The organism is Pseudomonas sp. GW821-FHT07F01 (assembly GCF_059418825.1).
Map to the genome: position 1 here is coordinate 56,125 of NZ_JBWKQO010000005.1, position 54,674 is coordinate 110,798.

The 54,674-nt window shown below is 62.9% G+C and carries 58 protein-coding genes and 2 tRNA genes (2 of these 60 only partly in view); 20 read left to right on the forward strand and 40 right to left on the reverse strand.

The genetic code is table 11. The features are described 5' to 3' along the window. The 4 genes from AC07R1_RS18485 to AC07R1_RS18500 form a co-directional block, all read left to right on the forward strand. Positions 1 to 314: the end of a LysE family translocator gene (locus AC07R1_RS18485; RefSeq protein WP_053153815.1), read on the forward strand. It extends 328 nt beyond the left edge of the window; the window shows 314 of its 642 coding nt (coding positions 329–642); its start codon lies off the left edge, out of view; it ends in the stop codon at positions 312 to 314. Between the two features lie 73 nt (positions 315 to 387). Beyond that, positions 388 to 867, forward strand: a complete 480-nt coding sequence (locus AC07R1_RS18490; protein WP_011063437.1) for a GNAT family N-acetyltransferase — start codon at positions 388 to 390, stop codon at positions 865 to 867. 43 nt (positions 868 to 910) lie between these two features. Next, positions 911 to 2,005 carry a D-alanine--D-alanine ligase gene (gene ddlA / locus AC07R1_RS18495; RefSeq protein ID WP_495110817.1) on the forward strand — a complete coding sequence of 365 codons (1,095 nt, stop codon included), beginning with the start codon at positions 911 to 913 and terminating at the stop codon, positions 2,003 to 2,005. 30 nt (positions 2,006 to 2,035) lie between these two features. Then, positions 2,036 to 2,389, forward strand: a complete 354-nt coding sequence (locus AC07R1_RS18500; protein ID WP_183000075.1) for a gamma-glutamylcyclotransferase family protein — start codon at positions 2,036 to 2,038, stop codon at positions 2,387 to 2,389. A gap of 9 nt (positions 2,390 to 2,398) precedes the next feature. Here the strand turns inward: AC07R1_RS18500 and AC07R1_RS18505 are convergent, their stop codons facing one another. From AC07R1_RS18505 to ggt, 11 genes are all read right to left on the reverse strand, one after another. After that, positions 2,399 to 2,980 carry a hypothetical protein gene (locus AC07R1_RS18505; RefSeq protein WP_065365174.1) on the reverse strand — a complete coding sequence of 194 codons (582 nt, stop codon included), beginning with the start codon at positions 2,978 to 2,980 and terminating at the stop codon, positions 2,399 to 2,401. A 96-nt stretch (positions 2,981 to 3,076) separates the two neighbouring features. Then, positions 3,077 to 3,532: a GNAT family N-acetyltransferase gene (locus AC07R1_RS18510; protein ID WP_011063433.1), complete on the reverse strand. Its 456-nt coding sequence runs from the start codon at positions 3,530 to 3,532 to the stop codon at positions 3,077 to 3,079. Then, a complete protein-coding gene (locus AC07R1_RS18515) occupies positions 3,529 to 4,245 on the reverse strand; it encodes a purine nucleoside phosphorylase YfiH/LACC1 family protein (protein WP_123577087.1) in 717 nt (238 codons plus the stop codon). The genes AC07R1_RS18510 and AC07R1_RS18515 overlap by 4 nt, the downstream gene beginning before the upstream one ends. Before the next feature lie 133 nt (positions 4,246 to 4,378). Next, entirely contained in the window at positions 4,379 to 5,191 is an 813-nt protein-coding gene (locus AC07R1_RS18520; protein ID WP_495110818.1) for a MerR family transcriptional regulator, read from the reverse strand. A gap of 78 nt (positions 5,192 to 5,269) precedes the next feature. Next, the gene (locus AC07R1_RS18525) at positions 5,270 to 5,641 is read right to left on the reverse strand and encodes a helix-turn-helix domain-containing protein (RefSeq protein WP_015637007.1); all 372 of its coding nucleotides are present in this window, start codon (positions 5,639 to 5,641) and stop codon (positions 5,270 to 5,272) included. Beyond that, positions 5,638 to 5,949, reverse strand: a complete 312-nt coding sequence (locus tag AC07R1_RS18530) for a type II toxin-antitoxin system HigB family toxin (protein ID WP_495110819.1) — start codon at positions 5,947 to 5,949, stop codon at positions 5,638 to 5,640. The genes AC07R1_RS18525 and AC07R1_RS18530 overlap by 4 nt, the downstream gene beginning before the upstream one ends. Positions 5,950 to 6,064: 115 nt before the next feature. After that, positions 6,065 to 6,331: a DUF3077 domain-containing protein gene (locus tag AC07R1_RS18535; RefSeq protein WP_495110820.1), complete on the reverse strand. Its 267-nt coding sequence runs from the start codon at positions 6,329 to 6,331 to the stop codon at positions 6,065 to 6,067. Between the two features lie 463 nt (positions 6,332 to 6,794). After that, entirely contained in the window at positions 6,795 to 7,112 is a 318-nt protein-coding gene (locus AC07R1_RS18540; protein WP_072442485.1) for a helix-turn-helix domain-containing protein, read from the reverse strand. Next, complete coding sequence (locus AC07R1_RS18545; RefSeq protein WP_170866316.1) at positions 7,099 to 7,419, reverse strand: transcriptional regulator; 321 nt, start codon at positions 7,417 to 7,419, stop codon at positions 7,099 to 7,101. Before AC07R1_RS18545 ends, AC07R1_RS18540 begins: the two co-directional genes overlap by 14 nt. A gap of 194 nt (positions 7,420 to 7,613) precedes the next feature. Continuing rightward, positions 7,614 to 8,108: a GNAT family N-acetyltransferase gene (locus AC07R1_RS18550; protein ID WP_495110821.1), complete on the reverse strand. Its 495-nt coding sequence runs from the start codon at positions 8,106 to 8,108 to the stop codon at positions 7,614 to 7,616. A gap of 154 nt (positions 8,109 to 8,262) precedes the next feature. After that, a complete protein-coding gene (gene ggt / locus AC07R1_RS18555; protein ID WP_495110822.1) occupies positions 8,263 to 10,098 on the reverse strand; it encodes a gamma-glutamyltransferase in 1,836 nt (611 codons plus the stop codon). A 235-nt stretch (positions 10,099 to 10,333) separates the two neighbouring features. Here ggt and AC07R1_RS18560 point away from each other — a divergent pair, with 235 nt between their 5' ends. The 4 genes from AC07R1_RS18560 (at position 10,334) to AC07R1_RS18575 (ending at position 15,539) form a co-directional block, all read left to right on the forward strand. After that, positions 10,334 to 11,326 (forward strand): cytochrome-c peroxidase, encoded by a 993-nt coding sequence (locus AC07R1_RS18560; RefSeq protein ID WP_123397330.1) that lies wholly within the window; start codon positions 10,334 to 10,336, stop codon positions 11,324 to 11,326. Between the two features lie 159 nt (positions 11,327 to 11,485). Next, positions 11,486 to 11,998: a sigma-70 family RNA polymerase sigma factor gene (locus AC07R1_RS18565; RefSeq protein WP_495110932.1), complete on the forward strand. Its 513-nt coding sequence runs from the start codon at positions 11,486 to 11,488 to the stop codon at positions 11,996 to 11,998. Further along, a complete protein-coding gene (locus AC07R1_RS18570; RefSeq protein ID WP_495110823.1) occupies positions 11,974 to 12,939 on the forward strand; it encodes a FecR domain-containing protein in 966 nt (321 codons plus the stop codon). Before AC07R1_RS18565 ends, AC07R1_RS18570 begins: the two co-directional genes overlap by 25 nt. Before the next feature lie 119 nt (positions 12,940 to 13,058). Further along, positions 13,059 to 15,539, forward strand: coding sequence for a TonB-dependent siderophore receptor (locus AC07R1_RS18575; protein ID WP_495110824.1), 2,481 nt, complete (start codon positions 13,059 to 13,061; stop codon positions 15,537 to 15,539). Between the two features lie 65 nt (positions 15,540 to 15,604). Here AC07R1_RS18575 and AC07R1_RS18580 read toward each other — a convergent pair whose 3' ends face one another. From AC07R1_RS18580 to AC07R1_RS18615, 8 genes are all read right to left on the reverse strand, one after another. After that, positions 15,605 to 16,291, reverse strand: coding sequence for a T6SS immunity protein Tli3 family protein (locus tag AC07R1_RS18580; protein ID WP_342402673.1), 687 nt, complete (start codon positions 16,289 to 16,291; stop codon positions 15,605 to 15,607). A gap of 118 nt (positions 16,292 to 16,409) precedes the next feature. Further along, positions 16,410 to 17,249, reverse strand: a complete 840-nt coding sequence (locus AC07R1_RS18585) for a 5'-nucleotidase, lipoprotein e(P4) family (protein ID WP_495110825.1) — start codon at positions 17,247 to 17,249, stop codon at positions 16,410 to 16,412. A gap of 180 nt (positions 17,250 to 17,429) precedes the next feature. Then, positions 17,430 to 17,506 (reverse strand) — tRNA-Met (locus AC07R1_RS18590). 77 nt (positions 17,507 to 17,583) lie between these two features. Beyond that, positions 17,584 to 19,047: an amidase gene (locus tag AC07R1_RS18595; protein ID WP_495110826.1), complete on the reverse strand. Its 1,464-nt coding sequence runs from the start codon at positions 19,045 to 19,047 to the stop codon at positions 17,584 to 17,586. 72 nt (positions 19,048 to 19,119) lie between these two features. After that, a complete protein-coding gene (locus tag AC07R1_RS18600; RefSeq protein ID WP_011063422.1) occupies positions 19,120 to 20,154 on the reverse strand; it encodes an ABC transporter substrate-binding protein in 1,035 nt (344 codons plus the stop codon). 27 nt (positions 20,155 to 20,181) lie between these two features. Then, entirely contained in the window at positions 20,182 to 20,991 is an 810-nt protein-coding gene (locus AC07R1_RS18605; protein WP_015636986.1) for an ABC transporter permease, read from the reverse strand. Next, positions 20,988 to 21,908: an ABC transporter permease gene (locus AC07R1_RS18610; protein WP_220223260.1), complete on the reverse strand. Its 921-nt coding sequence runs from the start codon at positions 21,906 to 21,908 to the stop codon at positions 20,988 to 20,990. The genes AC07R1_RS18605 and AC07R1_RS18610 overlap by 4 nt, the downstream gene beginning before the upstream one ends. A 15-nt stretch (positions 21,909 to 21,923) precedes the next feature. Then, positions 21,924 to 23,042 (reverse strand): ABC transporter ATP-binding protein, encoded by a 1,119-nt coding sequence (locus AC07R1_RS18615; protein WP_041119858.1) that lies wholly within the window; start codon positions 23,040 to 23,042, stop codon positions 21,924 to 21,926. A 226-nt stretch (positions 23,043 to 23,268) separates the two neighbouring features. Between AC07R1_RS18615 and AC07R1_RS18620 the strand changes: the two genes are divergently transcribed. Further along, complete coding sequence (locus AC07R1_RS18620; protein WP_011063418.1) at positions 23,269 to 24,177, forward strand: LysR substrate-binding domain-containing protein; 909 nt, start codon at positions 23,269 to 23,271, stop codon at positions 24,175 to 24,177. Positions 24,178 to 24,264: 87 nt separating this feature from the next. Continuing rightward, positions 24,265 to 25,482, forward strand: a complete 1,218-nt coding sequence (locus AC07R1_RS18625) for an MFS transporter (RefSeq protein ID WP_495110827.1) — start codon at positions 24,265 to 24,267, stop codon at positions 25,480 to 25,482. A 66-nt stretch (positions 25,483 to 25,548) separates the two neighbouring features. Here the strand turns inward: AC07R1_RS18625 and AC07R1_RS18630 are convergent, their stop codons facing one another. Beyond that, on the reverse strand, positions 25,549 to 26,439 hold the full coding sequence (locus AC07R1_RS18630) for a helix-turn-helix domain-containing protein (protein ID WP_015636982.1): 891 nt from the start codon (positions 26,437 to 26,439) through the stop codon (positions 25,549 to 25,551). A gap of 190 nt (positions 26,440 to 26,629) precedes the next feature. Here AC07R1_RS18630 and pobA point away from each other — a divergent pair, with 190 nt between their 5' ends. Both pobA and AC07R1_RS18640 read left to right on the forward strand, forming a co-directional pair. Then, positions 26,630 to 27,817, forward strand: coding sequence for a 4-hydroxybenzoate 3-monooxygenase (pobA, locus tag AC07R1_RS18635; protein WP_011063415.1), 1,188 nt, complete (start codon positions 26,630 to 26,632; stop codon positions 27,815 to 27,817). Between the two features lie 189 nt (positions 27,818 to 28,006). Continuing rightward, entirely contained in the window at positions 28,007 to 30,061 is a 2,055-nt protein-coding gene (locus tag AC07R1_RS18640) for a TonB-dependent receptor domain-containing protein (protein ID WP_495110828.1), read from the forward strand. A gap of 58 nt (positions 30,062 to 30,119) precedes the next feature. Here the strand turns inward: AC07R1_RS18640 and ychF are convergent, their stop codons facing one another. The 8 genes from ychF to AC07R1_RS18680 all read right to left on the reverse strand — a co-directional run bounded on the left by ychF (position 30,120) and on the right by AC07R1_RS18680 (position 37,034). Further along, positions 30,120 to 31,220, reverse strand: coding sequence for a redox-regulated ATPase YchF (gene ychF / locus AC07R1_RS18645; protein ID WP_065365190.1), 1,101 nt, complete (start codon positions 31,218 to 31,220; stop codon positions 30,120 to 30,122). A gap of 23 nt (positions 31,221 to 31,243) precedes the next feature. Continuing rightward, complete coding sequence (gene pth, locus AC07R1_RS18650; RefSeq protein WP_011063412.1) at positions 31,244 to 31,828, reverse strand: aminoacyl-tRNA hydrolase; 585 nt, start codon at positions 31,826 to 31,828, stop codon at positions 31,244 to 31,246. A gap of 168 nt (positions 31,829 to 31,996) precedes the next feature. Further along, positions 31,997 to 32,596, reverse strand: coding sequence for a 50S ribosomal protein L25/general stress protein Ctc (locus AC07R1_RS18655; protein ID WP_011063411.1), 600 nt, complete (start codon positions 32,594 to 32,596; stop codon positions 31,997 to 31,999). Between the two features lie 138 nt (positions 32,597 to 32,734). After that, positions 32,735 to 33,676: a ribose-phosphate pyrophosphokinase gene (locus tag AC07R1_RS18660; RefSeq protein WP_003171603.1), complete on the reverse strand. Its 942-nt coding sequence runs from the start codon at positions 33,674 to 33,676 to the stop codon at positions 32,735 to 32,737. Positions 33,677 to 33,723: 47 nt separating this feature from the next. Further along, a tRNA-Gln gene (locus tag AC07R1_RS18665) sits at positions 33,724 to 33,798 on the reverse strand. Positions 33,799 to 33,834: 36 nt separating this feature from the next. Further along, positions 33,835 to 34,686: a 4-(cytidine 5'-diphospho)-2-C-methyl-D-erythritol kinase gene (gene ispE / locus AC07R1_RS18670; protein WP_495110829.1), complete on the reverse strand. Its 852-nt coding sequence runs from the start codon at positions 34,684 to 34,686 to the stop codon at positions 33,835 to 33,837. 1 nt (position 34,687) lies between these two features. Then, the gene (gene lolB / locus AC07R1_RS18675) at positions 34,688 to 35,305 is read right to left on the reverse strand and encodes a lipoprotein insertase outer membrane protein LolB (protein WP_495110830.1); all 618 of its coding nucleotides are present in this window, start codon (positions 35,303 to 35,305) and stop codon (positions 34,688 to 34,690) included. A gap of 4 nt (positions 35,306 to 35,309) precedes the next feature. Beyond that, the gene (locus AC07R1_RS18680) at positions 35,310 to 37,034 is read right to left on the reverse strand and encodes a tetratricopeptide repeat protein (protein ID WP_011063408.1); all 1,725 of its coding nucleotides are present in this window, start codon (positions 37,032 to 37,034) and stop codon (positions 35,310 to 35,312) included. Positions 37,035 to 37,381: 347 nt separating this feature from the next. Here AC07R1_RS18680 and hemA point away from each other — a divergent pair, with 347 nt between their 5' ends. The 6 genes from hemA (at position 37,382) to AC07R1_RS18710 (ending at position 42,737) form a co-directional block, all read left to right on the forward strand. Continuing rightward, positions 37,382 to 38,656 carry a glutamyl-tRNA reductase gene (gene hemA, locus AC07R1_RS18685; RefSeq protein ID WP_011063407.1) on the forward strand — a complete coding sequence of 425 codons (1,275 nt, stop codon included), beginning with the start codon at positions 37,382 to 37,384 and terminating at the stop codon, positions 38,654 to 38,656. Beyond that, a complete protein-coding gene (prfA, locus tag AC07R1_RS18690) occupies positions 38,656 to 39,738 on the forward strand; it encodes a peptide chain release factor 1 (protein ID WP_011063406.1) in 1,083 nt (360 codons plus the stop codon). Before hemA ends, prfA begins: the two co-directional genes overlap by 1 nt. Further along, complete coding sequence (gene prmC, locus AC07R1_RS18695; protein ID WP_495110831.1) at positions 39,739 to 40,569, forward strand: peptide chain release factor N(5)-glutamine methyltransferase; 831 nt, start codon at positions 39,739 to 39,741, stop codon at positions 40,567 to 40,569. It abuts the gene before it with no gap. Beyond that, positions 40,563 to 41,318 (forward strand): molybdopterin-synthase adenylyltransferase MoeB, encoded by a 756-nt coding sequence (locus AC07R1_RS18700; protein WP_015636974.1) that lies wholly within the window; start codon positions 40,563 to 40,565, stop codon positions 41,316 to 41,318. Before prmC ends, AC07R1_RS18700 begins: the two co-directional genes overlap by 7 nt. Then, positions 41,311 to 42,102, forward strand: a complete 792-nt coding sequence (gene murI, locus AC07R1_RS18705) for a glutamate racemase (protein ID WP_065365193.1) — start codon at positions 41,311 to 41,313, stop codon at positions 42,100 to 42,102. Before AC07R1_RS18700 ends, murI begins: the two co-directional genes overlap by 8 nt. Before the next feature lie 116 nt (positions 42,103 to 42,218). Beyond that, positions 42,219 to 42,737, forward strand: coding sequence for an acyloxyacyl hydrolase (locus AC07R1_RS18710; protein WP_015636972.1), 519 nt, complete (start codon positions 42,219 to 42,221; stop codon positions 42,735 to 42,737). A gap of 8 nt (positions 42,738 to 42,745) precedes the next feature. Here AC07R1_RS18710 and AC07R1_RS18715 read toward each other — a convergent pair whose 3' ends face one another. The 12 genes from AC07R1_RS18715 to AC07R1_RS18770 all read right to left on the reverse strand — a co-directional run bounded on the left by AC07R1_RS18715 (position 42,746) and on the right by AC07R1_RS18770 (position 52,785). After that, positions 42,746 to 43,054: a YkgJ family cysteine cluster protein gene (locus AC07R1_RS18715; protein ID WP_011063401.1), complete on the reverse strand. Its 309-nt coding sequence runs from the start codon at positions 43,052 to 43,054 to the stop codon at positions 42,746 to 42,748. A gap of 54 nt (positions 43,055 to 43,108) precedes the next feature. Continuing rightward, positions 43,109 to 43,624 carry a DUF2878 domain-containing protein gene (locus tag AC07R1_RS18720; protein WP_072442504.1) on the reverse strand — a complete coding sequence of 172 codons (516 nt, stop codon included), beginning with the start codon at positions 43,622 to 43,624 and terminating at the stop codon, positions 43,109 to 43,111. Continuing rightward, positions 43,617 to 44,888: an SAM-dependent methyltransferase gene (locus AC07R1_RS18725; RefSeq protein WP_019095041.1), complete on the reverse strand. Its 1,272-nt coding sequence runs from the start codon at positions 44,886 to 44,888 to the stop codon at positions 43,617 to 43,619. Before AC07R1_RS18725 ends, AC07R1_RS18720 begins: the two co-directional genes overlap by 8 nt. After that, positions 44,875 to 45,690 (reverse strand): DUF1365 domain-containing protein, encoded by an 816-nt coding sequence (locus tag AC07R1_RS18730; RefSeq protein WP_125062179.1) that lies wholly within the window; start codon positions 45,688 to 45,690, stop codon positions 44,875 to 44,877. The genes AC07R1_RS18725 and AC07R1_RS18730 overlap by 14 nt, the downstream gene beginning before the upstream one ends. Beyond that, positions 45,687 to 46,934: an NAD(P)/FAD-dependent oxidoreductase gene (locus AC07R1_RS18735; RefSeq protein ID WP_019095043.1), complete on the reverse strand. Its 1,248-nt coding sequence runs from the start codon at positions 46,932 to 46,934 to the stop codon at positions 45,687 to 45,689. Before AC07R1_RS18735 ends, AC07R1_RS18730 begins: the two co-directional genes overlap by 4 nt. After that, a complete protein-coding gene (locus AC07R1_RS18740) occupies positions 46,931 to 47,701 on the reverse strand; it encodes an SDR family NAD(P)-dependent oxidoreductase (protein WP_077934755.1) in 771 nt (256 codons plus the stop codon). Before AC07R1_RS18740 ends, AC07R1_RS18735 begins: the two co-directional genes overlap by 4 nt. Beyond that, positions 47,698 to 48,123, reverse strand: coding sequence for a nuclear transport factor 2 family protein (locus tag AC07R1_RS18745; protein WP_123431402.1), 426 nt, complete (start codon positions 48,121 to 48,123; stop codon positions 47,698 to 47,700). The genes AC07R1_RS18740 and AC07R1_RS18745 overlap by 4 nt, the downstream gene beginning before the upstream one ends. Continuing rightward, complete coding sequence (phrB, locus tag AC07R1_RS18750) at positions 48,116 to 49,561, reverse strand: deoxyribodipyrimidine photo-lyase (RefSeq protein WP_495110832.1); 1,446 nt, start codon at positions 49,559 to 49,561, stop codon at positions 48,116 to 48,118. The genes AC07R1_RS18745 and phrB overlap by 8 nt, the downstream gene beginning before the upstream one ends. A 13-nt stretch (positions 49,562 to 49,574) precedes the next feature. Continuing rightward, the gene (locus AC07R1_RS18755) at positions 49,575 to 50,510 is read right to left on the reverse strand and encodes a MerR family transcriptional regulator (RefSeq protein ID WP_495110833.1); all 936 of its coding nucleotides are present in this window, start codon (positions 50,508 to 50,510) and stop codon (positions 49,575 to 49,577) included. Between the two features lie 3 nt (positions 50,511 to 50,513). After that, positions 50,514 to 51,464, reverse strand: coding sequence for a YbgA family protein (locus AC07R1_RS18760; protein WP_404673717.1), 951 nt, complete (start codon positions 51,462 to 51,464; stop codon positions 50,514 to 50,516). Between the two features lie 122 nt (positions 51,465 to 51,586). Further along, on the reverse strand, positions 51,587 to 51,802 hold the full coding sequence (locus AC07R1_RS18765) for a TIGR02450 family Trp-rich protein (protein WP_495110834.1): 216 nt from the start codon (positions 51,800 to 51,802) through the stop codon (positions 51,587 to 51,589). Continuing rightward, the gene (locus tag AC07R1_RS18770; protein WP_495110835.1) at positions 51,799 to 52,785 is read right to left on the reverse strand and encodes an NAD(P)/FAD-dependent oxidoreductase; all 987 of its coding nucleotides are present in this window, start codon (positions 52,783 to 52,785) and stop codon (positions 51,799 to 51,801) included. The genes AC07R1_RS18765 and AC07R1_RS18770 overlap by 4 nt, the downstream gene beginning before the upstream one ends. 194 nt (positions 52,786 to 52,979) lie before the next feature. On the opposite strand from AC07R1_RS18770, the gene AC07R1_RS18775 reads away from it, so the two are divergent. Both AC07R1_RS18775 and hemH read left to right on the forward strand, forming a co-directional pair. Continuing rightward, positions 52,980 to 53,888: a TIGR01777 family oxidoreductase gene (locus tag AC07R1_RS18775; protein WP_015636960.1), complete on the forward strand. Its 909-nt coding sequence runs from the start codon at positions 52,980 to 52,982 to the stop codon at positions 53,886 to 53,888. A gap of 8 nt (positions 53,889 to 53,896) precedes the next feature. Next, positions 53,897 to 54,674, forward strand: the 5' portion of a protein-coding gene (gene hemH, locus AC07R1_RS18780) for a ferrochelatase (RefSeq protein ID WP_495110836.1). 245 nt of this gene lie beyond the right edge of the window; the window shows 778 of its 1,023 coding nt (coding positions 1–778); its start codon is at positions 53,897 to 53,899; its stop codon lies beyond the right edge, outside the window.

Here is a 54,674-nt window from a genome sequence, read left to right on the forward strand (position 1 = left end):
GCGCGAGCCATGCTGCGCGCAGCCTGTTCTCGGCCTACCGGCTGGGCTTTCTCGGCAACATGACCAACCCCAAGTCGGCGCTGTTCGTGGCCACCATTTTTGCCACTTCGATGCCGGCCTCCCCGCCACCTCTGCTACTGGGGCTGGCGGTGCTGACCATGGCCGGTCTGTCGCTGTCCTGGTACTGCTGCGTGGCGCTGTTTTTCGCCAGCAGCCGGGTGGCCGGGTTCTATGCCCGGGCCCGGCGCTGGCTGGACCGCCTGGCCGGTGGTTGCTATGTGCTGTTCGGCGGGCATCTGCTGGCCAATCGCTGAACGGCCGGTGCCTTGCGCCGGCCAGTATCCGCCCCCAACAAGGACGACCCGTCCCCGTATCAGGAGACCGAACATGGCTGTTGTTTTTCGCCCGGTGGCAGAGGCGGACATTCCGCGGATCTGCAGTTTCGTGGGCAATCCCCAGGAGCTGTATTTCTTCTTTCCCGCCGCCACCTGGCCGCTGACCCACGAGCAGTTGCGCGACTCCATCGCCCAGCGCAGCGACTCGACGGTGATCGAGCGTGACGGGCAGGTAGTGGGCTTTGCCAACTTCTACCGCTGGGCCAAGGGCGGCACCTGTACCATCGGCAATGTCATCGTCGACCCAGAGGTGCGCGGCGCGGGCCTGGCGGCGCAATTGATCGGGCAGATGATCCACATCGCCCACAGCAAGCATCAGGCCAGCGAGGTGACGCTGTCGTGCTTCAACAGCAACGTGGCGGGGTTGCTGCTCTATCCGAAGCTGGGCTTTGTGCCGTTCGCCATCGAAGAGCGCAAGAACAAGGAACAGGAGCGAGTGGCGCTGATCCATTTGCGCTACAGCCCCAGCTGAATTGAAGAACCGTCAGCAATCATTTTTTCAACGGGAAGCAGTCATGAGCAAGTTGCGGGTCGGGATTATTTTTGGTGGCCGTTCGGCCGAACACGAAGTGTCGCTGCAGTCGGCGCGCAATATCGTCGATGCCCTGGATCGCACGCGTTTCGAGCCGGTGCTGATCGGCATCGACAAACAGGGGCACTGGCACCTCAACGACACCTCGAACTTCCTGATCAACCAGGAAAACCCGGCGCTGATCGCCCTCAACCAGTCCAATCGCGAATTGGCGGTGGTGCCGGGCAAGGCCAGCCAGCAACTGGTGGAAACCTCCAGCCAGGAACTGCTGGGGCATGTCGATGTGATCTTCCCCATCGTCCACGGCACCCTGGGCGAAGACGGTTGCCTGCAGGGCCTGCTGCGCATGGCCGACCTGCCCTTTGTCGGCTCCGATGTGCTGGGCTCGGCGGTATGCATGGACAAGGACATCAGCAAGCGCCTGCTGCGCGACGCCGGGCTGGCGGTGACCCCGTTCATCACCCTGACCCGGGCCACCCGTGGCCGCTACGGTTTTGCCCGGGCCCGGGAAACACTCGGCCTGCCGCTGTTCGTCAAGCCGGCCAACCAGGGTTCATCGGTGGGGGTGAGCAAGGTCGACAACGAGGCCGAATACGAGGCCGCGGTGGAACTGGCCCTGGGCTTCGATCACAAGGTGCTGGTGGAGTCGGCAGTGCGTGGGCGGGAAATCGAATGCGCGGTGCTGGGCAACGACCAGCCCATTGCCAGTGGCTGCGGCGAGATCGTGGTCAGCAACGGTTTCTATTCCTACGACAGCAAGTACATCGACGGGGAGGCGGCCCAGGTGCTGGTGCCGGCGGACATCAGCATCGAGCACAGCGAGCGCATTCGGGCCCTGGCCGTCGAGGCATTCCAGGTGCTGGGCTGCTCCGGGCTGGCTCGGGTCGATGTGTTTCTCACCGATGAGGGGGAAGTGCTGATCAACGAAATCAACTCGCTGCCGGGCTTCACCCGGATCAGCATGTACCCCAAACTTTGGCAGGCCACCGGCATGAGCTACAGCGAGCTGGTGAGCCGCCTGATCGAGCTGGCGCTGGAGCGTCACGCTGAACGGCAAGGGCTGAAAATCAACCGCTGAAGCGGATCATCGTGGTTAAGGAAGTGACGAATGAGTTCGGCAACAGATGCATCGGTTTATCTTTTTTCCTACGGCACCCTGCAAGACAAGGCGGTGCAGATCGCCAACTTTGGCCGTGAGTTGAGTGGCAGCGCGGATGCCATGCTTGGCTACGAACAGAGCTGGGTGGAAATCACCGACCCCGAGGTGCTGGCGGCCAGCGGCAAGACCCACCACCCGATCCTGCGCCCGGGGGCGGCGGACAGCGCGCCGATTCCCGGCACCGTGTTCTGCATCACCCCCGGGGAGCTGGCAGCGGCCGACAGCTATGAAGTCTCGGACTACAAGCGGGTCAGCGTGACCCTGGCCTCGGGCATCCAGGCCTGGGTCTACGTCAGCGCCTGAGTCTTCGGCTCACTCCGGCGGCAGCATCACCCCGATGCACGCCAGGGCCAGCAGCACCGCCCCGAGCACGATGAACACATAGTTCAGCGGCGTGAAACGGGCGTTGCTGCGGCCTTCGGGATCTTTCGCGGCGGCATTCAGGCCGCGCTGGCCGAGCCAGGTGATCCACGCCAGTACCGGCAGCAGCGCCAGGCTGGCAATGTCGGTCACCGGGTAGCCGATGTTCTTGCGTGACAGCGCGTCCACCACGTTGTTGATGATCATCCCCACCACAAACAGGGTTGCCAGTTCACCGGGCCGCCAGTCATGGCTGCGGCCGTCGCGCTTGAGCGTCGCATCGGCTTCGCGGTACAGCGCATGGGTGAAGAAGATCGCGAAGAAGGCCCGGGCCACCGGCCACAGCTCCTGGCCGCTGGCGTGCCTGAACTGATGCCAGTTCTTGTAGGCCCAGTACACCTGGTAGATACCGAAGGTGAGGATGTACAGGGTCAGGAACTTGGCCTTGGACACTACGTAGAACGGCTGTTGCGCCGCTTCGGGCGAGGGGGCGACCAGATCCGCCTGGGGCGGGGCATAGAGGTTGTCAGACACGGGCACTCCTTGGGTTGGGCCTGAGGGGGGAGGCAACGTTAGCTCAGGTTGCTGGCCAAGAACCAGCAGGGGCTCGGTGGCCAACCGGAACCGGGTTCAGGCCCGGGGTGGATCCGCCGGCCGAACGTAGTGAATATCCCATTCACTTTCACCCACCTGAACAAAACCCAGGCGTCGATAAAAACGATTCGAGTCACTGCCGCGCAACGCATCCAGGTGGATGGGTAGCTGCTCGTTGGCGGAGCGTTCCAAAAGCTGCTCCAGGGCCTTGGCGCCGAGGCCCCGCCCTTGGAATTGCGGTAGGACGTACAGGTGCTGCAGGCGCAGGTGATCGCCGTGTGATTGGCTCTGGATAAAGCCTGCGGGCTGTCCGTCACTGAGGATGAAGTGGCAGCGTTCGGCCGCGAAGCTTGCGGCAAAACGCTCCCGGGCCCGCTGCGGATCGAAGCGCCCCAGGCGCTCAAGGCTTTCGCGCATCGCCGCGATGCGCATCTGGACCAGGGTTTCCAGGTCGCTCAGGGAGGTCGGGAGCAGTGCACTCTCGAGGTTCATGCCCGGCCGATCCACGAGTACTGGAAGGCCTTGGCTTCACCCCGGTGCCCGCGTCGACGATAGCTGGCCAGGGCCGGGGTCGAGCAGTAGGTGCACAGCTCGCTGATTTCGATCTGTTCATCACTGATTCCAGCGGCGTGCAGCAAGTGCACGGCATAGCGGCTCAGGTCGAACCACAGGGAATCGGCCTGGGTCGGTTGCGGTGGCGGAATCTGCGGCGGCAGCAGCGGGGCCGGTTGCTCACGGCTCCAGGGGGCCTGTGCGGCCGGCCACAGCGGGTCCTGAGTGGCGGACAGGGTGTCGATGAAATCGGCGCTGACTTCATAGCAGCAGGGTTTGATCGATGGGCCGATGGCCACCCGCAATTGCTGTGGGGTGATGCCCTTGCTGGCGAAGTGTTGCAGCACATTGGCGATGATCCCGCCATGCAGGCCTTTCCAGCCGCCGTGCACTGCCGCGACCCAGGAACCGTCCTCGCTGCTGATCAGCAACGGCAGGCAATCGGCGGTGACCACTGCGATGGGCCGGCTGGAATGGGTGAGTACCGCGTCGCCGCGGATGATTCCGCTGGGCAGCGTGGTACTGGCTTCCACCACCTCGCCGCTGTGGATCTGCGAGCAGAAGAACAGGTTGGCCGGCAGGGCGGCGCCGAGGGTCGAAAACGCATGACGGATGCCGGATATCTGGTTCAACACACCTGCCTGGAAACTCATCGGGCCTTCGCTCGGTAACCTGGGAATGGCTGCAGAGCATAGCGGTATCCGAGGTACTTTTGCTGACAGACAACGCTGGATAGGCCGGGGCAGACCAGCGGTAGCCTGCTGGTCGGCCCCTTCACCGGGCGTTTCAGGCGCTCAGCGGGATATACAGTTCCACCACGCTGTCCGGGTGCATGGGCCCCAGAAAGCGCTCGCCGGTGTACTCGAACTCCACCGCGTCGATGGGCATCAGCCCGGCGGCGGGCAACCACTCGCTGTAGGCGGCGCGAAAGGTTTCCGGCAGGGTGGCCACGCTGCCGTGATGCTCGACTCGCGCGTAATGGCGGGCAGGGATTTCCAGCTCCACCATGCCGGGCACCAGGGGCGCGTCGGCGGCGACCGGCAGGCCGGCCACATAACGCCACTGGCCGTCCTCCAGGGGCTGGCAGATGCCATAGGTGCCCACCGGCTCGGCCAGGCGCTGGATCTCCTGTTCCCGAGGTTCGAAACGTTGCCAGAGCTCGGCGATGGTGCCCGGGTCGTCCTGCTGCCAGGCCATGCCGATGATCCGCTGCGGCGCCAGGAATACCTTCTGTGGTGTCTGCGCGGCTGGGAGTTGGCGCTGCGGCTGGGCCAGGTAGCGCTGCAGATGGCCCAGTACTTTCTGGCTGCGGGCGATCTCGCTTTGCAACTGCCGGGCATGCGCCTGCAGTGACTGCTGCATGTGCAGCACGCTGTCCAGGCCGCCCTGGTCCGCCAGAGTGCGGATGTCTTCCAGGGACATGCCCAACTGCCGCAGCCAGACGATGCGCCCCAGGGTCACGATCTGTTCCGGGCTGTAGTAGCGGTAGCGGTTGTCCCGGCCGGTGAGGGCCGGGGTGAACAGGCCGATGCTGTCGTAATGGCGCAGGGTCTTGGTGGTAAGGCCGTGGCAGCGGGCCATTTGTCCGATGGTGAGCATGGAGCGTCCTTGGTGTGGTTGGGCTGCGGGGCATGCTGAGCCTTTACCCAAGGGCAAGCTCAAGCCCGGCAGCACGGCTCAGGACGATTTGATCGGCTTGATCAGGCTTTCGGCGGGAATGCCGAATAGCTGGTGCAGTTTCCAGATCATGGGCAGGGTCAGCGCGCGCTTGCCGTTGAGCACTTCGTAGACGCGGTTGGTGCGGCCGATGGCCGGGGCCAGGTCGGCGGCGGACAAGCCGGATTGTTCCATGCGGAACTTGATCGCCTCGATCGGGTTGGGCAGGTCCAGGGGAAACTGCCTGGCTTCGTACGCCTCGATCAGGGTGATCATGACGTCGAAGTAATCGCCTTCAGGTGTTCCGGGCTGCGGTTCGTTGTCGAACAGGGGCGAGACGCTTTTCAGCGCGGCGCGGTAGTCCTGGTCGGTGTGGATGGGGCGGATGTTCATGCGGGTTGCTCCATGTCTACGCTGTCGGCATCAATGGCGTCGTACTCTTGGTGAGTGCCCACGAACTTGATGTGCAACGCACCAAAGCGGTAGGCCACGGCAACGATCAGTCGATACTTGTTGCCCTTGATGTTGAAGACCACCCTGCGGCTTTTGAGAATGCTCGCGTTGCGATATTGGCCCTTGATTTGCGCAGGGTTGGACCACTCGGCATTCCTTGCTTCATCGATCCAGGCCAGCAGAGGCTGTTCTGCTTCCGGGTGCTTTGCCCAGAAGGCCTTCAACTGACTGACTGCAATAATTCTCATGGCGTGACCCTAGTCCCGTCCTGGGACTTAAACAAGTCGCTGAGTGCGTCAAGCGATGTACGGGCAGATCGCTGGATCTGCCCGCGCAGGCGACGTCGGTTCAGGGACGATCAGGTCATGCAGAGAGCGTGGCGTGCACGTCGTCCATCAGTGCCTTGCCCATCTCTGCCAGGTAGTGTGCCGCCCAAGCATAGCGGTCGTACCGGGGCTCCATGGCCGCCTCCAGGGTGAATTGCTTTGCCAGATGCAACAGGGTCGAGGCGTGTTCCAGGGCGTCGCTGATCGGCACGTCGGCATTCACTCGAAACAGCGGATGCGAGTGTTCGCCGCAGTGGGAAAAGCGGATTTCACCGAGGGTGGTCAGGGGCGATTGAGTGGTCATCGGGCACCTCCGGTTTTTTGTGACGGGAGGTAATGGAGAAACAGATTGCAGTAGCAGTTCATGGTCACGACTCCTTGATTCGAAGGACCGTCACCGTCTGCCGCCAAGCAGATCAGGGTGGCGGATTGCGCAGGATTGGCGGACCGGGAATCAAGGAACCGGCGAACCCGAAGGTTCTCCCACGCAACCCGCCATAACGCAGGTATGCGGGCGCAAAAAAAGCGCCCGCATGTGGGTGGGGCGCTGTTGCGCCTCGATTCTATCAGGCCGCCAAGCCTGTTCGCTGATTTTGCAGCGACGGTCGAACCATAGGTTTGAGTAGGGGGAGTCGCAACGGCATTACTGCGACATTTTGTGAACCAACCCTGTAGCCGCTGCCGCAGGCTGCGAACGACCGGAACGGTCGCAGCGATCTCCCAGGCGCCGAAGGCCCTTCGGTCCTTGTCGCAGCCTGCGGCAGCGGCTACAGAGGTTGTGCCAGCACCTCACGAAATACATCGGGCCTGAGCATCGCGATATGCAGCAATGAACGGGCCGCTCCTGAAGGCGAGCGCCGACCTTGCTCCCACTCCTGAAGGGTCCTTACCGAGACGCCGAGCAGTTGGGCAAACTTGGGTTGCGACAACCCGGTTTTACCCCGCGCCTCGGCGGCCTTGGTGATCGGAATGCTATGGGTATGGCCCTGCCGGCCGGCTTTGACATCGATGATCGCGTCCAGAAGCTCCTGGCCGACATTGCGCTTGGCATCGCGCTCCAATAGTTCTTTTTCAGTAAGGGGCATGATTCATCTCCTTCGCAATTCTGCGCAGAACAGCTGCTGGAATGTTTTCGGTAGCGCCTTTGCCATAGATCACCAGCGTAACCAGGGCTCCGCATGCGAGCTGGGTGGTATAGATGACCCGCACCGAGCCACTTTTTCCACGTCCTTCAACGCTCCACCTAATTTTCCTGCAACCACCAGAACCCGGGATGACAACGCCGGACTCCGGGTCGTTGGCAAGAAATGTCATGAATTCTCCACGCTCTTCTTCGGACCAGTAATCGGGCCAGAGTCTGGAAAACAGCGGAGATTCTATGATCGTCAGCATGCGGGAGGATTCTACGTCTTTGACGTACCTGGCGGCAATGGTGGGTGCTAGGAGATGACTCCTGAAAGATTAAGAACGTGGAGTTGCAACGCCAATGAGCGGAGTCCTGATTTCCAGTCAGCCCATTCGCTTTCTTGTGTGTGATCCATGCCTCCGATGTCACCTTTTGCATCACCTGAAACTCAGTCACTCACTCAACCTACCAGCACTTTCGCCATCTCACTGGTCGCCGCCCAACCCTGCCCCTGATACAGCGGCTTGCCAGCCTCGGTCGCATGCAGCACGGCAAAGCCCAGCCCGCGCTGGCTGAACTCGGCCTCTGCCAGTTTCATCAGCGCCGAAGCCAGGCCGCGGCGCCGGTAGGCCGGTTCGACGTAGACGTTGAGCACGTAGCCGCGTTGATCCTGGGTCGGATGGGAAGGGTGGGGCGGCCAGTCGATGCTCATCAGGCCGATGCTGGCCACACTCTGCTCGGCGTCCATCAGGGCGAAGCCGTAGTAGCGGCCGTCCTCCAGGCGTTCACGCAACCAGGGGCGAAAGTGCTCGGTCATCACCTGCAAGGTGGAGAGATCCTTACCCGCATCGAGAAACATCGCCTGGCGATGGCGGCAGATCAGCTCAAGGTCCTGGGGCGTCAGGCGGCGTGGGCTCAGGCCCGGGATATCAAGGTCGGCTGCAATCGTGTTCATCGTCGGTTCCTCGGTGGACAGGGACGATGCTAGGGCAGATCCAAAGGCCGGATCAGACACAGACCGCCGCAAAATCTTGCATACAGAGCCCTCGTTCATCGCCCACAAAAAAGGGCCAGCCTCACGGCCAGCCCTCGGGTTCATCCGATTACTCTCAATCCCCCAGCGCTTCCCCTTCGCGCCGCGGGTCGGCGCCGCCGGCCCAGGACGCCTTGCCCTGTGCATCACGCACGCGAACGATGGCCTGGGTGCCGCTGGTCATGTCGATCTCGTTCACTTCGTGGCCCTGGGCCTGCAGCGCCTGTTTCAACGCTGGGCTGAACTGGCCGGTCTCCAGTTCGGTCGGCCCGTTGCGGCTGCCGAAGTTGGGCAGGCCGACGGCGGCTTGCGGGTCCAGGTTCCAGTCGAGCATGCCGACCACCGACTTGGCCACGTACTCGATGATCTGCGAGCCGCCGGGGGAGCCGACGCTGGCCAGCAGTTCGCCGCTGGCACGGTCGAAGACCAGGGTTGGCGCCATGGACGAGCGCGGGCGCTTGCCCGGTTGGACGCGGTTGGCCACCGGCTGGCCGTTTTCCTCGGGAATGAACGAGAAGTCGGTCATCTGGTTGTTGAGCATGAAGCCCTGGACCATCAGGTGCGAGCCGAAGGCCGCTTCCACCGTGGTGGTCATCGATACGGCGCCGCCCAGGTCATCCACTGCCACCACTTGCGAGGTGGAGATGCGCATTGGCGAACGGTCCGGTGCATAGGCCACCTGGATGCCCTGGGGCTTGCCCGGTTCGGCCTTGCCCATGCTGCGCTCGCCAATCAGTGCGGCACGCTTGGCCAGGTAGTCCGGGGCGATCAGGCCGGCCACCGGCACGGGCACAAAGTCGCTGTCGGCCACGTACAGGCCACGGTCGGCATAGGCCAGGCGCTCGGCTTCGGCAATCAGGTGCACCGCTTGTGGCGCGGGCTCCAGGCCGGCGGGCAGGTTGGTTTTCTGCGGCTTGAGGTTGGCCAGGGTGTAGCGCGGGTCGCGCTGTTCCAGGGCCTGCAGGGTGCCGAGTATCTGCGCCACCGCCACGCCGCCGGAGGAGGGCGGCGGCATGCCGCACACCTGCCAGCGCTTGTAGTCGCTGCACAGCGGCGCGCGTTCCTTGGCGCGGTAGCCTTGCAGGTCGTTGAGCGACAGGCTGCCGGGGTTGGCGTGGCCCTGGACCTTCGCGACGATTTCCGCGGCCACCGGGCCCTTGTACAGGGCATCCGGGCCTTCCTCGGCGATGCGTTTGAGCACCGCTGCCAGTGGCGGGTTTTTCAGCAAGGTGCCCACGGCTTTCGGCGTGCCGTCGGCATTCAGGAAATACGTGGCCATGTCCGGCGAGCGTGCCAGGAAAGGATCGGCGCTGATCATGGTGTGCAGCCGTGGCGAAATGGCGAAGCCTTGCTCGGCCAGGCGGATCGCCGGTTCGAACAATTGCGCCCAGGGTAGGCGCCCGTGTTTCTGGTGGGCCATTTCCAGGGCCCGCAGCACGCCCGGGGTGCCGACCGAGCGTCCACCGATCTGCGCCTGGGGGAAGGCCATGGGCTTGCCGTCCGCTTGCAGGAAGAGCTTCTCGGTGGCGCCGGCCGGCGCGGTTTCCCGCCCGTCATAGGTGCGCACGGCCTTGCCGTCCCAGAGCACGATCATCGCGCCGCCGCCAATCCCCGAGGACTGCGGTTCCACCAGGGTCAGCACGGCCTGCATGGCAATCGCCGCGTCGATGGCCGAGCCGCCCTTGCGCAGCATTTCGCGCCCGGCCTCGGCGGCCAGCGGGTTGGCAGCGGCGGCCATGTGCTTGTCGGCATGGCGAGTCTGCATGTCGGTGCGGTAGCCCGAGGCGATTTCCGGGGCGGCAGGCAGAGCGTTGGAAGAAGGCGGGTTGTGGCAGGCGCCAAGGCTGAGGGCGGCAGCCAGCAGGCTGAGGCCGAGCAGTTGGCGGTGACGGGGAGGGAAGTTCGAGAACACGCGTTGAGCTCCGTTCACAGGGAAATGAGGGGTCGTCCGTGCGGGGGAATGTACAGCAGTGGCGCCGGCAGTTGGACCCGGATGTAGCCCTGGGCAGTTGGCTGGAGTGTGCCATCTCCCCTGTACACAGGGTCGCAGGCAGTCTTTCACCCGGCCGTCGATTGATCTGAGTCAGGGCGGGAGGGGGGCGTTGGGTACAGGGTGAAACAAACTATAAGCCTGATGAGGGGACGTCATGCACCGTTGTAAGTGGTTACTTGTTTTCGGATTGTTGTTGGGGGGGGAGGTCAGGGGGGAAACGCCAAGCGAACCGATCCAGCCGGTACAGCCGGTGAAGATCACCGATGTGGCCAAGGTGGAGCTGGGCAAGCAGTTGTTCTTCGACCCGCGCCTGTCCAAGTCCGGTTTCATATCCTGCAACTCCTGCCACAACCTGAGCATGGGTGGCAGCGACAACCTGCCCACCTCCATTGGCCACAACTGGCACCAGGGGCCGATCAACTCGCCCACGGTGCTCAACTCCGGCATGAGCATCGCGCAGTTCTGGGACGGCCGCGCGGCCACGCTTCAGGAACAGGCCGGTGGCCCCATCGCCAACCCGGGGGAGATGGGCTTCACCCATGACCTGGCGGTGGATGTGCTGCGTTCCATTCCCCAGTACCGGGCCTCCTTCAAGCAGGTCTACGGCGACGACGGCATCAAGTTTGACGACGTGACCAACGCCATCGCTGCGTTCGAAGAAACCCTGGTTACCCCCAATGCGCCGTTCGACCGCTGGCTCAAGGGCGACAAGGCGGCCATCAGCCCCACCGCGCTCAAGGGCTACCAACTGTTCAAGTCCATCGGCTGCGTGGCTTGCCACAACGGCGAGGCCGTGGGCGGTGGCTCATTCCAGAAGATGGGCATGATCGAGCCCTATGTCACCCAGAACCCGGCCCAGGGCGTGGCCGGGCTGACCGGCAAGGATGCCGACCGCATGCTGTTCAAGGTGCCGACCCTGCGCAACGTGGCGCTGACCTATCCCTACTTCCACGACGGCGCCTACTGGAAGCTGGAAGAGGCGGTGGACGTGATGGCCCGTCTGCAACTGGGACGCAAGCTGGGTACCGAGGAGGTCAGCCAGATCGTGGCCTTCCTTGAAACCCTGACCGGTGACCAGCCGGACTTCAAGCTGCCGATCCTGCCGCCGTCCTCGGCGCAGACACCGCGTCCGCAGCCGTTCAACTGAGCGAAAAAAACCGCAGCCTGCTGCGGTTTTTTCCAGGAGGGCCAGCGAAAGGCTCATCCTCTGTTGCTTCGACCTGGCTCGGAAAGGGCTGTAGCTTCTGTTGTCATGAAAAAACGACTGGATAATAATGAGAGATATTATCATTGGCGGTGGTCGATCATGGACGCAGGGGGCAAGGCTTCAACATCGCTGGGGATCGAACATCTGTATGGCCAACACCACGGCTGGTTGAAAGGCTGGTTACGCAGCCGGACCGGTAATTGTGCCGATGCGGCGGATCTGGCCCAGGACACCTTCGTGCGGATGCTATCCCTGCGCCAGTTGCCGGAGCTGCGCGAGCCTCGGCACTACCTGGCGACCATCGCCCGTGGTCTGTTGATCGACAAGGCTCGTCGCAAGCTTCTGGAGCAGGCCTACCTAGATGCGCTGGCGGCACGGCCGGAGCCGGTGCACATCTCGCCTGAAACCCATCACCTGATCATCGAATCACTGCTGGCCATTGATGCACTGCTCGATGGCCTCGGTACGCGCACCCGGCAGATTTTCCTCATGGTGCAGTTGGAGGGGCTCAGCTATGTGCAGGTCGGGCATCAGTTGGGCGTGTCGGTGACGACGGTGAAAAATCACCTGGGCAAGGCGCTGCTGCAATGCATTCAGTTGATGGAAGATTGAACGGTCCTTCGGCAGCACCCCTGGACAAGGCCCATCTGCAGGCAGCGGTGCAGTGGTACCTGACTCTCAACGATCATGGGGTCAGCCCTGAGCAGCAACAGGCCTGGCAGCATTGGCTTGGCGCCGACGCACGGCATGCGAGGGCCTGGGCCCGGGTGGAAAGGCTGCAAGAGCAGTTGCAAGGCGTCCCGCAGGGCATTGCCTTGCCGGTCTTGTCGGAGATGGGGATCCAGCGGCGCCAGGGCCTCAAGGTGCTGCTCCTGCTGGCGGGTGGTACAGCAATGTTTGGCGGCTATCGAATGTCTCCCTACAGTGCCGATTTCGCCACGCACACCGGCCAGCGCCGAGAAGTACGGCTAGACGATGGCAGCCATCTGCAGCTCAATACCGATACCAGGGTCGACATCGCCTACAGCCATGAAGAGCGGCTGATTTTTCTACGCCGGGGCGAGATCCAGGTTACCACGGCCGTGGACAGGGCCTCGCGCCCCTTGTTGGTGGTCACTCCCCATGGTCGGGTACAGGCCCTGGGGACACGCTTCGACGTGCGGCTGCATGCAGGCTTCAGCAGCGTCTCGGTGCAGCGTCACGCCGTCGAGGTGCGCCTGGAAGATGAGCCGCAACACTTTCAGAGGGTTGATGAGGGCCAGGCGCTGACCTTTGGCGCCGGGCGGATGGGGGCCCCGCGTATGGCAGGCCACGCCGAGAGCGCCTGGGTCCAGGGTCAACTGGTGGCGGTGGATTGGCGCCTGGCGGACTTCATCCACGAACTGGCCCGTTATCGCCCTGGTTATCTGGGCTGTGCGGACGAAGTCGGAGAGTTGCGGATCAGTGGTGCTTTTCGCCTGGACGATATCGATGGAGTGCTGGCCAACCTGCCGTTGTCGTTGCCGGTGACGGTACGCCGGTTTTCCAAGTACTGGGTGCGCGTGCAAGCGTGATGGGCTGATCGCTGGTTGAAGAAAAATCGTCAATGCGCCTTGCCGATTCCGCCTGGTGTTCGGCTCATCAGTAGAGCGGTCAATCAGCCGCCTTTACTGCTATGGCATAGGACGCGTACATGAGCCACCGGAGTCGTTTCACCCAGGCCGCCTTGCGGCGCAGTTTCAATCGCAAGGCGTTGAGCATCACCCTTGGTGCGTTGCTGTCCGCCACCGGTGTGGCGCCGTTGGCCTGGGCCGAGGGAGCGGTGGGTGAGCCGTTTGAATACAACATCGCGGCCGGGGCACTGGGCACTGCGCTCAGTGAGTTTGCCGCGGCCAGCGGTGTCACGTTGTCCTTTGGTTCCAGCCAGACCCAGGGCCTGGTCACTCTAGGAATCAAGGGCCGTTACTCCTTCAATGAAGGCATGACACAGCTGTTGGCCGGCAGTGGCTTGCAGGTACGCCAGGAGGGCCCGGCGCGCTATACCCTGGTCAAGGTGCCCGCGGGTGGAGCGCTGAACCTGGGAGCGACCCAGATCACCGGAGCAGCCCTGGGCGCGACCACCGAAGACACCGGCTCCTATACCACCGGCTCGATGCAGACGGCCACCAAGCTGGCTCTCTCGATTCGCGAGACCCCGCAGTCGGTGACGGTGGTCACTCGCCAGCGCATGGACGATCAGAACATGCAGAGTCTGGAGGAGGTGCTCAAGAGTACCCCGGGCATTTCCCTTACCAAGGACGGACCGCAGCGCCCCATTTTCTATTCACGGGGTTTTGCCGTGCAGAACCTCATGACCGATGGCCTGGCCAACGACATGTCCCATTACTTGAGTCGGGATATGAGCACGGCAGCAGACACCGCGATTCTAGACCGGGTCGAAGTCATGCGGGGTGCTGCAGGCTTGATGCAGGGCACGGGCAGTCCTTCGGCGGCGATTAACATGGTCCGCAAGCGACCCACTGCCGATCCGCGCTTGAGCATCACTGCCAGCGCAGGAAGCTGGGACAATTACCGAACCGAAATCGATGCCTCCAATGCCCTCAATGACAGTGGCACGGTGCGCGGACGCCTGGTGACGGCCTACCAGAGCAAGAACAGCTTCCAGGATGTGGCGGATGCCGAACGTTCGGTGTTCTACGGTATCGTCGAGGCGGATTTGAATGACAACGCCACGCTGACGGTGGGCGCCACCAATCAGACGTCCCACAACACCACTACCTGGGGCGGGCTACCAGCCGCAATTGATGGCAGTCATTTGCACCTGTCGCGCTCGGCCTACCTGGGCAGTGATTGGGAGTATTGGGACCAGGACAACGTTACCGCTTTCAGCCGCGTGGAGTATCGCCTCGACAATGCCTGGAAGCTGCTGCTGTCGGCTAGCAAGTCCTGGTCCGATCTGAAGATGCTCGGTTCCATGACAGAGCGCTTTGGTGCCGACTTCAATGATTTCGGCCAGTACGTTGGTCAATACCAGTACAAAGATCACCAGGACAGTTACGATCTTTTCGCTTCCGGGCCGTTTTCGCTGTTCGGACGCAGCCATGAATTGGTGGTAGGCGCCAGCCAGCGGGAGCTGGCTTTCAATGGTAAAGGCAATTATCAGGACAACGATACCCGGACCAATATCTACCATCCTGACCCCCACAGTGTTCCCAAGCCGCAGATGGATCTGGACTATTGGCGCCAGAAACGCAACTCGGAGCTGAAGAGCTTTTACCTCACCTCGCGCTTCAGTCTCGCCGACCCTCTGACCCTGATTCTGGGTGGACGACTGGACTGGTACGACTACGACGTGGATACCCATTTCGCCGGGGTGCGCACCTCTTCCAGCACCGACTACAAGGTCACTCGTAACCTGACCCGCTATGCCGGCATGGTGTACGACCTGGATGAGCATCACTCGGTCTATGTCAGTTACACCGATGTCTTTACCCCGCAAGCCGAGCTCGATAGTTCAGGCGGCCTTATTAAGCCCATTGTCGGCAAGAACTATGAGATGGGGATCAAAGGTGAGTATTTCGATGGTGCCCTGACCAGCAGCGTTGCGGTGTTCCGGATTGACCAACTGAACCGGGCGAAACAGGTAGTAAGTGATCAATGTTCCAGCCTGGAATGTTATGAGGCCAGCGGCGAGGTGCGCAGTGAAGGTGTCGAGCTGGAGATCAATGGCAAGTTGGCCCCGGGTTGGGAGTTGGGGGCGGGCTACACCTATGCCCAGGCCAAGTACCGCAAGGATGCCAGCGAGGAGAATGTTGGTCGCCTGTTCGATACCGATATTCCTCGTCACGTGTTCAAGGCCTTTACCACTTATCAGCTTCCGGGAGAGCTTCACCGATGGACTGTGGGCGGCGGGCTCTACAGCCAGAACAGGATCTACAACAAGGATGTGAATTTCTACGATTCAGGCACGCCCATGTATGTCGAACAGAAAGGCTACGCCCTGGTGGACCTGATGACTCGCTATCGGGCGTCTGAGCATCTTGAATTTCGACTTAACCTGAACAACGTCTTCGACAAGAAGTACTACCAGAGCATCAGCACCAATACTTACTACGGCAATGACATCTATGGCGAGCCGCGTAATGCCATGTTGACGGCGCGCTGGTCTCTTTAGCGGACAAGGTGTCGATCCCGCCACCTCGCTGCACGGTGAGTGGGGCAAGCTGTTTTCTGGCGACGCTACTGCTTGTTGGCCCCCGTGGCGCAATTGAATCGGTCATCGATGGGGGCTTGGCGAGCGGGTTCGAAGTAGCCAGGTGTACGAGTGCTATCGGTGCGTTGCCAGCGTTGTGGGTAAGACAGCATCGAGTAGGGCGAGTGGTCCTTGAGCGTCTCGTAGTTCAAGGACAGGTCGATCTGCGCGGCGCCGTGCAGGAGGGGGCCTTCGATCGAAAGGACGGAGCCGGTCAGCCAGGTTCGCTCAGGGCTTTCCAGGTAACTGGGCGCGGTGATGCGCAGCCAGGTACGCCCGGCATCCTGGGAAAAGTACAGGCGCGGCAAGCCGGCACCGCCCTTGCTGAAGCCCGGTCCTTGGGCAATCGGAATCACCAGGTAGTTGGAGTTGGCAGCATCGATCATCAAGTGCGAACCACGGCCATGCACGGTGATGCCGTTGAATGAGCCAAAGGGTGCAACCGGGGTATGGATGCCGAGCCGGGTGTCGGTGTAGTGCACCATGTCGCCACTGCTGGCGATGACCGGCGAGGAACCGTTGCAGAGCTTGAAGGTGGTCCGGTCGATCTCGAAAAAGCGTGATGAGTCGATGCGGTAGATGACCCGGCCGGGCAGGTACTGGATCGGCTCGGGAGTGCTGCAGGCCCCAAGTACCCCGCACGAGATCAGCAACAGCAGCTTCCTTGCCCACATGAGAAAACGACTCCTTGTTCCTGCCTGAATGCAGGGGCTGGCGTTTATGACATCCCTGGGGGCTTGGCGCAACACTGGCCATGGCGGGCCAGCGTTGCGTTGATGTTGCGGCGCCCTGTCAGGGCTTCATCTGCCAGGCCGTCGAGCTGGCCGCGGCCTTGAACTTGGCCCGATTTTCCGGAGTGGCCGGCGGTTCGGAGTCGCCGAAGATCGCCTTCAGCCAATGGCCATCGGTGGGGTTGGGGAAGAGGATGAACTTGCGGCCGAACTGCTCCTTGTCCTCGGTCATCAGGCTGCTGCGCTGCTTGACGTCGGCCACGTAGTACTTGCGTTTGAAGTCGTTGAGGTTGTCGCCCAGCATCAGCACCACGTTGTGGTCCTTGGCGATCTCCTGCTGCCGCGGCTCCTTGTTGGAGCTGTCGCGGTACACCGTCAGGTGCTGCTCATCGGCATAGGGCAACTGGTTCTTGCGCAGGTTGGCCAGGGCGTATTCGTAGGTCTTTTCGCCCTGGTCGCGGCTGGTGACGTAAAAGACTTCGACGCCCTTGGACTGGGCGTACTTGAGGAACTCCACGGCGCCTGGGGTGGCTACCGGGCCATTGTCGGCGACCCACTTGTCCCAGGCCTCGTCGTCGAAGAACTCCTTGCCCGAATTGATCATGTAGCCCCAGTAGCTGTTGCTGCTGAGCACGGTGTCGTCAACGTCGCTGATGATCGCCAGTGGCCGCTCGCCGGCCTTGTGTTCCTGCAGGGCGCGGTCCAGTTGCAGACGGGCGATGTTGAAGCCCTGGTAGTACAGCGCCTCGAACTCTGCGGCGGTCTGCTTCCAGGCCACGGCGGCGGTCAGCAGGTTGGAGGGCGGGGTAGGAGCCTGCTCGGCGAAGGTCGAGGTACAGGTGATTGCCAGGAGCGAGAACAGCCAGGGAGCGACTGAAGTCCTGTGGTTTTTTATTGTCATTATCGAGCCCTTGAAGTGAGGATTGCGCAGCTCTCACAAACACTGCCGGAGTGTTCTATCCCAGCCAGTGGCGGTGCTCAATGCGGGTGTCGCGTTTGTGGATCAATGCGGCGTAATCCCCGGTACTTTTTCGCGGGCATAAAAAAACGGCCTACCTTGCGGTAAGCCGTTTTTAGTACTTGGTGGCTACACAGGGACTTGAACCCCGGACCCCAGCATTATGAATGCTATGCTCTAACCAACTGAGCTATGTAGCCAAGTGGCGCGCATTATTCGCTCGGAACGACAATGCGTCAAGCGTTTTTATAAAAAAATTATCTACGCTATCAACCGTTTATCCCTTCCCCCCGAAAATCAGCGGCGACGGGCAGCGCTGGAACCAGCGGCTGGCCTGTTCGTAGGCGTGGGCCAATTGCAGGACGGCGAAGTCGGCCTGGTGCTTGCCGATGATCTGCAAGCCCATGGGCAGGCCGTTGGCATTGAATCCGGCCTGGACGCTGGCCACCGGGCAGCCGGACAAGGTGCCGGGAATCACCACCTCCATCCAGCGGTGGTAGGTGTCCATGGCCACGCCTTCGATGCTGCGCGGCCAGGGGCTGTTCTTGTCGAAGGGGAAGACCTGGGCGCTGGGCAGCAGCAGGTAGTCGAAGCGTTCGAACAGCCGGGAGATGGCGCGGTACCAGTCGCTACGAATCACTGAGGCTTCGAATACCTGGCTGGCGGAGAGCTTGAGGCCGTTCTCCACTTCCCAGATGGCCTCGTCCTTGAGCTGTGTGCGTTTCTGTGGATCGGCATAGGTGCTGCCCAGGGACCCGGCGACCATCCAGTGGCGCAGGGTGCGCCAACTGCTCCACAGGCGTTCGAGGGCGAAGTCGGGGCTGGCCGGTTCTACGCTGCAACCCAGGCTGCGGAAATCGCCCAAGGCCTTTTCGCAGAGCTCCAGCAGGCCCTTTTCCATTGGCAGGTAACCGTTGAAGTCCCCCAGCCAACCCAGGCGCGTGCCCTTGAAGTCACGTTCCAGCGGGGCGGCGAAGCCCTGGCCGGATTCGGCGATGGACAGTGGCGCCCGTGCATCGCCGCCGGCCTGTACTGACAGCAGCAGGGCCGCGTCGCGCACGCTGCGGGCCATGGGGCCTTCGTAGCCGAGCTGGTCGATGAACAGGTCGCTGCTGTCGTCGAACGGCACCCGGCCCTGGGACGGGCGAAAACCGAAGATGTTGTTGAAGGCCGCCGGGTTGCGCAGCGAACCCATCATGTCGCTGCCGTCGGCCACCGGCACCAGGTGCAGGGCCAGGGCCGCGGCGGCGCCACCACTGCTGCCGCCGGCGGTCTTGCTCGGGTCATAGGCACAGCCGGTGGCGCCGAACAGCGGGTTGTAGGTCTGGGAGCCGAGGCCGAATTCCGGGGTGTTGCTCTTGCCGATCAGGATCGCCCCGGCGGCCTTGATCCGTTCCACCATGATGCCGTCGCGCTCTGGGATGAAATCCCGGTACAGCGGCGAACCCAGGGTGGTGCGGATGCCGTGGGTCAGGGACAGGTCCTTGATCGCGTGGGGCAGGCCGTGCATCCAGCCGCGATATTCGCCACGGGCCAGTTCGGCGTCGCGCCGGTCGGCCTCGGCCAGCAGGGCTTCGGCCGGTTGCAGGCTGACCAGGGCATTGACCAGGGGGTTGTAGTGCTCGATGTGGGCAAGGTAGGTCTGCATCACTTCCCGGCAGGAAACCTGACGCAGGCGGATACGCTCGGCGAGTTCATGGGCCTGGAGCAGGACCAGTTCGCTGGGGGGCTTGGCGATCATGGCAGGAGGGCCTTTCAAACGGCTTTAGAAACGCCCCGGCATCCAGGCCGGGGCGGCAGAAGTCAACGCAGCTCAGCGCATCAGGTTGGTCCACAGGCGGTCGGCAAGGCGGATCGCGCCTTCGCCGCAGGTCTGGCTGAAGACCACCTTGGTGCCCTCGGGAATGTGCAGCTCGGGAGCATCCTTCAACCCGGCGTCGAGGAAGGGTTCGACGCCCTTGATCGGGCTCTGGTGCTTGAGGAAGTTCTGGGTCATGGCGGCGTTCTCAGGCTGGCTGAGGAAGGCGATGAAGGCCTTGGCGTTTGCCGGGTTCTTGCTGCCCTTGGGGATGACCATGTTGTCCACCCAGGCCAGCACGCCCTCTTTCGGGTAGAGGTACTTCAGGCCGGGCTTCATTTCCCGGGCGCGCATCGACGATCCGCCCCAGAACATCGACATGTCGATTTCCCCGGCCGCCAGGTTCTCGCGGATCGCCCCGGCCTTGGAGCTGTAGGTCTTGACGAAGGGCTTCTGCGCCTTGAGCAGGCCAAGGATCTGCTGCATCTGCTTGGGGTCTTCGCTGCACAGCGGAATGTTCAGGTACAGGCTGGCCATGTCGATCACTTCGCTCACCGAGTCGAACATGTTGATCCGCCCCTGCAGCTCCGCTGGCGGCTCGTAGAGCACCTTGTAACTGTCGCTCGGGCCTTTGTAGCGTTCGCCGTTGAGCACCACGCTGGTGGTGCCCCAGATGAAGGGCACCGAGTAGGCGCCTTCCGGGTCCCAGGTCGGGTTCTTCAGGTTGTCGACCACGCTGGCGTAATAGGGCTGCTTGGCCGGGTCGAAGCGCTCCAGCAACTGCTCCTTGATCAGGATCGGGATGAACTGGTGGGACGGGATCGCCACGTCATAACCGGTGCCGCCCTGTTTCAGCTTGGCCAGCAGGGTTTCGTTGGAATCGTAGGAGTCCACCGTGACCTCGATACCGGTCTGCTTCTGGAACTTGGCGAGAATTTCCGGCGAAAAGTAGCCGCTCCAGCTCACGACGTTGAGTTTCTCGGCGGCCTGCACCGCCAGTGGCAGGCTCAGCAACAACGAGGTACCCAGGCTTGCGATCAACTTGCTCATGTCATTTCCCCAAGGTCAGTGGAAGGTTCAAGCGTGTTTCTTGCTCAGCAGATAAGAGAGGCTGACGAACAGCACCGAGACGCCGAGGATCAGCGTCGACACGGCGTTGACGTCGGGTGTCACGCCCATGCGCAACAGGCCGAAGATGAAGATCGGCAGGGTGGTGGTGCCGGCCTGGGACACCATCATCGAGATCACGAAGTTATCCAGGGAGACAATGAAGGCCAGCATCAGCCCGGAGACGATCCCCGGCATCAGCAGCGGCAGGGTCACCTTGCGGAAGGTGCGCCAGGGGCCGGCGTACAGGTCCGCCGCGGCGTGTTCCAGGGACAGGTCCATGTCGTTGAGGCGGGCGCGGATCGGCAAATAGGCGAAGGGGATGCAGAACACCGTGTGGGCGATGATCAGGTTGCCGTAGCCCAGGGACAGCCCCAGGGTGGAGAACAGCGCCAGGGTGGCCACGCCGACGACGATTTCCGGCAGCACCAGGGGCAGCATGATGGCGCCCATGGACAGTTGCAGGCCCTTGAACTTCGCCCCGCGTGAGGTGCCCAGGGCCGCCAGGGTGGCGATGGCGGTGGCCGCCATGCTGGCGCACACGGCGATCAGCAGGCTGTTGCCTGCCGCCTGGCGCAGGGCCTGGTTGGCGAACGCCGCGCGGTACCAGTCGAGGCTGAAGCCGCTCCACACCGTGGCCGACTGGTTGGCGTTGAAGGAGAACACCACCAGCACCAGGATCGGCGCGTAGAGGTACAGGTAGAACAGGAAGCTGAAACCGCCGAAGCCGGGAAAGTCCTGGACACCGAGGCCGTTGCGCTTGAACAGGCGGATCATCATGCACCCTCCTGAAGGGTTTTCTGGCGCTGGGCGCGCAGGGCGTAGACGGTCAGTACCAGCATCACCGCAGCCATCAGCACCAGCGACAGGGCTGCGCCGAAGGGCCAGTTACGGGCATCGCTGAACTGCCGGAAGATCAGGTTGCCAAGCATCATCCGGGTGCCGCCCCCCAGCAGTTCCGGGGCGATCATCGCCCCCAGGCAGGGCACGAAAGTCAGGATCGCCCCGGCGAAAATTCCCGGCTTGGCAATGGGCAGCACCACCTTGCGCAGGGTCCGAATGCGTCCGGCGTAGAGGTCCTGGGCCGCTTCCAGCAGGCGGGTGTCCATTTTCTCCAGGGTGGCGTAGATCGGCAGCACCACGAAGGGCGCGTAGGTGTAGACCAGCCCCAGCAGCACCGCACCGTCGGTGTAGAGCAACTGCAACGGCTCGTGGATGACCCCCAGGCCCATCAGGCTGTTGTTGATCACCCCGGTGTTGCGCAGCAGCAGGATCCAGGCGTAGGTGCGGATCAGCAGGTTGGCCCAGAACGGCACGGTGATCAGGAAGATCAGCAAGCCCCGGCGCTGCACTGGCTGCATGGCCAGCCACACCGCTACCGGAAAACCGATCAGCAAGGTGATGAGGGTGGTCAGCCCGGCGATGCCGATCGAGCGCAGGGCGATCAGCAGGTAGGAGTCGGCGAAGGCCAGGCTGTCGTCCAGTTGCCGTTCGAACAGCAGGGAGGTGTAGGCGTCGCTGCTGAAGACCTTGTTCACCCCGCCGTAGGGGTTGGCTTCCATCAACGAATAGCCGATGACGATAAGGATCGGCACGATCAGGAACAGGCCGATGGCCACCAGGGCCGGGCTGACCCCGAGAAAGCTGCGCAGGGCCTTGCGCCGTTCCAGGTGCTGGGAAATCGAAGAAGCGTGCATGGCGAATCCTCGTGGTCAATCCAGCAGGACGCTGGCGCTGCCGCGTTCGAACAGCAGCCCGGCGCTGCTGCCTACGCTCAGGCGCGGGTGGTGTTCGAGGCTGTTGGGCGTGCGCACGGTGAGGCGTGTGCCGTCGCCGAGGCTGACCTGGTATTGCAGGTCGGTGCCCAGGTAGATCAGCGCTTCGATGCGGCACGCCAGGGCGCCTTGCGAGGCATCACCACGCAGGTGCAAGCGCTCGGGGCGCACCGACAGGGTGACCTGCTGTCCGACCTTGGCGGTGGTGCAGGGTTGCGCCGGCAGCGCCTGCCCGGCGGGCCCGCTGAACCAGGCCAGGCCCGCTTCGACACGGCTGACCGTGGCCGGGATGAAGTTGGTTTCACCGATGAAGTCGGCGACGAAGCGATTGCGCGGCTGCTCGTAGATTTCTTCCGGGCGACCCACCTGTTGCACTTCGCCTTCGGAGAGCACGGCGATGCGGTCGGACAGGGTCAGGGCTTCTTCCTGGTCGTGGGTGACGAAGATGAAGGTGATACCGGTCTTGGCCTGGATGGCCTTGAGTTCTTCGCGCATGGCCTGGCGCAGCTTGAGGTCCAGGGCCGACAGCGGCTCGTCCAGCAGCAGTACCTTGGGGTGGGGGGCCAGGGCTCGGGCCAGGGCGATGCGTTGCTGCTGGCCGCCGGACAGCTGGTTGGGCTTGCGCGCCGCAAAGCGCTCCATCTGCACCAGGGCCAGCATCTCGCGCACCCGCTCGGCGATCTGCGCCTTGCTCAATACCTGGCCCATAGGGCGCGATTCCAGGCCGAAGGCCAGGTTCTCGGCCAGGGTCATGTGGGGGAACAGTGCGTAATGCTGGAACACCGTGTTCACCGGGCGCTCGAAGGGCGGCCGGTCGGCGATGTTCTCGCCATAGAGAAGGATCTCGCCCTGGGTCGGGAACTCGAACCCGGCGATCATCCGCAAGAGGGTGGTCTTGCCACAGCCCGAGGGGCCGAGAAGGGTGAAGAATTCGTTGTCGCGGATATCCAGGTCGATGTTCTTCAGGGCCACCGGGCCGCTGTGTGGATCGCCGTAGACCTTGCGCACTGAACGGATGGACACCGCCAGCGTTTGCAGCGCATGCAGGGCATTCATGCCTTACCTCCGATTCCCCCATGAGCTGTCGTGCAGGCCATGGATCTTGTTTTTCTTGGGCAGGATCGAAATGTGTCGGGTGCGTGGAAAGCTTGTCTTTGCAGGCTTTGCGCGGGTTTTACCGGGTTCTGCTGGGGCTGATTATCAGTGAGGGGTTGCGGGGGCGAAACATCAATTTTAACATACCGGCTGTTAAAAAATTTAATAGCAAGGGGCGGGCGAAATCATGGTCGAGCAGCGTTTGCCACCGTTGAATGCAGTGCGTGCTTTTGATGCCGCCGCCCGTCTTGGCAGCTATGTCGAAGCCTCAAGGGCCTTGCATGTGACCCAGCCGGCCATTGGCCGCCACGTGAAGCTGCTGGAGGACTGGCTCGGGGTGCAGCTGTTCGAGCGCACGTCCCGCGGCGTGAACCTGACCCCGGCGGGGGAGAAGTACCACCGCAAGATCGCCGCCGCCCTGCAACTGATCATCGAGGCCGGGCGCGAGGTACAGCCCAGGGCCGCCGAGCGCTGGCTGCGGATCATGGTCGTGCCGGGGTTTGCCAAGCGCTGGCTGACCCCGCGCCTGGAGGCGCTGCGCCACGTGCGCCCGGGCCTGAAGTTCGCCATCGAGCCGAACTCGACCTTTAGCGAAGTGGATGCCAAGAGCAGCGACCTGGGGATCGCCTACGGCCTGGACGGGCAATACGCCGAGTCTCGGGTCAGCCTGATCTGCCCCCGGGTGTTTCCCATCTGCACCCCGGCCTACCTGGCCAGTATCGAGGCGATTCGCGAGCCGGCGGACCTGGCCCGCCATGAATTGATCCACTTCGATGACGGCGAGTGGTGGAACATGTGGTTCGCCGCCAATGGCCTGGATATCCAGCTCACGTCCGACCTGATCTACGTGAACAACGACCATGCGCTGTCGGTGGCTGAAAGCGGCGGTGGTATTGCCCTGGCCAACGAAGTGCTGGTGCGCGAGGAGCTCAAGGCCGGCACCCTGGTGCGGGTGCTGGAAGACCAGGTGCAGCTGGAAAGCTACCGGGTGCTGACCCCGGCCAGCGAGTGGTCGGAGGACGTGGAATGGTTTATCCAGTGGCTCAAGGCCGAGCTGGAAGCGGATTTCCCCGAGGCGCGAATCGGGGTTCGTTAGCAAGCTAATGGGATGGCGCGACTGCACCGAAAAATGGCACATTGACGCACCTGCCCCTGTGCGCCCACCCGTTGTACGGAAAATCCTATGGCTAGCAGCAACTCCCCGAGCGTCGCCGCGACGGCTTCCCCGGCTTCGCAAAGCAGTCCCCTGGTCCTGCGCATCATTGGTGCGGTGGCCCTGGCGCACCTGATCAACGACTTGATCCAGGCAGTGCTGCCGGCGATCTACCCGATGCTCAAGGACAGCTACGGCCTGACCTTCACCCAGGTCGGCCTGATTACCCTGACCTTCCAGCTGACCGCGTCGCTGTTGCAGCCCTGGGTCGGCTACTACACCGACCGCCGGCCTCAACCATTCCTGCTGCCGGCGGGAATGATCTGCACCCTGATTGGCATCCTGATGATGTCCCAGGTCGGCAGCTTTCCCTTGATCCTGCTGGCAGCAGCATTGATCGGCATTGGCTCCTCGACCTTCCATCCGGAGGCTTCGCGGGTCGCGCGGCTGGCCTCGGGCGGGCGCTATGGCCTGGCCCAGTCGAGCTTTCAGGTCGGCGGCAATGCCGGCACCGCCTTCGGCCCCTTGCTGGCTGCGGCCATCATCATTCCCTACGGCCAGGGCAATGTGGCCTGGTTCGGCCTGTTCGCGCTGTTTGCCCTGGTGGTGCTGTACGCCATCAGCCGCTGGTATGCCAACCACCTGCGCCTGTACAAGCTCAAGCAGGGCCAGGCGGCGACTCACGGCCTGTCCAGGAACCGGGTGATCAGCGCCCTGGTGGTCCTCGGGCTGCTGGTGTTTTCCAAGTATTTCTACATGGCCAGCTTCACCAGCTACTTCACCTTCTACCTGATCGAGAAATTCGACCTGTCGGTGGCCAGCTCGCAACTGCATCTGTTCCTGTTCCTGGGAGCCGTGGCGGCGGGAACCTTCTTCGGCGGCCCGATCGGCGACAAGATCGGGCGCAAGGCAGTGATCTGGTTCTCGATCCTCGGGGTGGCGCCGTTCACTCTGTTGCTGACCCATGTCGACCTGTTCTGGACCAGCGTCCTGAGCGTGGTGATCGGTTTTATCCTGGCCTCGGCATTCTCCGCCATCGTGGTGTACGCCCAGGAACTGGTGCCGGGCAACGTTGGCATGATCGCCGGGGTGTTCTTCGGCCTGATGTTCGGTTTTGGCGGGATCGGTGCGGCGCTGCTGGGGCACCTGGCGGACATTCATGGCATCGAGTATGTGTACTACCTGTGCTCGTTCCTGCCGCTGTTCGGGGTGCTGGCGATCTTCCTGCCGCGTACCCGCAAAGCCTGATGGCTTGAGGCGTGCTGGCGATAGAACGCCCGGGGTACTGGCCCCGGGCTTTTTTTTGCCTGGGCTTCAGCCGCCCTGGCGGGTGTGCCCGGTGCCTTGGCGAAAGGCGTTGGGTGTCTGGCCGCCGAGGCGCTTGAAGAAGCGGGAAAAGTAGGTGGGGTCGCTGAAGCCCAGGTTGTCCGAGAGCTGGCTGATGCTGATGTTGGTGTAGATCAGGTTGCGCTTGGCCTCCAGCATCAGGCGCTGGTGGATGATCTGCAGCGCGGTCTGCCCGGCCAGTTCCCGGCACAGGGTATTGAGGTGCACGCTGGACAGGCCGATGCGATGGGCCAGGGCTTCCACCGTCGGGTGCTCCTGGTAATGCTGCTCCACCAGCTTGATGAAGTGCCCCAACAGTTGCTGGTTGCGCTCGCTGCGGTTGCTGGGCGTCACGTTCTGCTGGCGTCGGCGGCTGATCCACACCAGCAGTACGTTGACCAGCGAATGCAGCAGCAGGTCCCGCGCCGAGGCGCTGCCTTCGTATTCCTCCAGCAAGGTCTTGAACAGGCTGTTGAGGCGCTGCCGGTCACGGCCCACCGGGTAGCGCCCGGCCGCGGCCAGGACCGCCAGCGGCGCCCCCAGCTGGCTTTCCAGTTGGGCCACCAGCGGCGCACCCAGGGTCAGCACGTAGCCCTCGATGTTCTCGGAAAACTGAAAGCCGTGGACCATCAGCGGCGGCACCACCTGGATGGTTGCTTCGCGCACGTCCTCGCGGCGCCCTTCGACTTCCACCAGGGCCTGTCCGCTTTGCACATAGAGCAGTTGATACAGGTCGGCGTGGCGGTGCGGCTTGATCTCCCAGTGGTGCAGGCTGCTGCGCTTGGGGATGGATTCACAGTGCAACAGGTCCGGAGTCGGCCAGGCCTGGTTTTCGCCGTAGAGTTTGAATACGGGGATGCTGGAGCGACTGGCTTTCATCGGGCGCGGCCCTGGGGGTGAGGGATTGGAATGCTCGATAATCGAACGCTGTTTTCAAAAGTGCATTTTTACGGCGGTTAATCACCATTTTTTGCGATTTTTGTCGGCAAAAATGCAGAGGTACAACAATAACCATAAATTCCGGATTTCGCCTGCACGGTGACTGGAATGCCCTTATGAGACGACAACAATGAAAACTCAGGTTGCGATTATCGGCGCCGGACCTTCCGGCCTTCTGCTGGGCCAACTGCTGCACAAGGCCGGCATCGACACCGTGATTGTCGAGCGCCAGACCCCGGACTACGTGCTGGGCCGCATCCGTGCCGGTGTGCTGGAGCAGGGCACCGTGGACATGCTGCGCGAGGCCGGTGTGGCCCGCCGCATGGACGCTGAAGGCCTGGTCCATGAAGGGGTGGAGCTGCTGATGGGCGGCAAGCGCGTGCGTATCGACCTCAAGGCCCTGACCGGCGGCAAGACGGTGATGGTCTATGGCCAGACCGAAGTCACCCGCGACCTGATGGAGGCCCGCGCTGCCTGCGCAGCGCCGATCATCTATTCGGCGGACAAGGTGCAGCCCCATGACATGAAGGGCGCGCAGCCCTATATCACCTATGAAAAAGACGGCCAGCTGCAGCGCATCGACTGCGATTACATTGCCGGCTGCGACGGTTTTCATGGCGTGGCGCGCAAGAGCATTCCCGAAGACGTGCTGACCCACTACGAGCGCGAATACCCCTTCGGCTGGCTGGGGCTGCTGTCCGATACCCCACCGGTCAATCACGAACTGATCTATGGGCAGCATGAACGTGGTTTCGTGCTGTGCAGCCAGCGCTCCCTGACCCGCAGCCGCTACTACCTGCAAGTGCCGCTGAGCGACAAGGTCGAGGACTGGTCCGACGAGCGCTTCTGGAACGAGCTCAAGGCCCGTCTGCCAGAAGAGGTGGCGGCTGACCTGGTGACCGGGCCAGCGCTGGAGAAAAGCATCGCGCCGCTGCGCAGCTATGTGGTGGAGCCCATGCAGTACGGCAAGCTGTTCCTGGTGGGGGACGCGGCCCATATCGTTCCGCCTACCGGTGCCAAGGGCCTGAACCTGGCGGCCTCCGATGTGTGCTACCTGTACCGGATCCTGGTCAAGGTCTACCGCGAAGGGCGTACCGAGCTGCTGGAAAAGTATTCCGAACTGGCCTTGCGCCGGGTGTGGAAGGGCGAACGCTTCAGCTGGTTCATGACCAATCTGCTGCACGATTTCGGCGACCGGCAGGATGCCTGGGACCACAAGATGCAGCAGGCCGATCGCGAATATTTCCTCAACTCCCACGCTGGCCTGGTGAACATTGCCGAGAACTATGTGGGCCTGCCTTACGAAGAAATCTGCTGAGCCCACGACCCTGAAGCGACCCGCATGCAGTGGGCCGTTTCAGGGCGCTGCCTGCAACGGGCGGCAAGCCGTAATGTAACAGTGCGGAAACATTCCTATTTATAAATGATATTCATTAGCATTACACTCCGATCCCTCTCTCCCTTGATGCACCATCCGGGTGCATTGAATCGACAAGGATCGTTTGTAATGAAAGTCAGCTCCTGCCTGTTCAATTCGCTTCTGCTCAGCGCCGGTGTCGGCCTGCTGGCCCCGCTGGCGCAGGCCGGCGATGCGGTTGAAGAGGCCAAGCCTGCATCGTTGGAACTGGATACCGCCTTTGTCACGGCTACTGGCGGCGCCACGGATCTCAAGGATGCCCCGGCCAGTGTCAGCGTCGTCACCCGCGAGGAAATCGAGCGCCAGCCGGTCTATGACCTCAATACCCTGCTGCGCCGGGTGCCGGGGGTGACCGGTGGTTTCGGCCCGGTGGGCGAGCAGTCGAAGATCAAGCTGCGGGGGCTGGACGACAAGTACACGCTGATCCTGGTGGATGGCAAGCGGGTCGGCAGTTCCGCGGACCTGAGTTATCGCCGCGACCTGGCGCGCCAGGACCTGAACTGGATCTCGCCGAACATGATCGAGCGCATCGAGATCGTCCGCGGGCCTATGTCGTCGCTGTATGGTTCGGACGCCATGGGCGGGGTGATCAATATCATCACCCGCAAGGTCTCGCGGACCTGGACCGGCTCGGCCAGCACCAATATCACCGTGCCCAAGGATTCCGACCGCGGCCAGACCACTCAGTACAGCGTGAATGCGGCAGGTCCGCTGACGGAGTCCCTGGGGCTGCGCCTGGGGGCCAACGTCACGCGTCGGGCTGCGGATGAGGTAGAGGCGCGGCGCGATGCCCAGGGCGATTTCATGTACGACGATGGCGCGGGCGGCTCCAAGGATCAGAGCGTGAATGCACTGCTGGACTGGCAGATCAACCAGGAGCAGAGCCTGTCCTTCGAGGCGGTGCATGGCGTTGAGCATTCCTGGGCATCAAAGAAGACCTTTGGTGATTGGGACGAGACCATTGGTGGCGCCTTTGGCCCCAGCCGACTGACTCGCGACAGCTACATCCTGTCCCACACCGGTGACTGGAGCTTTGGTACCTCGAAGCTCGATGCCTACCTGAACAAGTACCGCAACGACCTTGACCTGGGCAAAGCCAACTCGGAAGAGAAGATCGTCGAGGGCAGCCTGAATATTCCCTTCCAATTGCTGTTGGACCAGCGCCTGACGCTGGGCGGGCAATGGAAGCGTGAAGAGCTGACCAACACCGATACCCTGGGCACGGTACCTGTGGATTATCAGGGCGCGCCGGTCAGTGGCTCGACCTTGAAGGGCGATTACTCGGCGGCCTTTATCGAGGATGAACTGTTCCTGCTGGACAACCTGTCCCTGACCCTGGGCAACCGCTTCGACCACAGCGACAAGTACGGTAACCACAACAGCCCGCGGGCGTATGTGGTCTATCACCCGCACCCGGACTGGACCGTGCGTGGCGGTGTTTCCAAGGGTTTTCGTGCGCCAAGCCTGAAGGAGGGCAGTGCGGGGGCGGCTACCGAATCCGCAGGCCGGGGCTGTGGTTCGTTGCGGCCGTTGGGCTATGTCACTGGTAGTTGCTGGATGGCGGGCAATCCGAACCTGACACCGGAAACCAGCACCAACAAGGAAATCGGCCTTTCGTTCGACCACGATGGCTGGGAAGCGGGCCTGACCTACTTCCACACCGATTTCACCGACAAGATCGAATACGGCCCGTTGGGCCAGTACCAGGGCCGCTGGTGGACCATGCTGGAAAACGTCGACAAGGCCCGCACCCGTGGCTGGGAAGGCACCGCCCGGGTGCCGCTGGGCGACTCCGTGACGTGGCGCACCAACGCCACCTACATGCTGGAAAGCAAGAACCTGTCCACCGGCGAGGATTTGATCAGCTCGCCCAAACTGTCGGCATTCAGTGCGCTGGACTGGCAGGTCACCGACCGTCTGAGCACCGAGCTTTCGGCTCAGCACGTCGGCAAGCAGCGGGGCCTGGGCAATGATTTCGTGCAGTCCTACACCACCTACGACCTGACGGCGAACCTGGCGCTGACCAAGTGGCTGACCCTGAATGGCGGCGTGCAGAACCTGCTGGATAAAGACCTGCGGGATGGATCGACCAACTTCTACGTGCCCGGGCGGGCGTTCTTTGCGGGGGCAACCACTTACTTCTGAGGCCGCTGGATGTAGCGGGGGAATCAGCCCCATTGCCAGGCAATGGGGCTGAAGGGGATCACACGTTGAAGCGGAAGTGCATCACGTCGCCGTCCTTGACGATGTATTCCTTGCCTTCCAGGCGCCATTTACCGGCTTCCTTGGCACCGGCTTCACCCTTGAACTGGATGAAGTCGTTGTAGGCGATGACTTCGGCACGGATGAAGCCTTTCTCGAAGTCGGTGTGGATCACCGCGGCCGCTTGGGGCGCGGTAGCACCGACACGCACGGTCCAGGCGCGAACTTCCTTCACACCTGCGGTGAAGTAGGTCTGCAGGTTGAGCATTTCGTAGCCGGCGCGGATCACCCGATTCAGGCCGGGCTCTTCCAGGCCCAGGGCCTCGAGGAACATGTCCTTTTCTTCGCCGTCATCGAGCTCGGCGATTTCCGCCTCGATCTTGTTGCACACCGGCACCACGATCGCGCCTTCTTCCTCGGCAATGGCCTTGACCACGTCCAGCAGGGGGTTGTTCTCGAAGCCGTCTTCGGCAACGTTGGCGATGTACATCACCGGCTTGGTGGTCAGCAGGTGGAAGCCACGGATGATCAGCTTCTCATCGCTGCTCATGTCCTTCATCAGGCTGCGGGCCGGCTTGCCTTCGGTGAAGTGGGCGATCAACTGCTCCAGCAGGGCTTTCTGGGCCACGGCATCCTTGTCACCGCCCTTGGCGTTGCGGGCGACTTTCTGCAACTGTTTTTCGCAGCTGTCGAGGTCGGCGAAGATCAGTTCCAGGTCGATGATTTCGATGTCGCGCTTGGGATCGACGCTGTTGGACACGTGGATCACGTTGTCGTCTTCGAAGCAGCGGACCACATGGGCGATGGCGTCGGTTTCGCGGATGTTGGCCAGGAACTTGTTGCCCAGGCCTTCACCTTTCGAAGCACCGGCCACCAGGCCGGCGATGTCGACGAACTCCATGGTGGTGGGCAGCACGCGCTCGGGCACGACGATGGCGGCCAGGGCGTCCAGGCGCGGGTCGGGCATCGGCACGATACCGCTGTTGGGCTCGATGGTGCAGAAGGGGAAGTTCTCGGCCGCGATCCCGGATTTGGTCAGGGCGTTGAACAGGGTGGACTTGCCGACGTTAGGCAGGCCGACGATGCCGCAATTGAATCCCATGGTGTATTCCCCGAGGAGTAGAGTCAGGCCTTCTGGCTGTGCAGGTTTTTCATCGCGCGGTTCCATTCACCGGCGAAGATATCCGGCAGCACGCCGAGGGCAAAATCGATGCTGGCATCGAGTTTTTCCTGTTCGGCGCGTGGCGCACGACCCAGGACAAAGTTTGAAACCATACTGGCAACGCCCGGATGGCCGATGCCGAGCCGCAGGCGGTGAAAGGTATTCTGATTACCGAGCTGCGCGATGATGTCCCGCAGTCCGTTGTGCCCGCCATGGCCGCCGCCGGTCTTGAGCTTGGCGACGCCTGGCGGCAAGTCGAGTTCGTCGTGGGCCACCAGGATCTCTTCCGGCTTGATGCGGAAGAAGCCGGCAAGCGCCGCCACGGCCTGGCCGCTGCGGTTCATGTAGGTGGTGGGAATCAACAGACGAATGTCCTGACCCTGGTGACTGAAGCGCCCGGTCAGGCCGAAATATTTGCGATCGGCGACAAGGTTGATCCCTTGTTTTTCGGCGATGCGCTCAACAAAAAGGGCCCCTGCGTTATGCCGGGTCTGTTCGTATTCGGTGCCTGGATTACCCAGGCCAACGATCAGTTTGATGGCAGTCACGATAGGGGCCCTTCTTTGGAGTGGTGGATGACATCGCCGCAACCGGTGCTACGGCGAAAGTGGACGACAAGAGCTGGGTTGCCTTGCGGCAAACTTCGCGTTCTCGCCCGCTTTCTCGCTACGTTCCAGTCCGCGATGTACTCCGCTTAACTCCCGCGTCAGAGTGAATTACTCTGCAGCGCCTTCTGCAGCTTCTGGAGCAACACGTGGAGCGTGGACGTTGGCTACTGCCAGGTCGTTGCCGTGTGCCAGGGCCACGAATTCAACGCCTTTAGGGGCCTTGATGTCGGACAGGTGAACAATGGTGCCGATTTCAGCGTCAGCCAGGTCGACTTCGATGAACTCAGGCAGGTCTTTGGGCAGGCAGGAAACTTCGATTTCCGCGATTACGTGCGAGATCTCGCCGCCTTTCTTGACCGGAGCAGCTTCGTTGATGAAGTGCACTGGAACGATGGCGGTCAGTTTCTGACCAGCAACCACGCGAACGAAGTCAGCGTGCATCACGTGGCCTTTGGCCGGGTGACGTTGCAGGGCCTTGATCACGACGTTCTGCTTGGTGCCACCAACGTTCAGTTCGATGATGTGGCTGTAGGCAGCTTCGTTTTCCAGCAGCTTGGCAACTTCTTTGGCCAGCATGCTGATGGATTCAGGGGCTTTGTCGCCACCGTAAACTACAGCTGGAACCAGGCTTGCGAGACGACGCAGGCGGCGGCTCGCACCTTTCCCCAGGTCGGAACGCACTTCAGCATTCAGAGTAAAATCGTTCATGTTGTATCTCCAAAATAACCACACTCGCCCCAGCGTTTGCGACCAGCGCTAAAGGCGATATGGGCAAAAAAGCCCCGTCCCAACACAGGTTGGGACGGGGCGCTTTTCGTCATCGGGATGTTCTGCCAGGGACGGGCCCTAGCGGAACATCGCGCTGATCGATTCTTCGTTGCTGATACGGCGAACCGCCTCGGCAACTACCGGTGCGATATCCAGTTGACGGATACGCGCACAGGCTTGTGCTGCAGCGGACAGCGGGATGGTGTTGGTCACCACCAGCTCGTCCAGCACGGAATTTTCAATGTTCTCGATGGCCCGACCCGACAGCACAGGGTGTGTGCAGTAGGCAAAGACCTTGGCTGCGCCATGCTCTTTCAGGGCCTTGGCCGCGTGGCACAGGGTGCCGGCGGTATCGACCATGTCATCGACCAGAATGCAGGTGCGTCCTTCGACGTCGCCGATGATATGCATCACTTCGGAGTGATTGGCTTTCTCACGACGCTTGTCGATGATCCCGAGATCAACGCCCAGGGACTTGGCCACGGCACGTGCACGCACGACGCCGCCAATGTCCGGGGACACGATCATCAGGTTTTCGAAACGCTGATCTTCGATGTCATCCACCAGAACCGGGGAGCCGTAGATGTTATCTACCGGAATATCGAAGAAGCCCTGAATCTGGTCAGCATGCAGATCAACCGTGAGAACACGGTCGATGCCGACTACGGTGAGCATGTCAGCGACGACTTTCGCGCTGATAGCCACACGTGCGGAACGCGGACGGCGATCCTGACGGGCATAACCAAAATAAGGAATAACAGCAGTGATACGAGTCGCTGAGGAACGGCGGAAGGCGTCGGCCATCACCACGAGTTCCATCAGGTTATCGTTGGTCGGAGCGCAAGTCGGCTGAATAATGAAGACGTCTTTACCGCGGACATTTTCATTGATCTCGGCAGTAATTTCGCCGTCGGAAAATTTTCCAACAGAGATGTCACCGAGAGGGATATGCAGCTGACGTACGACACGCCGAGCCAGATCGGGGTTAGCGTTCCCCGTAAAGACCATCATCTTGGACACGCGCAGTACCTGAAGGCTGAGGGTATACCTGGATGAGTATAGGAAAATGGCAGGGGCGGCTGGATTCGAACCAACGCATGGCAGGATCAAAACCTGCTGCCTTACCGCTTGGCGACGCCCCTGTATCTGTTGCTTCGAATGCCTGGCACTCGGTTCCTTTAGAGCAGACTTTGCAGCTTGCGATGCAACATCGAAACGTTGCTTCCTTTGGCTACAAACCCTGTAAGGGTCTCTGTAAGAAGGGCCGAGACTTTATCAGCTTCAGCTTTGCTTGGGAAGCCCCCAAACACACAACTTCCAGTTCCAGTCAGTTTTGCTTCGGTAAATTTACCTAGCAAATTCAATGCGTTACGTACTTCTGGATAACGCCTTGCGACTACCGGAAGGCAGTCGTTTCTGCTGTTTCCCTTGGGAACGGGGCGCACTTTAATGGGCGCGGTGTTCCGTGTCAACAAAGGATCGGAAAAAATTTCTGCTGTACTAACAGACACTTGCGGGACCAGTACCAGATACCAGGGTTCTTCGGGATATTCAGGGGTCAGTTTTTCCCCCACACCTTCGGCGAAGGCAGCATGCCCGTGGACGAAAACCGGAACATCGGCGCCCAGGGTCAGCCCCAGTGCGGCCAGTCGGTCTTCGTCCCAGCCCAGTTGCCACAAGTGATTGAGGCCCAGCAGGGTGGTGGCGGCATTCGAACTGCCGCCGCCGATGCCGCCGCCCATGGGCAGGACCTTGTCGATCCAGATGTCGATACCCTGGGTGCAGCCCGATTGTTCCTGGAGTTTCTTCGCCGCCTTGACGATCAGGTTGCTGTCGTGGGGCACGCCTTCGAACGCGGTGTGCAGGCGAATCACGCCGTCATCGCGCAGGGCGAAAGTGATTTCATCGCCGTAGTCGAGAAACTGGAACAGGGTCTGCAGCTCGTGATAGCCATCTTCACGGCGACCGAGGATGTGCAGCATCAGATTGAGTTTGGCCGGGGAGGGCAGGGTCAGTTTTTCCATGGACATTTCATTGCCCCAGCTTGCGCGGCAGCCATTCCTTGATCACCAGGGTGACGTCAAGGTCGCTGCCGTGCAGTTTGATCCGCTCGGGCAGCCAATAGCCGTTCTGCTGCGAGTAGCTGCTGTATTCCACCTGCCAGCCATCTTGCTCCAGGCTCGCCAGATGGCTGTCGCCGTCCAGGGTCAGGCGGCTTTTGCTGTCGGGCGCGGGCAGGCCGCGAACCCACCAGGCCAGGTGCGAGACCGGCAGCTTCCAGCCCAGCTGTTCTTCCAGCATGGTTTCCGGGCTTGCGGATTCATAGCGACCCTGGTTGGCCACTTCCAGGCTGACCTGGCCGGGACGACCGGTGAGTCGTGCGGCGCCACGGCCCAGCGGGCCTGACAGGCGGATGTCGTAGTAGTCCTGGCGTTGCAGCCAGAACAGCGTGCCGCTGCCGGAGTCCTTGGGGGCACGAATGCCGATCTTGCCGTTGATCTGCCAGCCGTCGAGGCCGGTCAGTTGATCCTTGTGCAAGCGCCATTGCGCAGGGTTGCCCTGGCCCTGGACGGACTCGCGGGCACCGAAGCCGGCGCAGCCGGCCAGCAGGGCGATAAAGCTGAAAACGATAAAGTGGCGCAAAAACATGGTCTTAAAGAGTCTCTGATCCGGTCAGGCGTTTGATGGTGCCGCGTAGCACGGGGCTGTCGGGCTGATCCTTGAGGAACTTGCTCCAGATCTGCTTGGCCTCGCGCTGCTTGCCGTTGTTCCACAGCACTTCACCCAGGTGCGCCGCCACTTCCTGATCGGGGAAGCGTTCCAGGGCCTGGCGCAGCAGGCGTTCGGCTTCGTCCAGGTTGCCCAGGCGGAAATTCACCCAGCCCAGGCTGTCGAGGACGGCCGGGTCTTCCGGAGTCAGCTGGTGGGCTTGCTCGATCAGGGTCTTGGCTTCGGCATAGCGTGTAGTGCGGTCAGACAAGGTGTAGCCCAGGGCGTTCAATGCCATGGCATTGTCCGGTTCGCGCTGGATGATCAGGCGCAGATCCTTTTCCATCTGCGCCAGGTCATTGCGTTTTTCCGCCTGCATGGCGCGGGTGTACAGCAGGTTCATGTCGTCGGGGTATTGCTGCAGGGCCTGCTGGATGACTTTCCAGGCGCGCTCGCCCTGGTTGTTCGCCGACAGGGTCTCGACTTCGATCAGGTACAGCTGGATGGCGTAGTCGGGTTGGGCGTCGCGGGCCGCCACCAGGCGTTTTTGCGCCTCGTCGGTGCGGCCGTTGTTCATCAGGATATCGGCCTGGCGCAACTGTGCGGGCAGGTAGTCATTGCCCGGGCCGACCTGGCCGTATTCGATCAAGGCCCCTTGCGGGTCGTTGAGCTCTTCGGCAATCCGGCCCAGGTTCAGGTGCGCGGAGTCTTCGTGGCTTTCACGGGCAATCAGGTCTTCCAGGTAGCCCTTGGCTTCTTCCCAGGCCTTGGCCTCCAGGCAGACGAGTGCCAGTGAATAGCGCAGTTCGTCATCTTCCGGATATTGCTGGACCAGACTGGAGAACTGGGTCTTGGCATCCTCCATGCGGTCCTGCTCCACCAGCATGCGGGCGTAGGTCAGGCGCAGGCGCTTGTCGTCCGGGTACTTGCGGATGCTTTTTTCCAGCAGCGGCAGGGCTTCTTTACCCCGGTTCAGGCTTTGCAGCAGGCGGGCGCGCAGCAGCAATGGCGCAACTTCACCGTCTTCCGGTGGGTTCTGTTCCAGCAGGGCCAGGGCTTCCTTGGCGTCGCCGTCCTGTTGCATGAGCAAGGCCTTGCCGAAAATCAACTGGCTGTTGTGCGGGTGTTTCTGCAGCAGCCGGTCGAAGCTTTTCATCAGGCCGTTGCGCGTGTCCTGGTCGGTATCGGCTGCGGACAGGGCAAGAAAGTCGAAGTGGGTATCGCCCTTGCCTTGCAGGACCTTCTCCATATAGACCATCGAGTCGTCATAGCGCCCGGCCCGGGCCAGCTGGATCGCGGCGGCTCGCTGCGCTTCCAGGTCGTCGGGGGCGTTTTTCGCCCAGATCAGCGATGTGTCCAGGGCAGCCTGGTCGGCGCCCAGGTACTCGGCGATGCGAAAGGCCCGCTCGGAGATGCCCGGATCCTGGGTGTTGATGGCCTGGGTCACGTAGTTGTCCAGGGCAATGTCGAAACGATTGCGCTGGCCCGCGAGTTCAGCGCTCAGCAGGCTGAAGACGGTGTCTTCGCTGAACGAGGAATAGACCTTGGGCTTTTCAGGGGCGGAGGTGCTGTCTTCCACCGGCGACGTAGCGTCCGATGAAACGGGTGCCAGAGATTGGCAACCGCTGAGGAAGACAAAGGCGAGGAGCAACGCGGAAGATCTATTCATATAGGAAGAGGGCGACTAACCTGCGGTCGGATCATCATGACACAAGCCTTCGGCCAAACATAACCGAGACTCAACGGGATGCCAGAACAGAGGCAGTCTATTAGTTTCTGCGCGAAAACTGCCTGCGCTTCGACCATGCTGCGCGCTGGGCGGCCCTGGCGCTACGCAGAAACAGGCTCGGAATGCTCATTTAGGCCCCTAAACTCCGCTTCCTCGCCTGTTTTCGCCTTGCCTGATCTTCGCTCGGCGAGTTTTGGCACAAAACTAGGACAATAGTCGGCGGTAGTTGTTCTGAGTCGGGCGAAGTAGGACAATTGCCGGCTTCTCGACATCATCAGCGACCTTGAATGGCCTTCCTTGCACTCGGTATTAACCACAAGACTGCTTCTGTAGACGTCCGCGAGCGCGTGGCCTTTACCCCTGAGCAGTTGGTTGAGGCCTTGCAGCAGCTCTGCCGACTCACCGACAGCCGCGAAGCTGCGATCCTCTCCACCTGCAATCGCAGTGAGCTCTATATAGAACAGGATCATCTTTCTGCGGATGTGGTGCTGCGCTGGCTGGCGGAATATCACCATTTGAGCCTAGACGAGCTGCGCGCCAGTGCCTACGTGCATGAGGACGATGCGGCAGTTCGTCACATGATGCGGGTGGCGTCGGGGCTGGATTCGCTGGTACTGGGCGAGCCGCAGATTCTCGGGCAGATGAAGTCCGCCTACGCCGTGGCCCGCGAGGCCGGCACCGTCGGGCCGCTGCTGGGCCGGCTGTTCCAGGCCACATTCAGCGCCGCCAAGCAGGTGCGCACCGACACCGCCATCGGTGAGAACCCGGTGTCCGTGGCCTTCGCCGCGGTGAGCCTGGCGAAACAGATTTTCAGCGACCTGCAACGCAGTCAGGCCCTGCTGATCGGCGCCGGGGAGACCATCACCCTGGTGGCCCGGCACCTGCACGACCTGGGAGTCAAGCGTATCGTGGTGGCCAACCGTACCCTGGAGCGCGCCAGCCTCCTGGCGGAGCAATTCGGTGCCCACGCCGTGCTGCTCTCGGATATTCCCCAGGAACTGGTGCACAGCGACATCGTCATCAGTTCCACCGCCAGCCAGTTGCCGATCCTCGGCAAGGGCGCAGTGGAAAGTGCCTTGAAGCTGCGCAAGCACAAGCCGATTTTCATGGTGGACATCGCCGTTCCCCGGGATATCGAGCCAGAAGTCGGCGAGTTGGACGACGTTTACCTCTATACCGTCGACGACTTGCACGAAGTGGTGGCAGAAAACCTCAAGAGCCGCCAGGGCGCGGCCCAGGCCGCCGAGGAATTGGTGAACATCGGCGCCGAGGATTTCATGGTGCGCCTGCGGGAACTGGCGGCGGTGGATGTGCTCAAGGCCTATCGTCAGCAGAGCGAACGCCTGCGCGATGAAGAACTGCAGAAAGCCCTGCGCATGCTGGCCAACGGCAGCGGCGCCGAGGACGTGCTGGCCCAGTTGGCCCGCGGCCTGACCAATAAACTGTTGCACGCGCCGAGCGTGCAGTTGAAAAAGCTCTCCGCCGAAGGCCGCCTCGATGCGCTGGCCATGGCCCAAGAACTCTTTGCCCTCGGTGAGGGCTCATCGGATAAAACCCCGTAATGAAAGCGTCACTGCTCAGTAAGCTGGACATTCTCCAGGATCGTTTCGAGGAACTGACCGCCTTGCTCGGCGATGCTGAGGTCATTTCCGATCAGGCCAAGTTCCGCGCCTACTCCAAGGAATACGCGGAAGTCGAGCCGATCGTGGCTACTTATAAACAGGTGCTCAAGGTCCAGGCGGACCTTGAAGGCGCCCAGGCGCTGCTCAAGGACAACGACCCGGACCTGCGGGAAATGGCCGCCGAGGAAGTGCGCGAGGCCAAGGAACAACTGGCCGAACTGGAAAGCAGCCTGCAGCGCATGCTGCTGCCCAAGGACCCCAACGACGGGCGCAACGTGTTCCTGGAAATCCGTGCCGGCACCGGCGGCGACGAGGCGGCGATCTTCTCCGGCGACCTGTTCCGCATGTATTCCCGTTACGCCGAGCGGCGTGGCTGGCGGCTGGAGATCCTCTCGGAAAACGAGGGTGAGCACGGCGGCTACAAGGAAGTCATTGCCCGGGTCGAAGGCGAGAGCGTCTACGGCAAGCTCAAGTTCGAATCCGGCGCGCACCGCGTGCAGCGAGTGCCGGCCACCGAATCCCAGGGCCGCATCCACACTTCGGCCTGCACCGTGGCAGTACTGCCCGAGCCGGATGAACAGGAAGCCATCGAGATCAACCCGGCGGACCTGCGCATCGACACCTATCGCTCCTCCGGCGCCGGTGGCCAGCACGTGAACAAGACCGACTCGGCGATCCGCATCACCCACATCCCTTCGGGGATCGTGGTGGAGTGCCAGGAAGAGCGTTCCCAGCACAAGAACCGGGCGCGGGCCATGTCCTGGCTGTCGGCCAAGCTCAACGACCAGCAGACCAGCGCCGCGGCCAATGCCATTGCCAGCGAGCGCAAGCTGCTGGTGGGCTCGGGGGATCGCTCCGAGCGCATCCGCACTTACAACTTCCCCCAGGGCCGGGTCACCGATCACCGCATCAACCTGACCCTGTATTCCCTGGACGAAATCCTCGCCGGGGGCGTGGAAGCCGTCATCGAGCCGTTGCTGGCTGAATATCAGGCCGATCAACTTGCGGCATTGGGTGAGTAAATGACCATCATCGCCAGCCTGCTGCGCGCAGCCCAACTGCCCGACTCGCCGACCCCGCGCCTGGATGCCGAGCTGCTCCTGGCCGCGGCCCTGGGCAAGCCCCGCAGCTTTCTCCACACCTGGCCGGAGCGCATCGTGCCCAGCGAGGCGGCCCTGGTGTTCACCGACTACCTGCAGCGACGCCGCTCCGGCGAGCCGGTGGCCTATATCCTTGGCCAGCAGGGCTTCTGGAAGCTCGACCTGGAGGTGGCGCCCCACACCCTGATCCCGCGCCCCGACACCGAACTACTGGTGGAAGCGGCGCTGGAACTGTTGCCCGCGATCCCAGCCACGGTCCTTGACCTGGGCACCGGCAGTGGTGCCATCGCCCTGGCCCTGGCCAGCGAGCGCCCGGCCTGGCAGGTCACGGCGGTGGACCGGGTACTGGAAGCCGTGGCCCTGGCCGAACGCAACCGCCAGCGCCTGCAACTGGACAACGTCAGCGTGCTCAGCAGCCACTGGTTCAGCTCCATTGAGTCCCGGCGCTTTGATCTGATCATCAGCAACCCGCCCTACATTGCCGAAGCCGACCCCCATCTGGTGGCCGGCGACGTGCGCTTCGAGCCGGAAAGTGCCCTGGTGGCGGGCAAGGATGGTCTGGATGACCTGCGCCTGATCGTCGCCCAGGCGCCGCAGCACCTGGAGGCCGGTGGCTGGCTGATGCTGGAGCACGGTTACGATCAGGCCGCGGCGGTCCGCGAGTTGCTGGCTGCCCAGGGTTTCATCGAAGTCCACAGCCGGGTCGACCTGGGTGGGCATGAGCGCATCAGCCTGGGGTGCCGGCCGTGCTGACCGACCAGGAGCTGTTGCGCTATAGCCGACAGATTCTGTTGCAGCATGTCGATATCGACGGCCAGCTGCGCCTCAAGGAAAGCCGCGTGCTGATCGTCGGCCTCGGCGGTCTCGGTGCTCCCGCAGCCTTGTACCTGGCGGCGGCGGGGGTTGGTGAGCTGCACCTGGCCGACTTCGACAGCGTGGACCTGACCAACCTGCAACGGCAGATCATCCACGACAGCCACAGCGTCGGGGTCAGCAAGGTGGACTCGGCCATCAGTCGCCTGTCTGCCCTCAACCCGGAGGTCCGCCTGGTGCCCCATCGCCAGGCGCTGGATGTCGATACCCTGGCCGCTGCTGTGGCGGCGGTGGACCTGGTGCTCGATTGCTCCGACAACTTCAGTACCCGCGAGGCGGTGAACGCCGCTTGCGTGGCGGCCGGCAAGCCCCTGGTCAGCGGTGCGGCGATCCGCCTGGAAGGGCAATTGTCGGTCTTCGACCCGCGGCGCCCGGAAAGCCCTTGCTACCACTGTCTATACGGGCATGGCAGCGAAGCCGAACTGACCTGCAGCGAAGCCGGGGTGCTCGGCCCGCTGGTGGGCACCGTGGGCAGCCTGCAGGCCCTGGAAGCCCTGAAACTGCTGGCCGGGTTTGGCGAGCCGCTGGTGGGCCGGTTGTTGTTGATCGATGCCCTGGGCACGCGCTTTCGCGAGTTGCGGGTCAAGCGCGATCCGGGGTGCAGCGTCTGTGGTACCCATCGTGAGTGAAGCGCCGATCGGGGTGTTCGACTCCGGCGTCGGCGGCCTCTCGGTGCTGGCGGAAATACAACAGTTGCTGCCCCACGAGTCGCTGCTGTATTTCGGCGACTGCGGGCATATTCCCTATGGCGAAAAGACCCCGGAGTTCATTCGCCAGCGTTGCAGCCTGATGGCCCGGTTCTTTCGTGAACAGGGCGCCAAGGCCCTGGTCCTGGCCTGCAATACCGCCACCGTGGCCGGAGTTGCCGACTTGCGCCGCGATTATCCGGACTGGCCCATCGTTGGCATGGAGCCTGCGGTCAAGCCGGCGGCGGCCGCGACCCGCAGCGGCGTGGTCGGGGTGCTGGCCACCACCGGCACCTTGCAGAGTGCCAAGTTCGCCGCCTTGCTCGACCGTTTCGCCACTGATGTGAAGGTCGTCACGCAGCCCTGCCCGGGGCTGGTGGAGATGATCGAGAATGGCGACTTGCACAGTGCCGCTCTGCGCCAACTGTTGCACGGCTACCTCGAGCCTCTGCTGGCTGCCGGCTGCGACACCATTATCCTGGGCTGCACCCATTATCCGTTTCTCAAGCCGCTGCTGGCGCAGATGCTGCCCGGGCCCATCAGCCTGATCGATACCGGCGCCGCGGTTGCCCGGCAATTGCAGCGGCTGCTCGACGAAGGCGATCTGCGCGCCCAGGGGCCAGCCCGGGAAACCTGTTTCTGGACCAGTGGCGATGTCCCGCACTTTGCCCGGGTGCTGCCTCTGTTGTGGAAAGAATCTGCTGAAGTCCTGTCTTTGCAGTTGTGAAAAAATCGTGAAAAATCCCTTCGCTGGCGCTGAACTTCTGAATGCGCGCTGGCTTCTATAGCCTATCCACAGGGTTGTACAACACCATATAAAACCGTTCGAAAAGGATGTTCCTGATGAAGCGACTGTTGTGTTTGGCTGCACTTGCGGCCGGGTTGTTGGGGCACAGTTTTTCCGCGCAGGCGGCCGGAGTCGAGTTCTCCGTGGGGCAAACTGGCGATTCGACCCAGGCCTATCGGCTGGGTATGCAATGGGATTGGGACAAGAGCTGGCTGCAAAGTGACGTCGGCCGTCTCACGGGTTACTGGAGCGGCGCCTACACCTATTGGGATGGCGACAAGACCTCCAGCAACCACAGCCTGTCGTTCTCCCCGGTGCTGGTCTACGAATTCGCCGGGGCTAGCGTCAAGCCCTACATCGAGGCCGGCATCGGGGTAGCGGCCTTTGCCCATACCCAGGTCGAGGACAACAAGCTGGGGTCATCCTTCCAGTTCGAAGACCGCATCGGTTTCGGCCTGCGCTTCGCCGGTGGCCATGAAGTCGGCATCCGCGCCACGCACTACTCCAACGCCGGCATCAAGACCCCCAACGACGGTATCGAAAGCTACGCGCTGCATTACACGATGCCGCTCTGAGGCCGCTATCAGCGATACGCCGTGGCAATTCCCCGGCGTTCGCTCAAGCAATCGGCCTCGCCCAGCTCGAACTCGCGACAGATCAGCGGCCGCAGCTCATAGATGCTGCAACGCATGCTGTCGCGGTCCAGCGCCGCGCACCAGCCGTCATCCAGGCGGCGCATGACTTCCCCTCCCCAATCGTCGGTATCGATAAAACGCTCGGGCACCCCGGTGTCGGTGATCAGCATGACCTCCAGCTGGCAGCAACAGGCGGCGCAGGTGGAGCAACTGACGGCGGGTTCGGCGGCGATGGAGGTAACGGGGATGGTGGTCATAGGCGCGCAGTGTAAGGCAGTGAGCCCGGGCTGTGTTAAAGCCCGGACGGATGCTCAGTCTCCGGTGACCAGTGGCGGCTCTTGCGGGGCCGGCCGCGCGAGCACGTGCAGCAGCGGCAATAGCAGCGCCCAGAGCAGCCCCAGGCCGAGCAGGGTGGGGCCGGTGCCGTAGGGAAAAGTCACTCCCGCCAGGCGCCCCCCGGCGTAGTAGGAAAGCGGCCCGCCCAATGCCCCCAGCACACACCCCAGCCACCAGGGCCGGGCGCTCCAGGCCAGGCCATGGCGCAGTGTGGTGGCCAGCAGGGCCCAGAGCAGCATCAGCCACAAGGGCACCAGCAGGCTGACTTGCTGGAACTGAAACACCCCGAGCCAACTGAGGAAGCTGTCCAGGGCGATGCCGATCAGGGCAATGCCGACGATCATCGGGCCTTCGTCGGCCCAGCGGCCGATCCAGTGCAGATGCGCCAGCAGGATCGCCACCCCCAGCAGCAGCCAGAGGCTGTCGCCGCTGAGCACGCAGATGAACCAGCCCAGCTGGAACAGCAGGGCATTGACCAGTTGCCTAGGCATCGAGGCGCCCGAGCAGCGGTTGTGGCGCGGCCGCAGGTTTGGCCAGCAGCAGTTGGGCGGTGCCGATGCTGCGTTCCAGGAAGCCGCCTTCGCAATAGCACAGGTAGAACTCCCAGAGCCGCAGGAAGTATTCGTCGTAGCCCAGTTCGCCGAGGCGGCCATGGGCGCGGCGAAAGTTCTCGTGCCACAGGCGCAGGGTGCGGGCGTAATGCAGGCCGAAGTCCTCCATGTGTAGCAGGTTCATGTCGGTGTCGCGGCTGACCACTTCGAGCATCTTCTGTACGCAGGGCAGGGCGCCACCGGGAAAGATGTAGCGCTGGATGAAATCCACGCCATTTTTCGCCTGCTCATAGCGCTGGTCGCGAATGGTGATGGCCTGTAGCAGCATCAGGCCGTTGCTCTTGAGCAGGTGCGCGCATTGCTTGAAGTAGGTGGGCAGGAAGCGGTGGCCCACGGCTTCGATCATCTCGATCGACACCAGCTTGTCGTACTGGCCGCGCAGGTCGCGGTAATCCTCCAGCAGCAGGGTTACCCGGTCCTGCAGGCCGGCGGCCTCTATCCGCTGCCGGGTATAGGCGAACTGCTCCCTGGACAGGGTCGTGGTGGTCACCCGGCAGCCGTAGTGTTGCGCGGCATACAGGGCCATGCTGCCCCAGCCGGTGCCGATCTCCAGCAGGTGGTCCTCGGGCTTGAGCGCCAGCTTCTGGCAGATGCGTTGCAGCTTGTTCAGCTGGGCCTGCTCCAGGCTGTCTTCGGCGCTGCGAAACTGCGCGGCGGAGTACATCATGGTGGGGTCGAGGAACTGCTCGAACAGCTCGTTGCCCAGGTCGTAGTGGGCCGCGATGTTTTTCTGCGAGCCCTTGCGGGTATTGCGGTTGAGCCAGTGCAGGCCGCGGATCAGCGGCCGGCCCAGTTTCGCCAGGCCGCCTTCCATGGCGTCCAGCACGTCCAGATTGCTGACGAACACGCGGATCACCGCGGTCAGGTCCGGGGTGCTCCAGTAGCCGTGGATGAATGCCTCGCCGGCGCCGATCGAACCGCTGCTGGCCACCAGGCCCCAGGCGCTGGAGTCGTGGATGTGGATTTCCCCCAGCAGGGCGGCACCACTGCTGCCGAACACCAGACGCTCGCCCTCTTCGCAGACCACTAGTTGGCCGTGCCTGAGCTGCGCCAGTTGCCGCAGCACGCCACGGCGCAGCAGGCTGGCGGTGAGGCTGTGGGTGCTGAGCAAGGGGGTTCTGGCCGAGATGCTAGAGGATTTCATGGCGGCGATCCTTGGGTTGTACGGCGGCTGTGCGATAGGCGCCAACGGCGGCCCGATGGGGAAAAAAGCGCATGCCCTTGGCGGCCAGGCGCAGGGCCTGCCAGTAGATCGCCAGGCAGGTCTTGGCGGTCATCCATGGAAAATGTCGCAGGTACTGGTGCAGGCTGCGTCGATCCAGGGGCTGGCGTTGCAGGTTGAGGGTGGCGTCGAACACCTTGAGCTCGCCCTGCCAGTCGGCCATGTGCACGCCCAGCCGCTCGGCCGGCGGGCTGAAGCTCATGCGGTACTCCAGATCCCGGGGCAGGAATGGCGATACGTGGAAGGCCTTGGCCACGGCGAAGTGCTGGTGCTCGGGCGTTGGGGCAGTGCCCGGGCGGGCCGGCAGTACATAGTGATAGCGCTCGCGCCAGGGGGTGTTGGTGACTTCGCAGAGAATCGCCGCCAATTGCCCGTTGGCCTCGAAGCAATAGAAGAAGCTCACCGGATTGAACGCCAGCCCCCAGCTGCGCACCTGGGTCAGCAGGCGTATTGCGCCGCTGGGAGCGTGGCCGATGGCCGCGGCCACCTGCTGGCGTACCGCGTCGATCAGGCGCATGCCCTGGCCGGTGAAGGTCGGCAGGTAGTCGCTTTCACGGAAGGCGAAGGGCGCGAAACGGCTGCGGCCTGCCAGGGGCGAGAGCCCCAGCACCGCTTCCTGCTCGTCCAGGTCCAGGTACAGCAGGCCGATCCGGTAGCGGAAGGCATGGTCCTTGGGGGCGAAGCGCCGGTGGCTGATCCAGCCGTTGTACAGGGCGCTGTTCACAGTTGCTCTCCAAAGGCCTGGGCCACGCGCAAGGCGCTGACCACGCCGTCTTCATGGAAGCCGTTGGCCCAGTAGGCTCCGCAATAGAAGCTGTGGTGCGCGCCCTGCAGTTCGCCCCAGCGCGCTTGTGCGGCCAGCGCGCCGAGACTGTATTGCGGGTGGGCGTAGGTGTAGCGGGCAAGAATCTTCGAAGGGTCGATGGCGGCGCTCTGGTTGAGGCTGACGCAGAAGGTGCTGCTGCTTTGCAGGCCCTGGAGAATGTTCATGTCGTAGGTCACGGCTGCGGCCTTTTCGGCGCTGGCGTCGAGGCGGTAGTTCCAGCTGGCCCAGGCCAGGCGCCGGCGTGGCAGCAGGCGGGTGTCGGTGTGCAGCACCACATCGTTGTCGGCGTAGGGCAGGGCCTGGAGGATTTCCTGTTCAGCGAGGCTCGGGCTGGACAGCAGTTGCAGGGCCTGGTCGCTGTGGCAGGCGAACACCACCTTGTCGAAGCGCTCGCTGCCGGCGTCGCTGTGGATAAGTACGCCCTGCTCATCGCGTTCGACCCGCCGCACCGGGCAGTCGAGATGGATGTGCTGGCGAAAGCTTGCGGTCAGCGGCTCGATGTAACGGCTGGAGCCACCTTCGATCACGCACCATTGCGGGCGGTTGCTCACCGAGAGCAAGCCGTGGTTCTTGAAGAAGCGCACGAAGAATTGCAAAGGGAAACCGAGCATCTGCCCCGGCGACATCGACCAGATCGCTGCGCCCATGGGCACGATGTAGTGGCGGATAAAACGCTCGCCGTAGCCCTGGCTTTGCAGGTACTGGCCCAGGGTGGTGTCGGCGGCGATGCGTTGTTGCAGCAGGTCCTGCTGGGAGGCCCGGTTGAAGCGCAGGATGTCCCGCAGCATGCCCCAGAACCCCGGTGACAGCAGGTTGCGCCGCTGGGCGAAGAGGCTGTTGAGGTTGTTGCCGTTGTACTCCAGCCCGGAGGCTGGGTCGCACACCGAAAAGCTCATCTCGGTTGCTTTGTAGCGCACCCCGAGCTGCTTCAGCAGGCGAATGAAGTTGGGGTAGGTCCAGTCGTTGAAGACGATGAAGCCGGTGTCCACGGCCTGGGTCTCGCCATTGAGGCTGACGTTCACGGTGTGGGTATGGCCGCCGATCCAGCTGCCGGCCTCGTAGACCCGGATGTCATGCCGACGGTTGAGCACATAGGCGCAGGTCAGGCCAGCGATGCCGCTGCCGATGATGGCGATTTTCACGATGTTTCCCCGCTACGGGCCAGGCGCCTGGCAATGCTCAGTTGCAGGCGGCCTGGCAGCCAGGCCAAGAGCTTGAGGCCGAAGATGAACAGACCTGGGAAGGCGATCTCCAGGGGGCGCCTGCCCAGATGCCGGTGGATATGCCGGGCGGCCTGTTCGGCGGTCCAGCGCATGGGCATCGGGAAATCGTTGCGTGCGGTCAGTGGCGTGTCGACAAAACCCGGGCTGACCAGGGTCACGTCGATGCCTTCGGCAGCAAGATCGATACGCAGGGACTGCAGCAGATAGCGCAGCGCCGCCTTGGAGGCGCCATAGGCACCGGCCCGGGGCAGTGGCAAACAGGTCACCGAACTGGCCACGCCCACCAGGTACGGGCGATTGCCTGCGCGCAACAGCGGCAGTGCGGCCTCGATGCAGTAGCTGGCGGCCAGCAGGTTGGTATTCAGCACCCGTTCGATCAGCGCTGCGTCGAACTGCTGTACCTCGATGTATTCGCAGGTCCCGGCATTCAGGATCACCGTGTCCAGGGCGCCCCAGGCCTGGGCGATGCGCTTGCCGATCTCGCGTACCTGCAAGGCATCGGTGAGGTCGCCGGGCACCACCAGCACTCGGCCCGGATAGCGCTTGGCCAGGGCCTCCAGGGGCTCGCGGGAACGGGCGCTGAGCGCCAGCTGGGCCCCGGCCTTGAGCAGTTCTTCGGCCAGGGCTGCACCGATGCCGCTGCTGGCACCGGTGAGCCAGACCCTTCGTGGCATGGCAGGCTTCATCCGAGCCTCCGTTTCAGCCAGGCGATCATCGCCCCGAGTAGCGGCAAGTGTTCATAGAGCAGGGCACCGGCGTCGAAATAGTCGCGGTGGCGGTAGACCCTGGCATCGCGCCATTGCAGGTACGAGCAGCCCGCCACCTGGATCAGGCCGCCGCCGTTGAGGCGCGGGTGGCGGTAGCTCATGGTCCAGCGCAGGTAGCCCTGGCCCTCGGCGCACAGGTCGCTGCCGTGGAATTCAAAGCGCAGCTCACGGACGTTGGCGTAGAGCTCGGCGAAGTAGCCGCGCAACTGGGCCAGCCCCTGGACCTCGTGCAGAGGATCGGTGAACTGGATGTCATCGCTGTAGAGCTGCTCCAGCCGGTCGAGATTGTGCCGGTCGAGGGTGGCGAACTCCCGGGCGAAGTTGTCGAGAAAGTCACTCATGGCTCACTCCTGCATCCATTCGCGCGGGCAGCGCCTTGAACGCCGCCAGGGCCCGCTCCCGGGAGCGTGAAAGATCGACGATCGGCGCCGGGTAGCCAGGCATGCCGAACAGGCCGCCCATGGCCGCCGGGTTGTGGATATCTTTTTTGTTCAGCCCCGCCAGTTGCGGCAGCCAGTGCTTGATGAAGCGCCCCTCACTGTCGAACTTCTGCGACTGGCTGATGGGGTTGAAGATGCGGAAGTAGGGCGCCGAATCGGTGCCGGTGGACGAGCTCCACTGCCAGCCGCCGTTGTTGGCCGCCAGGTCGCCGTCGATCAGGTGGCGCATGAAGAAACGCTCGCCCTCGCGCCAGTCGATCAGCAGGTTCTTGGTCAGGAACATCGCCACCACCATGCGCAGGCGGTTATGCATCCAGCCGGTCTCCAGCAGCTGGCGCATGGCGGCATCGATGATCGGCAGGCCGGTGCGGGCCTCCTGCCAGGCCGCCAGTTCCTCGGGGGCATGGCGCCATTTCACCGCCTCGGTTTCCGGGCGAAAGGCCCGGTGCCGGGACACCCGTGGGTAGCCCACCAGGATGTGTTTGTAGAACTCGCGCCAGAGCAGCTCGTTGATCCAGGTGACGGCCCCGGGGCTGCCGCTTTCAAACTCGCCCTGGTTGCCGCGCAAGGCGGCGTGCAGGCACTGGCGGGGCGAGATCACGCCGGCGGCGAGGTAGGGCGAAAGCTGGCTGGTGCCGGGTTTGGCCGGGAAGTCGCGTTCGCTCTGGTAGTAGTGGATCTGTTCATCGCTGAACTGCTCCAGGCGCCTTTGCGCCTCGTCCTCGCCGGCGGGCCACAGCTCGCGCAGGGCTTGGGTGGGGCTGGGAAAGCCTTCGACCCGCTGCGGGAGCGGATCGGCGTTGATCGACAGCGGCAACTGAGCCCCGGGTGCCTTCACCAGGGCCGGCAGTGCGGTATGCAGGCGGCTGTAGCAGACCTTGCGAAACTGGCTGAAGACCTGGAAGTAGCCGCCGCTCTTGGTCAGTACGCTGCCGGGCTGGAACAGCAATTGGTCGAGATGACCCTGGACGCTGATTCCGGCGTGTTGCAGGGCCCGGGTCACGGCCGCATCGCGGCGGCTTTCGTGGATGCCGTATTCCTGGTTGAAGTGCAGCATCTGCACCTGCAATTGCCGGCACAGCTCCAGCAGGACCTGAGGCGCCTGCTCCCAGGTGGCGGCGCTGCGGATCAGCAGCGGGATATTCAGGCGGCCCAGGGCGGTGCTCAGCGACTGCAGGTTACGCAGCCAGAAATCGATCTTGCAGGGTGCATCGTCATGGGCCAGCCACTGCTCCGGGCTCAGCAGATACACCGCTACGGCCGCGCCCCGCTGGGCGGCGGCGCTCAGGGCGGTGTTGTCATGTAGGCGCAGGTCGCTGCGCAGCCAGATCAATTGCATGTCGGTTCCCGGATCAGAAAAGTCCTCGCTCGAGCAGTAGCTGGCAGGCCGCTATCGGGTCCTGGGCCAGGTACAGATCGGCGATTTCAGTGGTACATACGGACCACTGGGCGGGGTGGATGCACACCGCGGGTCCGACGATGAATTTTTTGCAGGCCACGCCGCTGAGCAGCCTGGGCAACTGGGCGTGGTTGAGTGCCTTGCCGGAATACAGCAGCAGGCCCCGGGCCTGCAGGCGTTCGGTGGCCAGGGCCAGTTCGCCGCCGGGCAGCGGCCAGTCGAAGACCTCCACCGGGCAGTCGGCGTTACTGGCCAGCCAGGCGGTGAGCCACAGGTGCGGCTCCAGTGGCAGGTCCGACTGATTGACCAGCAGCAGCGGGGCGCCCTGCACTTGACGGTTGTTGTGATAGATCCGGGCGCCGAGCTTGCTGCGCAGCCAGGAGTAGAAGAACACCTGTTCCATCTGGCTGCCGAACTGGCCTTGCCAGCGTTGTTGCAGTTCCGCCAGCAGCGGCATCAACAGGTGCTCGCACAGGGTCCGTGGCGGGTACAGCGCCATGGCCTGATTGAAGGTGTCGTCGACCTTGCGCTCGGCCAGCTGGCTGATGGCCCGGGCGAGGGCGGCGCGCAGGTGCAGCCAGTCATTCTCCACCTGGGGGCTGGAGCTGGTGTCGCTGTCCAGCAAGGGCTTGACCTGGCTCACCGCAACCCCTCGATTGAGCCAGGTGAGGATGGTCAGGATCTGCTGCACCTGCTCGCTGGAATACAGCCGGTGGCCCTTGGGCGTGCGCCGGGGCACGATCAGCCCGTAGCGGCGCTCCCAGGCCCGCAAGGTGACTGCGTTGACACCGGTCTGGCGCGCCACCTCGCGGATCGGCAGCCAGCCCTGTTCCTGGCAGTCGGTATCCGGGGCGGTGTCTTCGTCGACCGCTGGGGGGAAGGGTTTCATGGCTCAGATCGCGTTGCGCAGGCTGAGGTCTTCGGGGTGCGGCTGCAGGTACAGTTGCTGGGCAATGTAGGGATCGGGGTTCTGGCGCAAGTGGTGCTTGAGCAGGGTCAGGGGCACCACCAGCGGCACGATGCCCTGGCGGTACTGGCTGATGAGGCGTTGCATTTCCTGCTTGTCCTCGCTGCTGATGGCCCGCTTGAAGTAGCCACTGATGTGCTGCAGCACATTGCTGTGGGTGCCACGGGTGGCGCAGCGGCTCAGCGCTTCCATCAACTGGCTGAAGTAGCGTGGGCCGAGCAGCGTCGCATCGCCCTTGCCCATGCTGCCCAGCAGATTGCCCAGGGCCTTGTACTGTTCGGGGTGATGGGCCATCAGCAGGTATTTGCAGCGTGAGTGGAAGTCGGTGAGGGCGCGGCGGGTCAGGCCTTGCTTGAGCAACGCCTGCCAGTCGCGATAGACGTAGACCCGGGTCAGGAAGTTTTCCCGCAGTACCGGGTCGTTCAGGCGTCCGGCTTCCTCCACGGGCAGGTCCGGGTGCCGGGCGCAGAAGGCCTGGGCGTAGATGCCGCGCCCGCCGCTGCGATGGGGAATGCCGTTGGCCTGGTACACCTTGACTCGCTCCAGGCCGCAAGAAGGGGAGCTCTGCATGAAGATGTAGCCGCAGATATCTCCCAACTGGCCCGCCATGTGTTCGGCGTAGTCGGCCAGGGGCTGGGTGACGTCCAGGCTGCTGTCCCGTGTGCCTGTGGCCCGTGGCTGTTCGGGGGTGCCTACCAGGCGAATCGGCTCCCGGGGCGTGCCCAGGCCGATGGCGACTTCCGGGCACAGGGGGACGAAATCGAAGTAGTCGCACAGCACCCGGCTGCACAAGCGAGATTCCTTGTGCCCGCCGTTGTAGCGGACCTCGACGCCCATCAGGCAGGCGCTGATGGCGATTTTCGGCTTGGCAGACATGGTTCAACCTCCGGGCATACCTGTACAAGAACGATGGCTTGTACAACTTTTATCCATCATAGAATTAAAGTTGTACAAGTCAAATTATTTGTATAGGTATCCGCCGGCGCGGATGCGCCAGGTTATCGCCAGCCCATGTGCCAGTCGCGCTCGTTCTGCAGGGTCTGCCAGCTCAGGCGCTGGCTGCGTCGGGTGAGCACCGCCTGCAATTCGATGTCCTGCACGGTGCCTTGTTCATCGCAGAACAGCTCGGTAACCAGGAAGTGTTTCTCACGGCGTTGCGGGTGGGCTGCTGTCCACTTCGACAGCAGCAGTTTGCGCGGGTTGAGGCGATTCACTGCAGGCTCTCGTGCAAACGGCGTGCGGCTTCCTGGCCACTGAGCCAAGCGCCTTCGACGCGGCCGGACAGGCACCAGTCGCCGCAAACGTACAGGCCCAGATCGGCGTCGGCCAGGGCGCCCCATTCATGGCTGGTGGCCGGGCGGGCGTAGAGCCAGCGGTGGGCCAGGCTGAAGGTGGGGGCGGGCATGACGCTGTGCAGCAGCTCGGCGAAGGCACCGTGCAGTTGTTCGGTCACGGCTTCTTTCGAGAGGTCGATGTGCTGCCGGCTCCAGGCGCTGGTGGCATGCAGGACCCAGGTGTCGAGGTGGCTGTCGCGCCCGGGCTTGCTGCGGTTGCGGGCCAGCCAGTCCAGCGGGCTGTCCTGCACGAAGCAGCCTTCCATGGGGGTTTCCAGAGGGGCATCGAAGGCCAGGGCGACGGCCCAGGTTGGGTCCATTTTCACCCCGGCGGCGACACCCGCAAGCTTCGGCGCGGCGGCCAGCAAGGCAGTGGCCTGTGGTGCCGGCGTGGCGATCACGACGTGGCTGAAAGGGCCGTGGGTGAAACCTTCGGCGTCCTGCAGATGCCAATGCTGTTCGCCGCGGAAGACTTCGGTGATGCGGCAGGCGAAGTGGGCCTCGAGGTCGCCGATCAGCGCGCGGGTGATGGCGCTCATGCGGGGAGTGCCGACCCAGCGGGTCTGTTCATCCGGCGAGGGGCTGAGCTGGCCGCCGTGGGAGTTGTAGAGTTGTGGCGTCCATTCGGCGACCCAGCCCTTGGCTTGCCAGCGCTGGACTTCGGTGACGAAACGACGGTCACGGGCGGTAAAGTACTGGGCCCCCAGGTCCAGGCTGCCGGCATCGCTGCGTTTGCTCGACATGCGCCCGCCGCTGCCGCGGCTTTTGTCGAAAAGGTGGACGGTATGCCCGGCATCTCGTAGCGCCTGGGCGGCGGAGAGTCCGGCGATGCCGGTACCAATGATTGCGATGGGTACTGTCATAGGGGCCTCGTTTACCTTTCTGTACAGATTACGCCGCCGCCAAAACCTGTACAATATTGTTTTTTGGTATAGCTTTCGGCGTCATCGGTTGTTCAGGTTGTCTATCGTTAAAACACAGCCTGTCCGATTGAAAAGATCCCTGCTTATAAAAATAGACTAGTGATTCGGGTAAAACGCCACGCGAGGAAGATGTCATGCATATATTGCTGACCGGCGGTACTGGTTTGATCGGGCGGGCCCTGTGTCGTCACTGGCAGGCCCAGGGTCACCAGTTGAGTGTATGGACTCGCCAACCCGATAAGGTTGCCGCCCTGTGCGGTCCCCAGGTGCGGGCTGTCAAGGCTTTGCAAGAGCTGGACCAGATCCCGGTGGACGCGGTGATCAACCTGGCCGGGGCGCCGATCGCCGATCGGCCCTGGAGCCACAAGCGCAAGGCGCTGCTTTGGCACAGCCGCATCGCCCTGACCGAAACCCTGCTGGCCTGGCTCGAAAGCCGCGAACACAAACCCGGTGTGCTGGTGTCGGGCTCGGCGGTGGGCTGGTACGGCGACGGTGGCGAACGGGAACTGAGCGAGGATTCGCCCCCGGTCAACGAGGACTTTGCCAGCCAGTTGTGCATTGCCTGGGAAGAAACTGCCCAGCGCGCCGAAGCCATGGGCGTGCGTGTGGTGCTGGTGCGCACCGGTTTGGTGCTGTCGCCCGAGGGCGGCTTTTTGTCGCGCCTGCTGCTGCCCTTCAAGCTGGGGCTGGGTGGGCCGATCGGCAACGGCCGGCAATGGATGCCGTGGATTCATATCGACGATCAAATCGCCCTGATTGATTTTCTTGTGCATCAGCCTGGGGCGCAGGGTCCTTATAATGCCTGCGCGCCAAAACCGGTGCGCAACCGCGAGTTCGCCAAGACCTTGGGGCGGGTGCTGCACCGGCCTGCACTGATACCGCTGCCGGCGTTTTTCCTGCGCCTGGCCTTGGGTGAATTGTCGTTGCTGTTGCTGGGAGGCCAGCGTGCCGTTCCCGCGCGGTTGCTGGAAGCGGGTTTCACTTTCCAGTTCACTGATTTGCCTGCGGCCCTGGACGCCTGTGTCCAGCCGCCTCTGAAATAGGACGTTGCATGACCGATCACGCGTTGCTCCTGGTCAACCTGGGTTCGCCGGCTTCCACTTCGGTGGCGGACGTGCGCAGCTACCTCAACCAATTCCTCATGGACCCTTATGTGATCGACCTGCCCTGGCCGGTCCGACGTTTGCTGGTGTCGCTGATCCTGATCAAGCGGCCAGAGCAATCGGCCCACGCCTACGCGTCGATCTGGTGGGAAGAGGGTTCGCCGCTGGTGGTGCTCAGCCGGCGTCTGCAGAAGGTAATGAGCGAGCACTGGAAGCAGGGCCCGGTAGAGTTGGCCATGCGCTACGGCGAGCCTTCGATCGAGTCCGTGCTGCTCAAGCTGGTGGCCCAGGGGCAACGCAAGATCACCCTGGCCCCGCTGTATCCACAGTTTGCCGACAGCACGGTCACCACCGTGGTCGAGGAGGCCAGGCGTGTGGTACGCGAGCATAAGCTGGACGTGCAATTCAGCGTGCTGCAACCCTTCTACGATCAACCCGAGTACATCGAGGCGTTGGTGGCCAGCACCCGGCCGCACCTGCAACAGCCTTTCGATCATCTGCTGCTGAGTTTCCACGGCCTGCCCGAGCGGCACTTGAACAAGCTCAACCCGGGACACTCCCTCGATGGTGCCGGGGACTGCTGCGCAGAGTCATCGCCCCAGGTGCTTGCCAACTGTTATCGCGGCCAGTGTTTCCGTACCGCCAGGGCCTTCGCCCAGCAGATGGGCCTGGCCGACGGGCAATGGTCGGTTTCCTTCCAGTCACGGTTGGGGCGAGCGAAATGGA

Bases quoted from the DNA above. Each gene is read 5' to 3' on its own strand.
- AC07R1_RS18595 (WP_495110826.1), bottom strand. From the start codon at position 19,047: ATGATCGCCAAGCCCCCCAGCGAACTGGTCCTGCTCCAGGCCCATGAA.
- AC07R1_RS18550 (WP_495110821.1), bottom strand. From the start codon at position 8,108: ATGAACACGATTGCAGCCGACCTTGATATCCCGGGCCTGAGCCCACGC.
- AC07R1_RS18605 (WP_015636986.1), bottom strand. From the start codon at position 20,991: ATGATGATCCGCCTGTTCAAGCGCAACGGCCTCGGTGTCCAGGACTTT.
- AC07R1_RS18540 (WP_072442485.1), bottom strand. From the start codon at position 7,112: ATGCCCCTTACTGAAAAAGAACTATTGGAGCGCGATGCCAAGCGCAAT.
- AC07R1_RS18770 (WP_495110835.1), bottom strand. From the start codon at position 52,785: ATGACAGTACCCATCGCAATCATTGGTACCGGCATCGCCGGACTCTCC.
- AC07R1_RS18510 (WP_011063433.1), bottom strand. From the start codon at position 3,532: ATGAACCTCGAGAGTGCACTGCTCCCGACCTCCCTGAGCGACCTGGAA.
- AC07R1_RS18760 (WP_404673717.1), bottom strand. From the start codon at position 51,464: ATGTCTGCCAAGCCGAAAATCGCCATCAGCGCCTGCCTGATGGGCGTC.
- AC07R1_RS18580 (WP_342402673.1), bottom strand. From the start codon at position 16,291: ATGTGGGCAAGGAAGCTGCTGTTGCTGATCTCGTGCGGGGTACTTGGG.
- hemA (WP_011063407.1), top strand. From the start codon at position 37,382: ATGGCCTTCCTTGCACTCGGTATTAACCACAAGACTGCTTCTGTAGAC.
- AC07R1_RS18570 (WP_495110823.1), top strand. From the start codon at position 11,974: ATGCATTCAGTTGATGGAAGATTGAACGGTCCTTCGGCAGCACCCCTG.
- AC07R1_RS18640 (WP_495110828.1), top strand. From the start codon at position 28,007: ATGAAAGTCAGCTCCTGCCTGTTCAATTCGCTTCTGCTCAGCGCCGGT.
- AC07R1_RS18755 (WP_495110833.1), bottom strand. From the start codon at position 50,510: ATGAAACCCTTCCCCCCAGCGGTCGACGAAGACACCGCCCCGGATACC.
- AC07R1_RS18535 (WP_495110820.1), bottom strand. From the start codon at position 6,331: ATGACCACTCAATCGCCCCTGACCACCCTCGGTGAAATCCGCTTTTCC.
- AC07R1_RS18490 (WP_011063437.1), top strand. From the start codon at position 388: ATGGCTGTTGTTTTTCGCCCGGTGGCAGAGGCGGACATTCCGCGGATC.
- AC07R1_RS18560 (WP_123397330.1), top strand. From the start codon at position 10,334: ATGCACCGTTGTAAGTGGTTACTTGTTTTCGGATTGTTGTTGGGGGGG.
- pobA (WP_011063415.1), top strand. From the start codon at position 26,630: ATGAAAACTCAGGTTGCGATTATCGGCGCCGGACCTTCCGGCCTTCTG.
- AC07R1_RS18610 (WP_220223260.1), bottom strand. From the start codon at position 21,908: ATGCACGCTTCTTCGATTTCCCAGCACCTGGAACGGCGCAAGGCCCTG.
- AC07R1_RS18585 (WP_495110825.1), bottom strand. From the start codon at position 17,249: ATGACAATAAAAAACCACAGGACTTCAGTCGCTCCCTGGCTGTTCTCG.
- AC07R1_RS18530 (WP_495110819.1), bottom strand. From the start codon at position 5,949: ATGAGAATTATTGCAGTCAGTCAGTTGAAGGCCTTCTGGGCAAAGCAC.
- AC07R1_RS18575 (WP_495110824.1), top strand. From the start codon at position 13,059: ATGAGCCACCGGAGTCGTTTCACCCAGGCCGCCTTGCGGCGCAGTTTC.
- phrB (WP_495110832.1), bottom strand. From the start codon at position 49,561: ATGCAATTGATCTGGCTGCGCAGCGACCTGCGCCTACATGACAACACC.
- ychF (WP_065365190.1), bottom strand. From the start codon at position 31,220: ATGGGATTCAATTGCGGCATCGTCGGCCTGCCTAACGTCGGCAAGTCC.
- AC07R1_RS18600 (WP_011063422.1), bottom strand. From the start codon at position 20,154: ATGAGCAAGTTGATCGCAAGCCTGGGTACCTCGTTGTTGCTGAGCCTG.
- ispE (WP_495110829.1), bottom strand. From the start codon at position 34,686: ATGTCCATGGAAAAACTGACCCTGCCCTCCCCGGCCAAACTCAATCTG.
- AC07R1_RS18565 (WP_495110932.1), top strand. From the start codon at position 11,486: ATGGACGCAGGGGGCAAGGCTTCAACATCGCTGGGGATCGAACATCTG.
- AC07R1_RS18725 (WP_019095041.1), bottom strand. From the start codon at position 44,888: ATGAAATCCTCTAGCATCTCGGCCAGAACCCCCTTGCTCAGCACCCAC.
- AC07R1_RS18655 (WP_011063411.1), bottom strand. From the start codon at position 32,596: ATGAACGATTTTACTCTGAATGCTGAAGTGCGTTCCGACCTGGGGAAA.
- AC07R1_RS18545 (WP_170866316.1), bottom strand. From the start codon at position 7,419: ATGCTGACGATCATAGAATCTCCGCTGTTTTCCAGACTCTGGCCCGAT.
- prmC (WP_495110831.1), top strand. From the start codon at position 39,739: ATGACCATCATCGCCAGCCTGCTGCGCGCAGCCCAACTGCCCGACTCG.
- AC07R1_RS18520 (WP_495110818.1), bottom strand. From the start codon at position 5,191: ATGCTCACCATCGGACAAATGGCCCGCTGCCACGGCCTTACCACCAAG.
- AC07R1_RS18615 (WP_041119858.1), bottom strand. From the start codon at position 23,042: ATGAATGCCCTGCATGCGCTGCAAACGCTGGCGGTGTCCATCCGTTCA.
- AC07R1_RS18625 (WP_495110827.1), top strand. From the start codon at position 24,265: ATGGCTAGCAGCAACTCCCCGAGCGTCGCCGCGACGGCTTCCCCGGCT.
- AC07R1_RS18680 (WP_011063408.1), bottom strand. From the start codon at position 37,034: ATGAATAGATCTTCCGCGTTGCTCCTCGCCTTTGTCTTCCTCAGCGGT.
- AC07R1_RS18500 (WP_183000075.1), top strand. From the start codon at position 2,036: ATGAGTTCGGCAACAGATGCATCGGTTTATCTTTTTTCCTACGGCACC.
- lolB (WP_495110830.1), bottom strand. From the start codon at position 35,305: ATGTTTTTGCGCCACTTTATCGTTTTCAGCTTTATCGCCCTGCTGGCC.
- AC07R1_RS18715 (WP_011063401.1), bottom strand. From the start codon at position 43,054: ATGACCACCATCCCCGTTACCTCCATCGCCGCCGAACCCGCCGTCAGT.
- AC07R1_RS18515 (WP_123577087.1), bottom strand. From the start codon at position 4,245: ATGAGTTTCCAGGCAGGTGTGTTGAACCAGATATCCGGCATCCGTCAT.
- AC07R1_RS18745 (WP_123431402.1), bottom strand. From the start codon at position 48,123: ATGAGTGACTTTCTCGACAACTTCGCCCGGGAGTTCGCCACCCTCGAC.
- ddlA (WP_495110817.1), top strand. From the start codon at position 911: ATGAGCAAGTTGCGGGTCGGGATTATTTTTGGTGGCCGTTCGGCCGAA.
- AC07R1_RS18620 (WP_011063418.1), top strand. From the start codon at position 23,269: ATGGTCGAGCAGCGTTTGCCACCGTTGAATGCAGTGCGTGCTTTTGAT.
- AC07R1_RS18525 (WP_015637007.1), bottom strand. From the start codon at position 5,641: ATGAACATCCGCCCCATCCACACCGACCAGGACTACCGCGCCGCGCTG.
- AC07R1_RS18740 (WP_077934755.1), bottom strand. From the start codon at position 47,701: ATGAAGCCTGCCATGCCACGAAGGGTCTGGCTCACCGGTGCCAGCAGC.
- AC07R1_RS18710 (WP_015636972.1), top strand. From the start codon at position 42,219: ATGAAGCGACTGTTGTGTTTGGCTGCACTTGCGGCCGGGTTGTTGGGG.
- AC07R1_RS18720 (WP_072442504.1), bottom strand. From the start codon at position 43,624: ATGCCTAGGCAACTGGTCAATGCCCTGCTGTTCCAGCTGGGCTGGTTC.
- prfA (WP_011063406.1), top strand. From the start codon at position 38,656: ATGAAAGCGTCACTGCTCAGTAAGCTGGACATTCTCCAGGATCGTTTC.
- AC07R1_RS18630 (WP_015636982.1), bottom strand. From the start codon at position 26,439: ATGAAAGCCAGTCGCTCCAGCATCCCCGTATTCAAACTCTACGGCGAA.
- AC07R1_RS18775 (WP_015636960.1), top strand. From the start codon at position 52,980: ATGCATATATTGCTGACCGGCGGTACTGGTTTGATCGGGCGGGCCCTG.